Genomic DNA, 57,671 nt, shown 5'->3' with positions numbered 1-57,671 from the left:
ATGTTGGCTAACTCATCCTTACTTTCCGCGAATCTTACTGAATCTTCGGAAATTTTCTTCCAATCCCAGTTTTTTATTAAATCACCAACTGAATTTTGAAAATTATACCCTTTAGCATTCATTTTTTCCAGAGTATCAAAAATCTTCCGCTCAGCTGTGCCCGCTTTAAGTTCTTTTCCTGCCTCGAAATCGACTCTAAACCCGGAATCAATACCTTTTTCCATCTTTTCCTGGTCAAACTTAAGTACTCTCAGCTTAAATAATTCCCGCATCCCGTCATTCATTCTTTCTTGGCTGATCCCGCTTAAGCCCTGCCCGAATTCTTGCCAATTTTCCCAAAAACCTTTTTCTTTAATCGTTTCAGCAGTAACACCATCTTCATAAAATTTTCTGGCCAATTCTCGCCTTGAATTATCATTCAATCCCGCAATGCTCCCTAGCCCGTTTTCTTTCAGATAGGCAAGTCTTGAGGTTTTGTCTAACGCTTCAATTGATTTTTGTATTTGATTTTGCGTATCTTTAATAACTTCATCTATTTTCCCGATGTCTATATCCTTGATAGCATCCAAAGTTTTCACCGCCCGATTGTATTCTGAATTTGTGCTTATTTTATTCCAAGCCCGGCTTAATCCGTTACCATCTCCTTCTGTTTTAACGCGCTTATATTTATTCAATAGATCCGTCCTAAATTGCCTATTTAGAATACCCTCAACTCCGCCGCCTAAATCCGCTTTCACAAACTTCTCAACAGCTTGATTATAATCTTTAGTTCCAAACCTCCCGGCGATTTCCAGCGAAACTATCTTTTGTTTTATTCCCTCAACTTCAACTAAGTTACTTAACTTCATTTTATAAGCCGTTAATTCCGCTCTCTTTGTGGATAACTCTCTCTTCTTTTGTGAATTTTCGGAATCTGGCTTACGAAGAAAATTACGTTCATTTAAACGAATTTGCTCTTCCACTTCACCTATTTTTAGAGTTACCCCATTCAATTCTTCTCTCCGTTCATTTATCTTCCGGGCTATCTCCAAAGGAAGGGATATCCGTGCCAGATTTACTTCCGACTTTGCTATTTTATTCAGGTTGCCTAAAGTAAAGGAGCTAATCCCTAAAATGCCCTGGCCAACTTCTTTGTATTGCGCCGCTATGCTATTCTTTAAACCGCGGCTCTGCGTAACATCTAAACCTAAAAACTTTCCTATTCTTGTTTCCGCTACTTTTCCGGCATAATGACTATAACCTCCGTAAATAGGAGCAGTTGTAAGATGCATCGGGGTAAGCAGTGCGCCTGAAACTCTTTGGCCAGCGTCAATAAGCGGGGTGTCAAAATGACGCCTGCCTGAAACATCTTTTGCCTCGGGCCGCTTTAAACCAACTGCTTGCCTAAAACCTCCCATCATAAAAAGATTGCCGAAAAAATAATCAGCTCCCTCATATTTATCCTGGCTGGCGGCCGCGTCTCTATGCGCAATGTCAATATATTCAGGCTGAGCGTAAGTTTTAAAATCCACGTCTCTGCGAGCGATAAAACTCGCGACTGGTTTTCCCAAAGAATTAATAACCCAATTGCTAATTTGCGCATTCTTATATCGATCTCCAAAAGTAAATGTATTTATACCCGCAGCAAGCACTGAAGTGGTAAACGAAAACATCGCCACGCTGGGGATAACAACCGCGCCGCGGAAAAATCCTGATAATGCACCATTCCATCCCCAATATCCTTCTTTATTATAACCCGCTTGAGTATAATAAGCGGTTGAATACGTGGTCATAGCAGGAAAACTGGCAAACCCTTCGCTGGTAGCAACCATCTGGACAGGAATAGCAATGGCTCTCCTTACAGGACTGGGGATCATTTCTACTGCTTTACGTAAATTAGGATCCTGAATATCCTGAGGATTAACAAATAAATAAACACCATTTCCAAGCTGGCCGCCCATGGAAATTTTAGACATTTTATCGGCTAATCCTTTATACTTCTCTGCGGCGAATAAGTCTTTATCCCACAATGCCTTTTTCGCCCCTAGAATCTGAAAACCCATATTCAATTCTGTCGCTCTTAGCCAAAAAAGAAGAGGATTATTGCCTGAGAGCTCACCTGTTGCTTGATTAAATTGATTATCTTTATAGATAAATGCAGCATCAAGCGTTCCGAATACACTCCCGTAGAATAGCAGGCGAGGCACAAATTCGGTAATAAGATTCTTGCCAAACCATTTTCCACCTTGATATAGCCCTTTCCCACCTTGATACAACAATCTTGCTGATTTATCTAAAGAACCAAGCGATACCGATGCGCTTTCTTCAGCAAAAACATTTTTCATTCTTAGCGGAATACGGTCACCTATTAACTTCCCTGCTGTAGATTTATATTCGCCCAGCTTAGTTAAAGAAACAGGATTGTTCTTAGCTACATACTTATAAGACGGTTTTAAAGAATCAGATATTGGTTTAAGAGTTTTTCGTTCCAGATAATTATATATCGGCCTTGAAACTTTTTGCTTCATAAGATTAATCGGTTCGTATCTAGTTATTAAGTTAAGCGCCCTTGAATTAGCCAAAGTGATTTGTGTCGAATGAGGTAAAATTCTTGAAGTTAAACTTGAGGAGTGTATCGACGTAACCAATCTCTGACTTTGTCCCCAATTTCTGATGGGCGTATATGATTTCTGCGTTAATCTCAAAGTGTCGTCTGCATAAGACACTGTCCTGGTTGCTTTAATCCCTTTGTTCAAATCAACCGCAACATCTATTCCCCTAATCCCTCTAACTCCTTTGCTCACATCGATTACTGCATCAGCTATTTTGCCTGCCTTTATTATAGACCCGGCCTTTGTTAATATTTTCTCCTCTCCGGCAATAGGAACAAATAAGCTTCCCACAAATCCCCCAACTTCAATTTGCGGCTTCACCGCAGTGTTATATTTGTTTTGCCCATATATTGCAATTAAAGGATCAGCTATTTCTTTTTGCTTCCAATCACCGTATGATTTATTCAAGGATTTAACTAAATCGGTATTATCATAATATTGAGCCCTCAAATTCAAGTACTTTTTCTGGTCAAAACCTGTTAACCCGCCTGTTGCCCAAGTTCCTATCTCAAGTATCCCATTAGGCATTCCCGCGACATTCTCCGCTACACTAATAACTACTCCTTCGCGAACTTTAGCGTCGGCCGTAAAACTTTTACGTACATTACCCACCGTGGAAGAATTATTTAAATAATTATAGGTTGTGAATGCGGCGCTGGTAGCCCAATACTGAGGGGTAGCGGGAACAAAAGATAAACCTGAATATTTAATCGCTGTTTTTGCTATCGCCCATCTTCCAGTCGCAGGATTCATCATCCATTTTCCCGCGCTCCAACCCTTTGTCCCTACCCACTCAAGGCCCTGGCCTACCTTTGGGCCGGCTATTTCTGTGATACGGCTAAGTTGAGGCAAACGAGAAATGATAGGTTCGGCAATACGGCTGACAGAGCCAACCCGGCTAAGTGTACCTCCCGCAAGGCCAACAGCTGAACCGATACCTAAAGTAGCAGCCGTAGTAATTGCGGTATCTGCAACGAAATATTCTGTGGGTTTAATAAAATTATTATAAGTCCCTATTCCGTAGGTTTGCTTTAAAGAGGACTCGGTTCTTCCTTTGGCCCCAGAATAAGCATCGGAGATGGATCTGACTAGACTGGAGCTCTGATAAAGCTTGGTTCCCAGGTTTGAATTAAGGCCGCTGACAGTATCTACCCAGCCGGTAAAATCATATGCACGCTTGGGTACGGTTAAAGCGAAATCGGTTTGCAGGGTATTTGCAGCGCCATAGCTTTTGCCTAAATTTCCTTTGGTGGAGGGGCTAGCCAGATAGTTATATGTGGTTACAGGAACACTGATGGCGCTTAGAGGATTGCTGGGGATGGAGCTTCTTGTCACAATAGAGCTTATGGAAATGCCAGTTACAGACTTAACTGTGTTGTAGACATTGCTTGCGGCAGTATAGGTGCTGCTGGCTTTGGAAACATAAGATTGGGCGGTAGAACTAATGCTGGATATGCTGGATATGCTGGATTTAGCTGTGTTGCTAATAGACGACTTCAATGAATTATACCTGTCGAAAAAACTCTCCTTACCGCTAATTTCCAATGCTTCTTTGTCAGAAAGTAAGGAAATTGCCTTGCTCCCTTGCAATAGCTTAGAATCAAGCAGCAAGCAATTGCCGGTGAAGCCTTTAAGGAAAATCTCCTTGGGCATATTGGCTTCTTCTTTATCTTCTTTATAATAAATTTTATCATTGGTGACGCGGGTTACTAAGACGAAGTGTTCAGATAAGAGATAAGTAATAAAGGGAACTAGGGAAGAGATTGCTTGGCCCCCTTGCAATGATGCCGCGGGGATTTTGACTAAAGCGGTTTTGAGGCCAAAAGATACAGCGGTTTTTTGCAGGGCAAACAGGGACAGGGCAAGTTCACCCTTAAATTCCCTTAGATTGCCTGAGAGAAAATCAACCATAATTGCCCGGGTTGCCAATTCTTCGCGGCTAAGTTTAATCCCTGATTGGACAAATAAAGCATTCAGCGCGTTTATACCGCAGTTGTTATCAACCTGTGTCTTTGGATCCTTAAGCCACAGGCTGATTTGTTTTACTACTGAGCCGGTCAAATAAAGTGACGGTTTCTGGCTGGAGGCGGTTCCTTGCCTTGTGGTAGGGGAGGATTGATCGGGTAGGGAAGTTTTCTTCAGGCCGTTGCTTGCAAAGCGGATAATTTCCGCGCTGCCACTTTGCAGGGCATTGCCGATTTTGTCATAAAAATTGCTTTGGTCCACTTTGCTTGGCTCAGAGGCCTTCGTACTGGTTTCTGATTCTTTAAGAGGCGCAGTTTCAACCACTAAATTTTTATCCAGTTGAACCTGATTTAATTGTTTGTATGAAAGGGAGTCCAGAGAACGCTTGATATTGTCCGCGACAAGATAAGTTAAAAATCCATTTTTACCCTGGTTTACAAAATAAGAATGGTTCCAGATTGTGGTGGGATCATAGCCCATTGCCTGGGCCGCCTGCTCCGGCAGGAATACCGCGATAACAATAAAAGCAACCGCGCGGATCCAAGTCTTAAAACTCGACTTGAATTCTTTTTTGGGTTGCTCAATACTGTCTTCTGTCGGCTGCTGATTTATATTCATCTTTTATTTTCTATAGTATTAAATAAAAAATAAATATTTCCCCTTACCCCAAGACTTTTCATTTTTTTAATGAAGCTTCTTTTCATAAGAGATTACCGGATTTTAAAATGTTTTTAAAATTTCTTACTAAGTTTTCAAATAAAAAAGGCATTTCAACTTACACCCAAATATAACACCCCGCATAGACGCTGTCAAGTAAAAAATCGTCTATTTTGGTAACGTTTTCTTTTGGCGAAAAGGAAGTAACTTTGGTTCGCTTAAGATGATAACAGGTTGGCCAACCTGAGGCCCAAAAACCCCGCAAGATCTATAAAAATAAAGGGGACGGTTCTATTTTTCTAATACTGAGCTCAAGAAAAATATAACCGTCCCCTATTTCAAAAGTAACTTAACCTGATTGGACAAATATTAAGTCAGAATGGACAATAATTTATCTTTAAAATTCAGACTGGACATAATAAATAGGGACAGCGACCATTTTTCTGTAGTAAAATAATAGTTATTCTTAACTATTTCTAATATGATAAATCAGCCCTGACGTTTTGTCGGGGATTTTTATTTTGGCGATCTTTAGAAGAGTATTTTAACTTGAAGTCGCATTTTGGGTTCGGATTAAGAAATTCTGTTGAAAAATTTTCGCATTAAAGTGTTTTTTCCGTATAGAAAATCAATTTCTTGTGGGATAATTCGCATTCATGAAGACAAAACATGCGAAATCCCCTTGTTGTAATGCAAAAGTTTATCGTTTTGGTCAGCGGCGTAGGCAATGTTCTTCCTGTAAACGAACATGGTCGATTCGTCTCAAGAAACGTGGACGGCCGATTATCCGTATCCCTCTGAATGTTTTGAAGCAGATTTTCCTGGAGAAGTATACGCTTATTCATTTAGTTCAACGGCGTCCCGGAATAGAGTTACTGGCTTTCCGCTATCGATTTCGACAATTACTGCAACGTTTTGTTGCTCATCCAGCCCCTCAAAAATTGCCTTCCGGGCCGCGTGTCCTTTTAGCAGATGGCCTTTGGTTCCATTTTCACAGCAAACCTTGGATCCTATATCTCACCGCATTAAAGTCTTGCTCGGGCAAAACGGCTGTTTTCCTGGATCCGATTCTTCTTCCGGGTAAAGAAGGAGCTTACAAATGGAGACGGGCTTTTACAGCTATCCCTCCAGAACCACGATCTCGAATTCAAGCCTTGGTCGTCGACAATCTGCAAGGCATGAAACGTATAGCCAAGAGAGAAGGATGGATTCTCCAACTTTGCCATTTCCATCTGATTTTGAAGCTCCAAATTCAACGAGGCCGCGAAAGACGGATGCTCAAAGGCGGAGGCGTCCGCGAAGAAATCTATTATTTAATCCGCCAAGCCCTGGAAGCTTCAAGCAGACCGCATCTAAATGTTCTGCTAACACGTTTGATTCAGCTGTCCCAGAGTTATTGTGGGACTCAACGCATTCAAGCTATGGTACGCGAGTTCCTTCAATCTATCAGATATTACAGGGCATATCAGGCGCATCCGGAATTAAACTTACCAACTACAACAAATTCGGTGGAAGCAATGTGCTGTATTACCCGAGATTTATTGCGCCGCAACCGTTGCGCTTCCAATCCCAAGTCGCTTTTGCTATGGACCACTGCTTTAATCCGGATAAGAAAGGAGCTAACCTGTAACGGCAAACATTATCAACAAAATTAATTAACCCAACCCCAGATTGTGACCTTAAACAAAGCAAAACCCGCAGCTTCTAGAAGAGACAAGCATATCAAATATCTACCGTATGCTTTTACTGAACATGGTGTAGCTATGCTATCAAGCGTATTGAATAGCGAAAGAGCCATAGGAGTTAATATTCTAATTATACGGGCATTTGTGAAACTGCGTCAGATTCTATCTGCGCACAAGGAGTTAATACATAAATTAGGAGTGCTGGAACGAAGAATCGGAAAGCATGATGAAGCAATACAGAATATTTTTGAAGCGATCCGTCAACTAATGAAGCCGCCCAGGGTAAAAGAGAGGGTAGTAGAAGGTTTTGGCGCCGCCAAAGCAGATAAATAGAGTTAATTAGGGATAGCGAACCATTTTTGAGATCATAAATGCGGTCTCAATTCATCCCAAACCGCGGCTTTGGAGGCTCATCCGGTGGCTCAAGCAATTTTTTAATCGCCTCAAATATTACCTGGATATCTGTTTCATGCAATTGGTATTTTTGTTCCAATTCCTCAAGTTTCTGGGCTAAATCCTTATGCGTTAGTAACACCTCGCGCAGCTTAACGAATGCCCGCATAATAGCGATGTTAACCTGCACTGCACGTTTAGAATGCAATATACCAGAAAGCATCGCGACGCCCTGCTCAGTAAAAACATTCGGAGGTTTTCTCGTTCCACCCCAACTTGATGTTCCAAATTGGAACTTCAAGATTGTAACTTCTTCTCTTGTAAGTTGGTACATAAAGTCATTCGGGAAACGATCCCTGTTCCTTTCGACTGCTTTATTCAAATCCCGCGTCTTTACGCTATACAACTCCGCCAAATCCCTATCCAACATCACTTTCCTGCCACGTACCACCAGAATCTTTGTTGCCACTACTTCTGCAGAAATATCTTTTGCGCTCATTTAAGCCCCCTTTCTATCGCAATAGACGCAGCAATAGATGAAATCTAACTAAAATAAAAGGACCGAATCTATTAGATCCGGCCCCGTCTTATCCAAAATAATGGTCGCTGTCCCTATTTACTATTTCTAAAACTTCATCATCCCGCCCTTGGTAAACTGGATCAAAATAGGGCCGGCCACAATGATTAGAACCACCGGAAGGATAAATATTAGCAGGGGGAATAAGAGCTTAATCGGGGCTTTCAAAGCCATTTCTTCGCCTTTTTGGAACCAGCGCAGGCGGATCTCCTCTGACTGCATCTTCAATGCCTCGCTTATCGGCGTGCCGATCCTGTCTGCCTGCAGAAGAGTCCTCACAAACGAGCTGATCTCAGGGTTATTAATGCGGGCGGACATATTCTTTAACGCGTCACGCCGGGAAATGCCCATTTGGATTTCGTTGGTCATTATCTTCATTTCTTCAATAAGCGCGCAAGGCCTGAATTCCTGGATTACCCGGTTAACCGCCACCATAAAATCCAGACCGGCCCCCACGCAAATATTCAAAAGGTCGATTACCAAAGGCAGGTCTTTTACAATCAAGGCGCGTCTTTTCTTGATCCGCTTATTCAGCCAGATATCCGGTAAAATAAAACCGATGCCGGCGCAAAGCAGCAGCAACGCTGGTTTTGCTTGAGCGATAATCAGGGCAGCCAACGGCACTGCCGCGGCCATTAAAAATTTGAATACCATAAATTGGCTGACGCTCATTATTTTATTTGAGGAAGTTAACCGTTTATGCAAATCGCTCGTAGGTAAAGAAAGGCTTGATTTGCCGAACAAACGCTCGATAAAACTGGCTGGCCCGCTTAAAATATTTTTAAAATTAAATGCCTTCTTAAGCCCCGACCCCGGTCCGCCGGTAATCTCGGAAGGCAAATGCACTTCTTCGACCAGCTTTCGATTGGAAACGTAATAAGCCACAAATCCGATACTGGTAAACAAAAATAAAATAATCAGCGCCAGTTCCATCTTTATATCTCCACCCGGCTTAATTTCCGGATAAGGATTACCCCGATTACTTCGGAAACCACCGCCCAAACAAGCAGCATCTGGCCGGTTTTATCACTAAACATTATGTCAAAATTGTGCGGGTTAATGAAATAAATGAAAATCGCGAACGCGATTGGCAAAAGCCCCATAATCGCCCCTTGCAGGCGGCCCTGCACAGTCAGTACTTTTACCCGGTCATCTAATTTTCTTTTTTCCCTGATGGTCTGCACTAAGTTGGCGAAAATTTCAGTCAAGTCACCTCCGGTTTCCCGGGAAATGCTTATGGCGGTAGTCAATAATTCCAAATCATCCAGGGGAATCCTTTGCTTGAGATGCGCCAAACAATCCTCTAAAGTCACGCCCATTTTATTTTCTTTGATCACCAAGGCGAACTCATCACTGATTGGCGCGGGCATCTCTTCGGTAAGTACTTCAAATGCCTGGGGTAAACTCATCCCTGCCCTAAGAGAACTGGAAAGAAGCATAAGCGCATCTACCAGCTGCCTGGCAAAATCATTCTGCCTTTTGCGCCCAACATTTTTAATCCATATCCGGGGCAATAACAAACCCAGTCCCGCGCCCACCAAAACACCCAGCAGGTTATGCGAAATAATGAATCCCAGCGCGCCCAACGCCAGAGGCGTAATCGTAAACATCGGCAGTAAACGGTGTTTTTCGGTATAAATAAACATCTGATGCAGCTCTTTGGAGGCTTTCTCCATGCGTTTACTCTGGAGTTGAGAATAGCGGCCTAAAAGCAGGGGAATTAATTCATAGGCCAAACCGCCGATCGATCCGAAAATAAGCAAGATAATTAGTAGTCTCATTTTAGAAGCGTTTTATCCGTCTGCCTGCCAAAACCAAACACATCTCCGGTTTCCTTCCAGCGTCCATTAACCGCCCGTTTAACATAAACCTGCATTGCCAAAAGTCCGGCAATCACTATGGCAATCAATAAACTATATTCTACCACGCTCATCCCTTTTTTTTTCATTTTTTATTTCTTATGGAATATATCTAGAGGATAATCGCTTTGATTATAGAAATCCACTATCACCGGGTTAATTGGATCACCGGGCTGATTAAACCATTGCCACTGTGCAGCGCGAGTCTCTTCATACGCTTTATTCCGGTTAACGATGGTGTTTCCGAACCAGACAAATATTTGCGCGGTTGCCACCAAGAAAAGAATGGTGCAAATAAAAGCGGTGACAAACTCAAGCGCAACTTGGGCTTTTACTTTTGTGTTGTCCATGTCGAAGGAACACCTCCCCTCTCAAAAGGAAAATTAATCTCTTCCACCCCTGAACTACTCCTAATTTTATGGGTAATTGTCGTGGGATTCCCGGCTTTATCCTTAAAACTGTATGTGCTGGTGCTTATAGTTTTCCCGGGAGTCTCTTGTATTGTAATAGTTCCGCTGCGCCGGATATCCTGCTTATCCTCCAATAATAGCCCTTGAATATTAGCAGGAGTTACATCGGGAGTACCATTCATATCAACATCATTATTTAATTGCATATAATTAGGGTTGATCTCTCCTGAAGATGGACTTAATAAATATATCTGGTCAATGGGCGTCCCATCACCGCCATTGGGCGGATTAGTCCTGACTCCGATAATCTGAAATTTTATATATCCCGGCGTCGGGCCCGCCGTCTTCAAATAAAGCTCAGTAATTACCTCTTTATCTTGATTCGGTAACAATACCATAGCCTGTTGCGGCGAATCCGGGGTAGGCTGGTAATTCCTTACATTTACCCAGGTTATTAACTGTGGCGCGGTATTACCAGGCAATATAACATAGAATGGATAAGCATTATCAATATAATTATAACCGGCGGTTTTATATTCACGTTCCGCTCTGTTTGCAGGATTCCGATCATTAAATACGTATTTTATCGTGGGCAAAAGCGGAGGATTGGTAACATTGAGATATCCATCCTGCATAGTATTGCCCCAGGTTACCTCAGCGCCGCCTTCCACCGGAACGATACTACCCGCGCCAAACATATCGCGGGGATCCGGTATATGCCTATCATCAACCAACACAACCGAAGCTGAGGCATCCGGCCGGTTGGTATTAGTATAGGCCTGCGCAAGGGCGGTGCGAAAAGCGCGCATCTGTATCTCCTGCTGGTAATTATAACGCATCCCATAACTGATAAAAAAGGAGAGCACCAATAAAAGTACCGAGCCAAAAGTAGCTAACTCAGTCAAACTCTGCGCCTTTTTATTAAAATAAGCCATTTTCAAACTCTCCTAATGTTTCTTGTCCGTCTTTTGTAGTGGTTTCATCAATACTTGTATCTGTCTTTATTCCGTATACAGGTAAATCATACTCATCATTTAAAGGAACGCCGGGCGCCCTGTTTAATGGAGTTAAACTTTGCGTTACCGTTGTAGTCGACGTTGTTTGCGTGGTAATATTCGAATCCACGTTCAACGGCGTATACTGCTCACCGGTCTCATCCGCTGCCTGCCTTAATTTCCCCTGTATTCCCCGCCTGATGTAAAACTGCATACCTAAAAGCGCTGCCACTACGCAGGCAACGACTACGGCGTATTCTAATGTCGATTGCGCCTTTGCTTTGTTTAATCTGTGTTTTCTAACCCGTGTTATCATTGGTGCCCCGTCACGTTGTTACCAGCATTTAAATTATTATTATTTAAACCGGTTTTGTCCCTAGCGCCGAATGTGTTTGCGTTTTCCAATTTATAAACCGCGGTCCATGCTCCGGTAACATGAGTCGTGTCATGGTCGATGGTCTTTGTTGTCATCGGAGAAGCAACCGTTGCCGGGCCAGTGGTTGGAAGCACCGGGCTTATTGTTACTATCTGGTTTTGCCCATAAATGTTGCCGTCGCTGCCGATTATACCCGTAATCTCCTTGGTTACCGGATCGGTTACATAACCGCTGTAGGTCCTGAGCACAGTGAGATTACTATCTACGGTTGAGATGGGAAAACCATCCGGTCCGAATTGGGTAAAATCCCCCGTGTGCAGATTCTCTCCGCCGAAAAGTATCTTGTTTTTGATATCGGTGGTGAATGTATAATAGTAGACCATATTGCCTTGCACTTCTGCCTGGATAAATCCTGGAATATTATTTTGTACCATTTTCACCTGATACGCTGTCATCGCCGGATGCCAATTCGCCGCGGCTAAATTTTGCGGGCTGATGCTATGCTTTGAAACAGTATGTACGATAACTTTTTTGTCCGCCGTAAATTTCAACGGATGATCTTTCTGGTCAAAGGCAACCAGGCCTAATTCCATCACTCCACTTTGGACCATGGATTTATTCGCCGCAGTATTTAATGAGAGTATTTCATATGGAGCATAGTCAGCCCTTGCCTGCTTGGGAGTAAAACTCTGAATTAAATTGCCGTTTTTATCATAAACCGCGTCAACATAACCCTCCCAGTCATAACTGGTAAAATCACCGCTGGCTAAGTCCTGCCCGCCAATAACTGTTTTATTATTAAGGTTGCTGCTATCGGAATAAAGATTATAATAAACTTGGTTGCCGGTTACCTCAGCCACAAAAAATCCGCCGTTGAGCTTATTATCCGCGTACGCGATGGCAACGGGATTCCACTGCGCACGGGGTAAAATGCTTTTGGCACTGCCCGTATACACAACTGAATCTCCTTTTTCACCGGCTAATCTGTCGGCAGAGGTCTTCACTATACCCTGTATGCCCCGTTTAATATAAATCTGCATACCTATACCAGCTAAGGTAACTAGGGCAATCACCAACACATATTCATTTATGCTCTGGGCTCTTTTACGCATTTTATTGCACATCCCTTGTGGCTGTGCCTTTAACTGCCGTGCTATCCTCAACAAAATCCCGATTCATTTTGCCGGGGGAACTGCTAGTTTCATTGGTTATTTTAGACTGGCTGACTCTAAATCTGTCCTGAACATAGTACGGCTCATATTGTTTCGGGCTTGTAGCCAATTGAGCCGCGCTTGCGGCCTGTTTAGCCGCCTGGTCAACCAATTCTTTGTATCTTCCCTGCAAGCCTCTTTTTACATAAATCTGCATCCCCAAAAGCGCGGCTAAAACTAGTGCCAAACAAACGCTATATTCAGCTACGCTTTGCGCCCTGCGTATCCCGATTGTTTTATTTACTATACAAGCTCTCATTCTGGCCCCAGGCATCAATCGTTTCGTTGGCAACACTCTCTTTTTTCTGCACCCTACCAGCATTAGAACCATCGCCTAAATCAAGATACTGTTGGGTTGTGGCTCCGCCTGTAGCAGTCTGTTGCGTATAACTCTTGTTGGTTACGTTAAATGTTGCATTATATTTGCTAGGGTCATATTGCTCGCCGATATCATCACTGGCTGATTTCAATCTTCCGGCGTAACCATGCTTCATATAATGCTGCATCAGTAAAAGCCCGGCAATTATCACCGCGGTTATCAATGCGTATTCCAATGTGCTCTGGCCCTTTTTGTTAAACATCTTATTCACCTCCTTAATCAGCTCCGGCTGTGCTATTGACTTTCTCAGTTCCTCCAATATCAACCGTGGTTGCTTCTTGTACGTTAGAGCGGGTAATCTGGCCGCGGTTACCCAGTGTTTCCTGAGCAGTTCTGGCGCTTTTTACTTTTGTGTCAGACTCAGTATAATACGGTTCATACTGGTTGCCGCTAAAACTCAAACTGGCACCTCCCACATCTGGTAGTGCCTGGCCGGTATTCCTAACCGCCTCATGCACCCTTCCCTGTAAGCCCCTTTTAACGTAAGTCTGCATTCCCACTGCTGCCGCGATTATCAACGCGATAAGTATCGCGTATTCCGCTGTATTCTGGCCCTTTTTGTTAAACATCTTATTCACCTCCCCTAAAATAATTATTTTGGCAATTGCCCTGTAGCATTATTAATACTTTTTGAAGCATCATTTAATCCCTGATCAACCGCGGGTTTAATCCACTTGGTCGCCGCTAGAGCAACCGCTATAACTATGACGGTTAATACAATCACGTACTCCAAGATACTCTGGCCCTTTTTGTTACGCATCTTTAACCTCCCTCCTTCTAATTACTGCGCATTTATCTGCTCTTCAATTACGTTAAAATTTGCCTGTACCGAACGCTGCATATACGCATTCATCGCCAAAAATGCCGCTGCCACAATGGCAATTAATAACGCGTATTCAATTGTGCTTTGCGCTTTGTTTCTCATTTTACTATCTCCGTAACCGCGGCATTAAAAGCTTTGTCACAAGAATCTTTTATCTTACCGAAATACGGCCCAAAAATTAAAACAGTCGTCACTACAACTGCCGTTAATATGACATATTCAAATATTGATTGCGCTTTTTTATCAGAAAAATTTTTTTGCGCAAGATGGCTTCTATCGGCCTTTTTAAAAGCCATTATAAACTGCATAAAATAATTCATTCTTAAACTCTTATTATCGTCGAGAAACACCTTTTTATTTTGCACTTAAAGATTACCACGCTGAAGAGTGCTTGTCAAGTAGATATGCCTCACAAAAGAAAGCGTTTCCAAGATGTTAAAGTCGCAGAAAAGGATCAATCCAAAACTGATTATTTTTGGCCCTTATTCGCTTAATTCCAGGTTTTTTAATAATTTTTTAAGGATGACTCGCGTATAGAATAAATCTAAGATTCGGTTTTTTGAATTATGATGAATTTTTTCATTTGGTGGGCGATTTTATACAGATTGGACATTATTTTAGGAATTTATTGTTTAATTGGACATTTATTTATTCGATTTTAATGCTATCCGCTAATTTTGTTTGAGTAAGCCGGAGGGTATCCGCGGGCAGTTCAATAGCTAGAGAAGCGCCAAAATAAACAGAGGTAATGTGAAAAGGCCTAAACACAGGAAACAAACCAATAACCTTTCCATTTTTGTCTAAAAATAAGACATCTATGGGAAAACCCATAAAAAATGTATGTATACTGTTTGCCGGTTTTAGAACGAGTGCTTCTCCTTTTTCCAGTGAATTGCGGTTAAGCAACCCTACCAGCCGCTTCCAGAAGGTATCCGCCATCCTTGCCTTATCTGCTAAGACCGCGTTTTTGCTTAAATTAATAATCTTCATTTTCTAATTACCCCCTTAATCTTATAATCCGGTTCATGGTATTCCCTTAAGTTACGGATATCATATAATGAAATGCGTAAAAAAACAAATAGGCACTCAAATAATCTGTTGTGTATATTGTATTTTGACTTTCCAAATCTTCGTGGACGATGATTCACTTCAACTTCTCCAATCTTATATCCCAATTTAAACATTAGTAAAGTAAAAAATCTATGCATTCCTTTAGACAAATAGACATCCTTTAAGGCTTCTTTTTTTAAGATTCTCATGGGACAGCCAAAATCATGGATATTCTGCTTTACCATAAGCCGAAGAAAAAAAGAAACAAGATTAGAAATAATTACCTTAATCCGGGGATCTTTTCGGTTATGCCTCCAGCCACAAACAAGATCATAGCCCTCTTGCAGCTTATCCAGCATACGGGGGATATCCTCAGGATCATTCTGCAGGTCGCCATCCATGGTAATGATAAACTTTCCCCGGGAAATATCAAACCCCGCCTGCAAAGCCGTAGATTGTCCTCTATGTTTATCTAAGTCGACAATGACTAAATTCGCCGGGCTTAAGTTAATACTCTTTAGCATATCCAGGCTCTTGTCGGTTGAACCGTCATTTACAAAAATAGTTTCATAAGCTTGCCCTAATCCATCCATAACTTTCTTTAAAGAATAGTAGAGCTGGGCGGCTGCCTGTTCTTCATTGTATACCGAGATGATGACCGAAAATTTAAGCACCTTACTCCCTTTTACTCAACTAAAAATGGCTCTGATAATATCACCGCTATATATCCCGTTAGGAATGACTTCGCACTTTGCCCAACAGCCTGGGCACCTGCGGATATCCTGCCGGTATTTTGCAATATTTTTATTCTTGAACCAGAATTTTTTAAAATTCAACTCTGCCAACAAATTTCCTGCGATTGCGGGATTATACAGGCACACCGGGACGTCGCCATTGGGAAGTATACGTAAGTGGCTGCGCAAAGCAACGCATTCTGGTTGAGTATGGTTTTTCCCGCGCAATAAATGCTCGCGTATTTTTTTAAGATAATATTTGGCGGTTATCTTTTCAGCAAAATTATCCCATCCTGACGGGTCTTTTTCAAATATGTTGAACATCTCTATAATCTGCTGTTGAGAAAAACCCCCCAATACGCTTGTTTTACATCCTTCCGGAATTTTGTCAGAATAATCATCCGCCGCATAAAGCGGCGGACTGGAATAGGCTAATACCGGATATAATTTTACATGGTATTTATTGCAAATCCCCCTTAAGCCCTGATAATCATTGAAACACTCCTGTGATACTATTGTTTGATTGACCCCCAGATAAAACCCGTATTTTTGTTTTAAACCCGATAATTCGGTTAAGGTTAACATCGCTTTATCGTATGATTCATTATCCGCCCTTATCCGGTTGTGCTCTTCTTTCAGCGCGTCAATTGATATTTTTATATGGATATTTTGCGGATTTTTAACATTTTTTATAAAATCCAGGACCCTTTTTGTCAACGTGCCGTTGGTTGTAATATGAATTACCGGGGGTTTGGTATATTTATCGATAAGGTCAATTATTTGCGTAAGGTCGTCTCTTAAAAATGGCTCTCCTCCGGTTATCCGCACAGCATCCAACGGCCTTAACCGGCTGAATATGCCGCCAATCTCATCTAATGCCATTTCATATTTTTTCCCCTTTTTCCATATGCCGCACATTAAACACCGCTGGTTGCATCTCCAGGTAACGATAAAAGTAACCAGGGACGGATAAGGAATAATCCCCAACCGGTTTTTTGACAGAATAAAAAGAAATCTTAAGTAATTCATTATTGGACTTGCGCTAACAATAAATATAGGATAAAATTAATTTCATTATGCGTCGTTTTTTACCCGCCATTTTTTTCTTCATTATTTTAATTGCCCTATTCTTCATCGTAAAATCTCCCATTAAAGAAACCTTTGAATTTATCCCCAACGAAGGGAACGAATTGATGAAATCTTCCCTCTTCCTAAAGGGGTTTTCTCTTTATAAAGAAATCTGGAGCGACCAGCCACCCTTATTGACGGTTATTCTTTCCTTTTGGCTTAAATTATTCGGCCAGTCGGTTGCCTCCGGGCGCACCTTAATATTTGTTTTCTCAGGCATGCTTCTCTGGGCGCTTTATCAAACCGTTAAAGGCCTGCGCGGAAGTTTTTGCGCGCTTGTGGCAATTATATTTTTAGTTTTATCTGCCACTTACCTGCGCTTGAGTATTTCGATCGCCAACGACCTTCCCGCTTTGAGCTTGGCGATGCTTTCAGTTTATTTTATACATCTTTATAAAAAATTTTATTTAAAGCACTTTTTAGTGTTATCGGGAATTCTTCTGGCGCTTTCTTTACAAATCAAGTTAATTACAATTTTTCTCATACCGCTCATTATATTAGAAATAGCTCAAATCGAAAAAACAAATTTAAAGGACAGAAATCACTCCCTTTTGCCTGTTACGCTGTGGCTCGGGAGTTCCTTCATGATTTACTTTGCCATTATTATAACATTTTTCCATTTTAATTTTTATATGTTAATTCAGCAATTAATTAAGCCCCACTATACTGCAAGCAAAGGGCTAATCCCCGGATATAATCAAGATACGTTTCTTGCTGTCTGTAACAAAGTGCTGTTCCGGGACTGGGATATTTTTCTGCTTGCCCTGATTGGCATAATCCTTCTCTGCAGAGAAAAAAAATACCGGTCTTTTTTCCCGGTCTTATGGTTGGCGGCGGCTTTGGCCATCCTGCTTAATTATAAACCTGTCCGGCAGTATTACTATCTTCTTCTTGCAATCCCGGCGAGTTGGCTGGCGGCAATTGGTTTTAGCGAATGCTTTTTTGCCGTGAGGAAAAAGAAAAGGTGGATGCGTTGGTTAATCTTAAGCCTGATAATCCTGATCTTGCTAAGATTGCCTTTTAAATATAATGGCATGCTCATGGACCTGAAGGATAAAACGACGGCGGAAGAACGCAAAACAGTTGAGTTATTGTCAGGTTATCGCCGAAGCGTGCGCTGGATATTCACCGATATGCCGATTTTTGCTTTTTATGCCGGTATTGCGGTCCCGCCTGAACTAGCGGTTATCTCCGCCAAAAGAATATTCACTAAAAACCTGCGGCCGGCCTACCTTATAACCGTATTAGAAAAGTACAAACCGGAAATTATTCTCTTGGGTAGATTTCAGAATAAGGAAACTGAGATGCAAAAAGAAAGCGAACTAAAAATAATGCCCTACGTGAATGAGTATTACCTGAAAATTACCCACTATAGGCCCCAGATTCTTCCTTCGCCATCCTATCTTATGCCTTCCTTCAAAGGAAAATCATCTTTTTTGAAATGGCTTGATAATTTTATATGGCACCGCAAATTAGCCGTTACGCAGATGCTCAATCTGCATGAACGCCCCAACACAGAAATAAATATCTATGTAAGGAAAACCGCCGCGCCTAATTCACCTTTCCCTGCCGGATAACTTCTTCAATTGCTCAAGGAATTCAGGATGCGGTTTCTCGCCCAACGCTTCTAACCTGTGGACATCTTCCCAGCATTTATTGTATTCCTGCTTTAGAAAATACGCGCTGGCCCGGTTATTATAAGCCCCGGCTAATTTGGGATCCAGTTCTATTGCCTTGGCGTAGTCAGAGATTGCCTGATCAAGATCACCCTTTTTAGCATAGGCAAGGCCACGCCGATAATATGCCTTTGTATAATTAGCGTTGAGTTCTATTGCCTTGGCGTAGTCAGAGATTGCCTGGTCAATGTCCCCGTTTTCAGCGTAGGCACGCCCCCGGTGATAATACGCGGCGCTATAACCCGGCTTAATCTGAATGGCGGTATTAAACGCGCTAATCGCCCTATCGTAGAGCTTACTTTTAAAATAGTCATTGCCTTTATCGAACATTTCCTTTTCCGGGTCTTGGGCATAAGCATTGGCGGTAATAAAAAGTAACGCTGCAAAAATATTTATACTTGCCTTGCGCAAATTATATTTTCCTATATTCATTTTATCCTCCCTTTTAAAAATAATTTTCTTTCTCTGAACAGCTTCCGGATTTAACCAATTGATAGCGGATTAGCTTTGGGATATTTGTCCTTAAATGCTCCCAATTACTCTGGCTGCGGTGCTGGGTCAATGACTTAAAAGCGATCTGATGAATTGTTTTCCGTTCCGCCGGGATATATTCTGCGGAATTAATTTTAAGTTGGTTATCTGCCGCATCCGCTTCATTGTTTGTTGAGCGTTGATAAAACTTAAGCGGCTGCCAGGGCAATAACCCATCCCTGATCATCCCGGGATAAGCTTTTGGGTCGCCGGCTAAATCAAACGCCTCTTTGGCAAGCATAACCAAAGCTTGATGCTGACCGTGCTCTTTGGGATCCGAGTCATTGTGTTTGGTAATGATTATCTGCGGCCTGATCAGGCGGATAAAATAAACTAATTTTTCCAGGGTATCTTTTTTACCCCATTTTTCAAGAGACTTATCGACTGAGAGGGTGTAACCGAAATCTGTCTTGCCTAAATAATAAACCTTTCTTACCCCTAAAATCGAAGCGGCTTTCTCCTCCTCTTTGGTGCGCAAAATCCCCAATTCATCGCCAAGAGCGGAACTTATTTTATCCCTACCCCCTTCTCCCCGCGTAGCCAAAAGCAGGTAAGTTTGGTAATTCAATTTTTCGCGGAAATAAACCAGCGCTTCGCCGTCTTCATCGTCGGGATGCGCGGCTAAACAGAGCAGGCGCATATTCCCCCCGACATCCGCCTTATCTTTTTTTACCAGCACCTCGAACTCTTTACCAATCACGTAAGCACTGCGGCTATTAACCGTATACTGGCTAATTATGCCCCCTTCATGTTGGCCGATTATAAATAGCGGTATTTTAGTATCTTTTTGTGTTTTATCTATGGCATTATGGTCGTGCAGATAAACCCCGCCGATATTATATTTATTAAATACGCCTATATCGTTATGATAATCGAATACGAGCTTCTGCCCGATTTTTTCGGCAAGCGGCATTTTTTTTACTAAATAAACCAGACGCCTGCCAAAAATCTTTTCTTTTTCTTTGAGTATCCGGATAACTGATTCATTGATGCTTTTTTCATCGAGCCGGCCCTCCTTTACCGCTTGCCTTACGTTTTTAATTATATCAGAAACAACTCTTTCGGTATTACCGCAAGGCGGATAAATTACGGCAATATCCGTTCCGGCTTCAAATGCCCTGGCTACAATCTCGCCGATAACAGGCTCTCTAATTGCCTCTCTTAAAGCATATTCCTTGATTGCCCGCATTCCTAATAGCTCATCCGCGACAATTATTCCTTTAAAACCCAACTTTTCGCGCAAAAGTTTAGTTTGAATTTCATAAGATAACGAAGCAGGCTTATCACTTAAACCGGGATAAATCGCATGGTCAATCATTATCCATATACCGGGATATTTCTTAATGAGTTCGCTAAAAGGAAAAAGATCTCTTTTATAAAGTTCCGTATCGGATACGGTTGCTTTAGGCAACATAAGATGGGTATCATCATCGACTCGGCCTAAGCCGGGAAAATGTTTTAGCACCGGGATTATCTTGCCTTTAATCATTCCGCTGATTATCGCGCAAGCCACTTCGCTGACAACTCGCGGGTCTTGCGAATACATCCGTTGTTTTTTCACCAAAGGATTGTTCATGTTTTCAATATTATCCGCGACATCTACTACGGGAGCAAAATTCACATTATAACCCTTGCTCCGCATATATTCGGCTATTCCTTGCCATTCCGTCTCAAGATTATTAAGATATACTGGCTTATCTTTTGGCACGTCCCAGAATAATTCACTATCCTTAATAAAACCCTCCAAAAATTCCTTATCGCTGGTTAATTGAGTGTGGTATTGGTTCAACGCTTTTAACTTTTGCTGCTTGAAATCAACAATGTCTTGGCGGCGCGCAGGTACCTGAAAAAGATTATCGTTGAGAGCCCGGTGAACAAGATAATAATAGGGCTCTAAAGAATCTATCCAGCTATTATTCTTATCTGCATCCTTTAATTCTTTTAAAGCAAGATAGACGAAAAGTGTTGTTGCCTGATGGTCCTTATGATTATCCGCGGGATGGGGAAGATAAATTATTTTGGGCTGGTAATCGCTTAGGATATTCTTAATATCGTTGAGCAGGTTTCTTTTACTATATTTTTTTTTACCCGGAAATTCTTCTTGCGTCCAAAGAGAAAACAACCCATTATCCGGATAATTCAAAAAAATCGCGTCTTTTTGCTTCAACCCAAGTATTTTTATTGCACGCAACGCTTCTTTTTTGCGCTCCTTGCCAAAAACAATATAATCTTCGGCAGTAAGCTCTTGCGGCTTCTTTTTTAACCAAATCGACGCGGACTCCGGATACGCGTCACCGTTAGTCATAAAGATAACTTTTACCTTTTTATTTTCTTTGATTGCCTTGCTAATGGAGCCGCCGCAGGCGAGGGTTTCATCGTCGGGGTGGGGGGAAAAAACCAGGATATCAATTGCGGATTTTGCTTGCGCTAGGCCGGCGCCGAACAGAAAAAAAAATATAAAAGACTGAAGAAAAAAAGTTTTTTGTTATTCACATTGAGTTCCGGTTATATAAATGTCGCTTTTTTCCGGTCCGTAATGCGCTTGGCTGCAACTGGCAATCGAGTAGTCTAAAATCGAAGCAACATAACTTTGGGTTGAATCTATCTTAGCGTTATCCTGGACATCCGCTACTATTTTTTCTAATTGTGCAGGGACAAATTCAGCGGTAGAGGGTGTTTTCCTGCGCTTCAGTTTCCATCCGGCTATATCCGTTGGCTGATCCTGGTCATAACGCCAGGTGCTTATCGTAAAATCACCCTGGTAATCGTTTAACGTGCGGCACTTCTGTGGAGCAGGAATAATTCCTACCCACCCCCATCCCGTACTTTCAGTAATATTGGGTAATTTCTCAGGGTAACCAGTAATCTTTACTTTGACAAAGTGAGAAAATTGCTGGCTGCCATCCGCCTTGGGCTTATCCTTCCAGGCATAAATAATCTCATTTCTTTTAGCGTCTGTGTTGGACAGATTAGCCGCTACGCTATCCGCTAAATCACCAATAGACGTCTTTATCCTGGCGAGATCATCATTTAAGGCACCCAGGATTCTGATTGCCTGATCAACTTCAGTCGGCTTATCAGTGCCATCCGAATTTCCCGCCATAGGAGGACGCCAGGATAACTGGCCTTGGAAATCTTTTGCTCCACCAGTAGTAGTATCAAAATTTTGGACATCACATCCACAGTTACTATGGCACCCTGCATGGTCTGCGCGAGAACCGCACCAGCCTGGGACTGCGCCATATAAATCTCCACTCCTACAGACGGGCGGATTCTGATCGCAAGTATAATATGTTCCTTCCCAAGCACAGGGTGATTTTCTAGAAGACGGATAACAACAGGTATTACAGCAACAATCGCTGCAATCGCTGCCGCAACAGTGACAACCGCATTCAGAAGTGCTGCAACCGTATTGCGTATAACAGGTACTACTAACTGAAGCACCTCTGCCCCAAGTACATTCCCCGTGTTTCTTTGCTATATCCGGAACAATTCTATTATTGTTTAAAGTTTGCAGCTCGGCAATCCAACTCTTAATTTTAATCTGGTCGCGGGTCAAGCGCAAATAAATATCGTATTTATAGTCGTCATTTAGGTTGGGGTCGCTATTTGGATCGATACAGTTACCCGAGCTGTCTTTAAACCATCGATGATCGCAATGATATTTAAAATTATACCATAGCGGAAACCATTGTGTTAATTGTTCGAGCCGCTTAGAAACCGGCAGGTTTAACACCTCTTTGCTTCTTAACAAAAACTCTCTCAAATCTTCAATCAGGTTATTTACGTCGCCGCAACTTACTGTCAGACTGCTGCATATCCCTAATGAGCTACAAAAGGTTAAACCATATGCGCATTCTAACCGCTGTAATAAGCTAAGAAGTTTATCCTTTAAAAATCCACCGTAGACATTATCCGAAGTATCCATCCTTACCATTCTTAACAGTCCTTGCGCGGGGGTTTTTACCCAATCCGGGCAGGATGCGGAGCAGGTCACATCGTAATTGCTGCTTCCATTACCTGGTCCAATCACATAAGATAACTTATTAATCTTCCATTGGTTGGAATCCCACTCATCCACATCAACAAACCTCCTTATCCCCTCCAATAAAAATATATCTAAACTTCTTTTCATCGCCTCGTCGCCTACCAAAGGAAGCCTCAAAAAATAATACCAAGCGGCAAATCTGCTTACTTTCTTTTCATTGCGCATTTCAGGAATAGTACTTAAATCGTAAACCTTGCCGGTTTCCGCATCACGAAAAAGGCCTGCCCCCATACTTTTTAACTCAACATCATCGCTTTGGGTATCGCGAAGGGCCTGGAATAATGTACTCTCTCGAGAAGCATTGTATCCAGTCATTTCCTTAAATTTCGTGTTTATTCCACCGAGCAATGCCGAATTGATAGCAATCGCACCCATTATAACGGCGGCACCAAGTGCTACTGGAGGAATAAAAATACCAACTGCAACTCCAACTATTGCCACTATTATTGTCGCTAAACTCAACCAATCAGTGTCACATGCCTGGCAGGGAGGAGTGGCACAAGACGAACCGCTTAGCTTTAACACTTTATCCTTATAATAATGGCTCATACTGCCCAGCTGCGAAGCTAAACTCAAAGCGGCCTTATCCGCGGCAGTGCTGGTTGTAGTCTTAGTCTGACTTACTTTGGCGAGGTTTATAAATACCGCGATAAATAAAAAAATCACCGCGATGACAAAGGTGATAATCACGGCAATCTGGCTGCGTTGGTTTAGTGGTTGGTTTTTGCGGAAGAAATTCATTACTCTTTCTTTTTGAATACTTCTTCTGAAAAGATACTGCCACTTTTGCGTAGGTCATCTAGAAAGGTCGGCAATATTCCTGTGGCTTTAAACTCTCCCTGGACTTTTCCCTGGCTGTCAATACCGGACTGCTCAAAAATAAATATATCGTTTAATCCGATATGCATCTCGTCGGCCATCCCGGTAATTTCGGTTATCTGGGTAATCTTTCTTGAGCCGTCGGAAAAACGGGCGGTATGGACGATCATATCGATGCTTGAGGCAATCATCTCGCGGATTGCCCGCAGGGGAATCTCGATACCGCTCATCAGGATCAGCGAATCCAGGCGCGCTAAGACATCTTGGGTGGAGTTAGCATGGATGGTAGTCATCGAGCCGTCGTGGCCGGTGTTCATCGCCTGGAGCATATCCAAAGCTTCCTGGCCGCGGCATTCTCCGATGATAATCCGGTCAGGCCGCATGCGCAGAGAATTCCTGAACAAATCTTGCACGAAAATCGCCCCTTTCCCTTCAATATTCGGCGGCCGCGACTCCAGGCGGATCCAGTGCTGGTGGTCGAGCTTTAATTCCGCGGCATCTTCAATCGTGATCACCCTTTCTCCTTCGGGAACAAACTCGGAGAGCACATTTAAAACCGTAGTTTTTCCTGAGCCGGTGCCTCCTGAAATAATTATATTCTTGCGGCAGACAACGCAGGCTCTAAGAAATTCTCCCATTGTATTATTTAAAGCATTCAGCCGTTCTAAATCATTAACCTTAAGCCGCTCCTGGCTGAATTTCCTGATCGTCAGCGTCGGCCCGGTAAGGGAAAGCGGAGGAATGATCGCGTTAACCCGCGAACCGTCGGAAAGCCGGCCGTCAACCATCGGCACCGACTCATCCACCCTCCTGCCTAAGGGCGCGATAATGCGCTCGATTATCTGGCGCACCTGATCATTGGATACGAAACGCTTGGAAACTAACTCTAACTTGCCGTGCTTTTCGATGTAGATTTGGCTCTTATTGTTAACTAAAATATCGGTAATTTCGGGGTCATTGATCAAATCTTCCAAAGGGCCCAGGCCCAAAATTTCGTCACTGATCTCCTTGATCAGGCGCTCCCGCTCCTCCCGCGAAGAAATAAGCGCCCCGGCTTCATCAGTTAGCGCGATATTAATCGCTTTCATTGTCTTCTGGCGTAAATCCGCGATTTTTGTCAGGTCCCCGGCTACGCGATCCAGGCGCCGTAGATCCAATTCCTGAATAACGCGCTTGTGCACCCGTTGTTTTAAGTCGTCTATTTTCTCTTCGCCGGTAAGTTTTCTCTCAATGGGCTTACGGCCGCCCAAGGAAAGGGATTCCAAAGAAGAGGTATCCTCTTCTAAAAATTCTTTCTTTTTTTCCACAGCCGGAACAGCTGCTTCCAATTTTTTATGGGAGATAAAAAAATCCGGGTGAGCGATTAAATCTTCAGCTAATTTATCCAGCACAATACTTACGCGCGAGCGCGGACTATCCAACACAACGGGTATGCCGCGGTTTAAGGCCGAGCCCACAACCCTGCCCTCCGACGGGATGCGGCTGATGATATCGCAGGGCAAAGCCGCCCTTACCTCCTGCCAGGATACCGCGCCGGTGCTTTCCGCGCGGTTTAAAACCACACGCATCATCTTGGCGGGAAAATATAGTGACTGCAGTGTCTTGATATCTTCTTTTGCCTGATAAACCGAAAGGATGTCGGGATTAATCGCCAGCAAAATCAAATTTGTCTGTTCAAGGATAGCCACAAGCGCTTTATTAAATGTCCTGCCGCTATCGCAAACGATAAATTCGTATTCCTTAATCAAATCGCTCAGAACGCAAGAGATAAATTTTTCATCTACATACGGCCTTTCTTCGGCAGTTAAGACCAGGGGAAGCAGGTCCATACTTGCGGCGGGATAATGAAGGATATATTCGCCAATCTGGGAGGGCGTATAATTACCTTTACGCCATTCGGGGATAAGATCAACCAAGGGCTTTTTTGGCTTTAAATTCAAGAGCATCGCCATATTGCCCGGCAACTGTAAATCAGTATCAAAAAGTAAAACCTTTTTGCCTTTGGTTATTTTTTGCGCTAAGGCAATGGCAAGGTTGGTGACAATAAAGGTCCTTCCTACGCCGCCTTTGGTGCTAAAAATAGAAATAATCTGGGCCATATTAATCCAGTTTATAGACGATAGGGAGATCTACCCGGAGTTCCTTTTGCTTGAGCTGTGCAGGAAACGGAGGATAAGGAGATAATTTTTTAACCATACTCACTGCGTTCTCATCAAATATGTTGTATCCTGATGACTGTTTAACCTCAACCTCTAAGAGCGTGCCCATAGAATCAAGCCGCAAACCTAATCTTACCGTTCCCTGCATTTTGCCTTGTTTGGCTGCCCAAGGATAAACGAAATTGTCCTGTATGCGTTTGCTAATTTTGTGCATGTATTCGGACAACGCCTGGCTGGTTATTTCGGCAGGAGAAAGTACTTTAGTTTTAGCGGGCAAGGACTCTGCGCTTTTAGCGCCTTCTCTGGTTATAGGTACGTTGACGGCTGAAGGGGACGCCTGGGCCTTAGCTGTTTCAGCAAGCACGGGTTGTTCTTTTATAATAGTAGGGGTAAGCGTAATCAACAGCTCTGTATCGCCTCTCTCTCCTTGACCACCTCCTACCTTGGTTGACTTTTTCCTAAAAAATAATCCCAACACTGGTACATCCCCCAGGAAAGGAGTTTTGCGGACATCCTCCTCGGTCTTTTGCTTGATCAACCCGCCGATAGCCATCATCTGGCCGTCATTAACAAAAAGCTGGGTGGATGCGTTGCGTTTGCTTAAAGGATACGCCAAGGCCGTAGTCGTAGTCGTGCTCCCGCCCGTTGAACCGATGGTTTCCGCTGTGCCCACGTCGCTGACTTCCACATTCAATGCCAATTTAATCTGTTTATCTTCGGTTATTGTGGGTTTTATTTTTAATTTAATGCCGAATTCTTTATATTCTATATTTGTGCCGCTGGCTCCGCTTGTAGCCGCTATACTGGTATTAAATATCGGCTTTTCTCCGCCGACTAACAACTCAGCTTCCTTGCCGCTTTGGCAAGCAAGCCTGGGCTGAGAAAGTATGCGCGCCTTGCCTTCCTGAACCAAAGCATCCAATGTCAAATTAAAAGCACCACGGCCTACATTCGATACCTTAAATAACTTTCCCCAGCTTGTGCCTGCGGCAGCTAGTCCTGGCGAGCCGATGTCGGTAATATCGATGGAACCTGGAAAACTAAAACCTAAACTCGAGGTGGCATCTTTATTTAATTCCAGGACTTGCACTTTAATCTCTACTACCGCCCTTTCTTCCTTTAGCTGGATAAGATTGGCGGTTTTCCCTTTAAGCGAACTTAATGCCGTATCGATACGCTCTAAATCCGCAGGCTGCTTTACGCTTCCTAAAAGTAAAACCTTGCCTTCGCTATCCGAGCCTCGCGTAAAAACCCCGGGAAGGTTCAATTCTTTTAATAAGGTATCTATCCTTTTTTTAACCAAATTCATATCTTCCTGAAAAACCTCTACCCGCAATGAATGCTGCCCGGCGGCATCCCACCAGACTAAATTGGTTGTGCCTGGACTTTTGGCCGCCAGCAACATATCCTCCTTGCTTACTGAAGTAACGTCAATAACATTAGGATTATTGATCACCACCCGGGTAGGAGTATTTACGGACACAACCTTGCCTTCTGCGACGTATAAAGTTATAACTTTCAACTCTTCCGGATAGGCCTGCGCCGCGGACAAAATAAAAAACAGTAGAAATGTGAGTTTAAGAATATTCCTCATTTTTGTTTGTTCGATGCTGATAGGGGAACAATTTCTTTTTGCAAGCCGCGGTAGATCTCAACTACCGGCTGGCCTTCCAAACCGGCTTTCTCCCCCTGGCTGGTGGATAAATAATTTAATAGGGTATCCCAATCAGCCGGTGCAACCGCCTCAACCTTGGTATCCTGCGAGGAACGCAGGGCTAATTTAATCTTGCCGTGTTCCTGGACAAAAGAAAGTAACACCGCTTCTTGAGGCGTAAGCGCGAAAGTAACGGTTTGCGCCGCGGTAGCCGCATTTTCTTTTGTTTTAGATTTTGAAGCAACCAGCTCATTTCCCATTGCCAATACTTGCACCCCTTGAAAAAGCGAGATTAAGCGCGGATCTGATTCTTCTTTTGTCTGCGATATGGTCTTCTTAGGCAAAGCAATGAGCGCGAATATATCCACGTAATCTCCGGGTTTTAGTAAACCGGCAATACTGACAAGGTTATCCACGGAAACAGTTACTGCTCTCTTGCCTTCAGGCGTAATTTCCGAAAGGGTCTTTCCGATATTTCCGGGAGGAAGAAGTTTTGTGCTCAGTATCTGCTCTTCGGCGCCGATCGGACCGGAAGCAATCTGGCCGATAACCTGTTCAAGAGAAGTAACTGCGCCGGGCTGGATATATTCCATTGGCACCTGTCTAAATGTAAGGTCTTCGGCGGTAATCGGCGTCTGCACCGGAATCTCTCTTTTTGCCACCAGTACAACCCCCATGGTCACTTTTGGTTTGGCAGCCTGGGCCTTTTGTTCCGCTTGCCTCATCTTATCCCAGATTTCACCTTCTCTGCTCTTAAGATAAAGGTTGAGCAAGATTATCGCCGCGATCCCGCAGACAACCGCGATAATCAGGGGGAATTTTCTTCTTAATTCTATTTTCATTATTTTATCAGGTCCTGGTATATGACTACTTTAGTTTTCTTTAATAAGCCCGTGGTAATTTCCTTTAATTTTTGCTGCTGCTTAAGGAACAGAACGCTCCTTTTAATCTCATCCCATACTTCGGATAAAGCCCTTACCTGGCCGCCTTTTATCGCTTCTATCTTTATTATGTAGTAACCGTTCTTTTCCTTAAAAACGGTGCTTAGCTGGCCTGCTTCCAATGAACGCGAAAAAGCTATTTCATCAAAACGGCTGTAATCCGCGCCGCGCTTGCCCTTTTTGATGAACCCTAAATCCCCTCCGGCTGAGGCGCTTTGCGCTTTTGAACGCTGCATCGCCAAGGTAGCGAAATCCGCGCCTTTAAGCAACTCTATAAGAATATCTTTTGCTTCTGTCTCGCTATCCAAAACAATCTCCCTGATTTTTCTTTCTTCTTCCTGACGGTACTGGTCTTTAAAGGTATTGTAAAATTCCTCAATTTCCGAGGAGGTAACCGTTATATTATCTATTTCGTCATGGAGAATCTGGCTGGCTAAAATATTAACTTCCAGGTTTCCCAAGAGTTCCTGGGTTTTCGGCTGCCTATCCAGACCCCTGGCCTTTGCCTCTAAATACAAAAGGTAGCGCCGGATTAACTCTTCGTTTAAGTAGGCAACTTTCTGTTCGCGAGTATTGATTTTAGCTTCGGGATTACTTGTAGATTCATTATAAGTGCTGATTTCCTGGTCTAACTGCTCTGAAGTAATAGGCAGGTCATTAACGTAGGCAACCACCGTTCCCTGTGGCTGCCAGGATTTAGCTTTGGGAGGAATTTTTAACTTTTTAACCTGGTCGCAGCCGGATAAGCATAAAAATAAAACCGATAATACACAGACAAGAGTAACCGACGGGTTTTTGCGCCTCATCTACAACTCCTTTCACGCTCACAATGACGTGTGGTTTGCTAGATACTATCAAATAAAGCAGTTCAAGTCAATAAATATTTTAATGGCGATTAAAAATCAACTGCCGGCTATTTGAGAACAGTCTCAAAATAAAGGCGCGTCCCATTTAGCAAATCTATCTGCCGCTCATTAAGCCGGCAGACAAGATATTTCAAATCTTTCAGGAATTCATGCCCCTGGTCAAGCTGTATTTTTGCTCTAATTTTACCGGGGCCGACAGTAATAAGTACCGGGATTTGATAGAAATTTTTACTGGTAAAAGAAAGGTCCTTTTCAGTATATTCTGCCGGCAAAAAATGCCACCGCAGATAAAGATCCAGCATTCTAATATAATTGGCAAAGATATCCCTCAATTCTAGATTCGATCCTTGCGCGCCAAACTCAAACCTATCTTTGGAAAGAAACTTTTGTTCGTTGCCGGTATAAGAAAAAAGTTCGATTTTACGATTAAAATCCTGAAATGCCTCCTCAAAATTAGGCCAACGGTTTAAATATATCCCTGCCAGTTCATCTAGGCTCAGCGGCTTTTCAGGATTGCTAAGGACAACCAAACGGATTTTTTCCGCGGGGGTAGTTTTTATAGCGCAGCCTTTTAAGGTTACGCTTTGATCCAAAGGTACCCGCAATAAATCAATCTCAATCTCCGCCAGATACAGGTCCTTATCTATGCCCTCAATGCGCCTTAAATCAAAATTCCCGATTTTCCTGACTTTGCGGCTGCTGGTAAATTGCCAGGGCCAAAGGCCAAAAACCAGGGAATATTTATTTTTATTACCTAAAGATATTTTTTCTATCTCTTCCAATTTATTTCCGAATAAAATTAAGTTATCCGGGTATTTATCGGTTGAACCGATATTCAAAAGTAGGCTGAAAAAATCTTTTGGCGCAATATCATAGCCGGGAGCGGAAAATAAAACTAAAGGCCGGTTTTCAAAAAAATATTTATTTAAGCTGTTTTTCAGTTCAGAGGCTGGGCTTGAAAAATCATAAGGGACGTACTGGGTAGACCAGGTAGAATGCAGCTGGCCATCCAGATGAATAACGCTTCCGTCGATAAAATGCACCTTCACCCCTCTGGCCTCGGTAAAAGCAGCGGAGATAATCCCGTTGATTTCTGATTTGATATTTTCAATCCCCTTGATCTGGCTAGAATAATTATCCAGCCTCTCTTGAGAATATTGTTGGCCAATTAAATCGCAAAGCCCGGCAAGATTGTCTTTACCGAATAAAGACCTGAATATTACCGCTTCCGTAAGGTTCAAAGATTCTTCCGGGGCAACCCCTAATTTCTTACAAATAGCCGCATTAATTTCTCTGCTGCCGCCAATCAGAGAATCCAATGCCTTAAGCAATATTGCCCCCGAACAAATCCTCTCTTGAGGCATTTTTTCCTTTTGCTGCCTGACCTTAAGCTCTTCTTCCGCAAGCCTTGCCCATTTTTCTTTTTCAGCCTTTAGCGCTGCTTCTTGAGCAGCCTTCTCTTCTTCGGCCTTCTTAGCAGCCTCCTGCGCAGCCCGCTCCTCCTCGATGCGCTTAAGGTTTTTCTCTTCTAATCGTTTTTTCTCCGCTGCTTCTTGAGCGGCTTTCTCCTGTTGGCGTAACTTTAGTTCTTCTTGAGCCTTGACCCTGGCTGCCTCTTCCAAAAGAACTTTTACTTCCGCCTCATCAGCTTTTCTCTTTGCATCATTTTCTACTCTCTGTTTTTCAAGATTCAACCGCTGCTCTACTCTTGCCCGCTCCTCATCTTGCAATTTCATAGCCCACTCTTCTGCTTCCTTGATGCGTTTTTCTTCCAAACTAATCTCTTCTTTTTTTTCTTTCTTAATAATTCCTTCTTTACCTGCTCCTTCGGCTACCTTCGGCTCTATTCTTTGCGGCGCAGTAACCAGCGTAATAGCTTTAGTCCCTTCAATAACCGGCAAGATAGGCAGGTTGAACTTTCTCTTCTTAACTTTTTGCCTCCTGCCAACAGGCATACTCAAATTATGTTCTTTAAAAATACTATTAATACTTGATTTGGAAACCTTGATTTGGAGTTTTTCAAGAATTAACTGTGTTAAAGTGCGGCAGCTTAAGGTAGAATCTCTTTGTTTATTTTCGAGAATAAAGTTCAAAACTTCAGGCTTAAGCTTATGGACAATACCCATAAATCCTCCAGATTGGACATTTCATTTTATGAATATAACGCTTATTTGTTAATTTGTCAAGGTAGATTGGACGGAAAGAAAATCTTACCCTAAGATTTAGGATTGATTTTGTAACTGAGTACTGGTAAGCTTTACTCTTCCAGCGGATAATGCAGTAACTCTGCTAGAATTCCAATATATACAGCTAATTCTGTATCGGAAAACGCATAAAAAGCTATTCTTTCTTTATTTCATTTACGATCTTAACTAAAAGATCGGCAATCTTGGCAATTAAAGAGAAAAAGAAAAACATAAATATATAAAATGCCAATACAATAATCCCCATCCAGCGTGGATTATTCGGAACTAAACCTAAGAACAGGGAAATTCCTCCCACCATGCCGAAAAATAAAAAAATCCAGGCAGCAACCTTAACCACTATACTGGAAGCCTTTAAAAACCCTAAATGTTGGCGCATTAACCCCTCCTTGTCTACGGAAACACACCCGCGCAATTCCTTATAAGCGCGGGGTGTCCTTATTTTTTTAATATCATAGCCCCAACCGGATTTGAACCGGTGTTTACAGGCTGAGAACCTGACGTCCTAGACCAGGCTAGACGATGGGGCCAAATTATTTTTCTGCTATTCTAGTATAAAGAGCGCCAACAGTCAAGCAACAAAAATTCAATTGACCCTCATATATTTGCGTTATATACTAAATTCCCATGAAGATAAGTTTTGGTTTTAGCCAGCTCAAAGAACATATCCAAGCTGCTAATGAGGCGATGGGACAGGCGGTAATCGGATTGGGAAAGGTGCCGGCAAGCCTGGCCTTTATTTTTACCTCCCCAGAATTTGCACATCCTTTGGTATTAAGAACCGTTAATAACCTGCTGGGAGAAATCCCGATATTTGGCTGCAGCAGCGAGGGGCTCCTGACCAATAAAGGTATATTTAAATATGGATTTGCTGTTTTACTCATTAGCTTAAACCAACAGACTTTTTTTAATATCGCCTCGGTCAAAAATATTAACAAGGACACTTCGTTTACATTGGGCAAAGAGTTGGCCAATAAATTATTGTATGGTTTCAAAAATGTGCGCAGGAGCTTAAGTATAATCTTCTCGGATAAACTAATAACTGAAGGAACAAATTTAATCAATGGCTTGCAGGAAAATTTGGGAAGAAGCTTTCCTCTAATCGGGGCCTCGGCTGCGGATAATTTTGCCAATCAAAAAACATTTCAATACGTTAACGGCGAACTGCTTTCTGGATCCTGCTGCGGGATACTTTTTGGCGGAAAATTCAATTTTGGGTTCGGCATAAAACATGGCTGGTTTGCTTTGGGTAAAATGCGCTGCGTTACCCAATCAAACAGTAATGTTATTCAGGAGATCGACGGGGCTCCGGCAGTAAAGCTTTATGAAGATTACTTTGCTAAAGATACGGCAGAACTTGCCAAAGAATTACAACGCATATCTATTTCCTATCCTATAGGGATTTATCTGCAAGGAGAAAAGGAATACCTCCTGCGCAATATAATCTCAATAAAAGACGACGGATCGCTAGTTACCCAGGGAGACGTTCCCCAAGACAGTAAAATAAGATTAATGATTAGCACCGTAGATTCCCGCCTGCAAGCTGCGGTTGCCGCCTGCGCAGAAGCAAAGAGAAACCTGGGAGGGCAAAAAATAAAGTTCGTGATGGTATTTGATTCTGCCGCCAGATTTTCCCTTTTAGGCAGGCAGAATGATATAGAGCTCGATGTGATTAAAGAAGTATTCGGTAAAGACACCCCGTTAATAGGCATCTACACCAAAGGAGAACAGGCTCCGCTTAGATCCATCAATTATTTGGGCAAGACCTATTTCCGCAACCAGAGTATAAATATTTTAGCCATAGGAGATCAATAAAATGCTTTCCTTTATCTTCATTAGTATTTGTTTAATTGTCACCGCTCTGGGGATATCTTTGCTTTCTAAAATACAACGCTTAAAGGAAGCAAAGGACAGGATAAGCGCCTTAAACCTTTCTCTTGAAGAGATGGATGAACAAGCCAAACTGATCATGCGCACGGATATGGAGTTGAACAAGGCTCAGGAAGAATTGGATAAAAAAATCTCAGGGTTAGATACGCTGCAAAAACTTTCCCGGGAAATAAATACGACCCTGGAAGAAAAACAGATTTTTAAGAAAATAGATAATAAATACCTGGAAGAGCTGGGATTTGAGAGATCGCTGGCTTTTTTATGGAAGAGCTTAGAAAGAGAGTTCCGCCCGTACTTACGCTTGGGATACAGCGACGAAGAATCGGTAAAGATAGAAACTGCAATTAATGCCGGCAAAGATTATTTTCTGGACCTAATTCAAAACGGCGTAAGCGCCTCCTCTGAATTTACGCCCGAGAGCTTCTTATCAAAGGATAAAATCCGCCAGATGTTTCTAGTGCATTCATTTGTTATCTGCCCGGTGCTCACTCAGGAGGGAGACCGGGGCTTCATCTTTGTAGGCACGCAAAATAGAGAAACTTCCATCACCAAAGGGGACCAGGAATTTATCAGCATATTGGCCAATCAAATCAGCCAGACTTTAGATAACGCCCGCCTTTTTGAAAAAACATGGAGGTCGCAGCAGGAATTAGAGATGAAGGTTGAGGAAAGAACCCGCCAGTTGACTCAAGCCTTAGAAGAAGGAAAAAAGATAAGCAAACGTAAAAGCGATTTTATCTCCAGCGTGTCGCACGAATTAAGGACCCCCCTTACATCGATCAAGGGTTACGCGGCTATTTTACTTACCGGTAAACTGGGAACAATACCGGATGAAATAAGAAACAGACTTGAGAAAATAAACCGCCACAGCGATGAATTGGTACATATGGTAAACGATTTATTGGATATCTCGCGCATTGAATCCGGCAAGGTGGATATGAAAATTGAAAGTTTGGATTTAAAAACTATCATCGAGAAGGTTGCCGACTTACTTTGCGAACAACTAAAAACAAAAAATATCAGTTTTGGCAGTAATCTAGCTGCTAATTGCCAAAAGATACTGGCTGACCGCGGCCAGATCGAAAGAGTGTTTATTAATCTGGTCGGTAACGCACTAAAGTTTACTCCGGAAAACGGCAAAATTAATATCAACGCAAACTGCGCCAATAAAATAACCCAGATTGATGTTGTAGACACTGGCTTTGGGATTCCGCAAGAAGCTCAGGAACATATATTTGAAGAATTTTATCGCGTAGACAACACTATTAATCAGCAGGTAAAAGGCACCGGCCTTGGGCTGACTCTGGTTAAACACATTGTCGAGGCCCACCAGGGCAAAATTTGGGTAAAAAGCAAACTCGGCGAAGGTTCAACTTTCAGCTTTACTCTTAAGGCTGGCGAATAAAACTATGAGCATAAAAATACTTATTGCTGATGATGACCCGGATATAAGAGATATCCTTAAACTTACCCTCTGCGAAGAAAATTACGAAATTATTGAAGCAGTAGATGGCCAAGAAGCCTTGGAGATTATCCGCTCCAAACCTCTGGACTTGGTGCTTCTGGATTACAAAATGCCTAAAATGGACGGACGCCAAGTATGCGACTTAGTTAAAAAAGATTTGCTATTGCAGCACCTGCCGGTAATTATGGTTACCGGCAAAGGCGAGGTCAGCGATAAAATCGGCGGCATTGACTCCGGAGCCGACGACTATGTGGTTAAGCCTTTTGAACCAAAAGAACTTCTGGCAAGAATACGCATGGTCTTACGGCGCACGCAAAGAGACCTTGAAGCAAACCCGCTTACCCGGCTGCCCGGAAACGTGGCCATCCTTAATGAACTTTCCAAGCGCATCGAGAGTAAAAAGCAGTTCGCGGTATGCTATGCTGATTTAGATAAATTCAAAGCCTACAATGACAAATACGGATTTGAACACGGCGATAATGTAATCCGGGAAACCGCCCGCATTCTGCTGGGCGCTATCAAAGAATACGGCAGGCCCGAGGATTTTGTTGGGCACATCGGCGGCGATGATTTTGTGGTTATAACTACTCCGGATTTTGCAAATAAAATCTGTGAAAAGATAATTCATGACTTTGACAATGTCTCTGCGTCATTTTACAACCAAGAGGACAGGGAGAACGGCTTTATCATCGGCTATGACCGCCAAAGTAAAATCCATAAAATCCCTCTGCTGTCAATATCTATCGGCGTAGTGACTAATGAAATGCGTGAGATCTCGCATGTGGCCCAGATTGGTGAGATTGGTGCGGAGTTAAAGAAACTTGCCAAAAGTATGGAAAAAAGCAACTACGTCAAAGATAAGCGGCAGGAAAAGCCTTAATAAATAGGGACAGCGACCATTTTTTACGAATCCAAGGGTTCTTAAAAAATGGTCGCTGTCCCTATTTATTTGTATTTATTTGCGCGAGGGGGGAGTTGAACCCCCAAGCCTTTCGGCACAAGCCCCTCATGCTTGCGTGTCTGCCATTCCACCACCCGCGCATAAATTCTACCTGCTATTCTAGAGTATAACTTTAAATTGTCAAAAACTTTTCTTATAGTTTATTCCGCAATTCTCTTGATCTCCTAAAAAATAACTTTATAACTGCCGGGCAAAAAATTAAAACATAGCCCCAGGCACACAAATCATAAATTAATATCGGGACAAGGTGAAGAAGAAAACCCCAGAAAGTTTCATTTTTTGATATGGTAAGATACCGGTTTTTAATTAAATCATAGTGCAGCCGGTCATTTAAATATTTACGCGCAATGGCTTTGCCGATGCCGGAATCAGGACGAAATGACCCTCCGCGCACATGATAGGCCAAAGCAGCGGGAAGGTAATAAGCCAACCAGCCGCGGCGTTTTGCCCGCCAGGAAACATCCAAATCCTCGTAAAACATGCCAAACCTTGAATCAAAATAACCGTTTGTATCTTTAATATCCTCCAGCATTTGTTTCCGATAAAAAGCTACGGCCCCGGTTACGCCAAAGATAAAACCTGCTTTCTCAAATTGCCCTGAATCCGGCTGGCCATAGCCACGCTCTTTAGCCACACGCCAGAAGCTTAAAAATAAGCCGGTGCTGTCCAGAGTTTTCCCGTCGCTACGCAAAATCTTACCACTCACCATACCGATGTTATCCTTTATCAGAAAACCCTTTAGCGCCTGCTGAATAAAATCTTTATCTAAAACCACATCATCGTTGAGGCAAAGAATAAATTCCCCCCTGGTTAAGCTTATGCCTTTGTTCAAAGCCTGGGCGTAAAATGAATCACTGGATCCGGAATAAATCTTAACCGATGGATATAGTTTATGGATATCCTGAGCCAGGCCCGGTTTAAGAGAATTATCAATGACAATTATTTCAAAAGGAAGGTGGCCCTGCTGCTTGAGAGAATCCAGGCAGGACTTAAGATAATCTTTTGCCCTGATAGTCACGATAACTACGCTCACCATCACCATGGATTATAATCGCTGAATTTCGGAAATTTACACTTAAATTTCGCAGCCAGTATTAGAAATCTAGGCAGGTCATAAACCAGGTACAACGGAAACATTAATAAAATGAGTGCCGGATTTTGGTTTTTAAATATTGCCAACCGCCGGTTGCTAAAACTTAAAATTTGCCGGGTTTTTTTATCCGTAGCTGAACTGTTTCCGCTGTGAAAACACATTGGCTTAGGACAATACATGCAAAGCCATCCTCTTTTTTGCGCGCGCCAGGATAAATCCGCGTCCTCAAAAAGGAAAAAGAACCTTTCGTCAAAGTAACCATGCCTGTCTTTTACGTCTTCAAGCATCTTGCGCCTATATAAAGCCGCCGCGCAGCAAGCTCCAAAAATAGGGAGCGCAACGTTAAATCTTTGCGTATCCGCTAAACCTTTACCGATATCATGGAACCTGCTTAACCAAGAAAAATGTATGCCGCAGGAATAAATCTCTTTTTTGCCTTGAGTTAAAATCTTTGGCTGGATCATACCTATTGAATCTCTGGAATTATTTGCAAATTCCATAATCTCCCGGATAAACCCGTCCCCTAATACAACGTCACAATCCAAGGTTAAGACCCATCCACCCGAAGCAATTTCAATACCTTGATTTTTCGCATGGCAGGCGCCTAAATTCTGCTTATTTGTGATTAACCTGGCTTTAGGATAATTTTCTTTTATAAAATCGCAAGTTCTGTCCCTTGAGCCGTTATCAACAACAATTACTTCCAAATCCTCATACCCCTGCCTAAATATAGAATCCAGGCACGGTTTGATATATCTACCGCTATCAAAAGTTACAACTATTATTGAAAGCATTTCTTTTAGGATTGTTTGCCGGTTTAAACGGTTGAGGCTGCTTCTTTGCCGTCTAAGAGCGCGTCTTCCATCGACATGTACTGCCAGCCTCCATAACGCCCGCAGGCAATTACGTTATTAGACGATAAAAATTTCTTTATTTCCGCAGTTGCCCGGGGATAATACCGGTCATAGATCGGATAACCGTATTTTATATCATTGGTATCTAAGGCCACCACCCTGTTATCTTTATTTAAAATTCCTACCTTATGAAGATCATTTAAAATCCGTTTAACCATCCTTTCCCTGTTGATAAGTTTGTTCTTTGGATATGAAACTTCTGTATACAATGCACTTTTTCCGAAAGGAGTGGTACCACTGGAAAAATTATGAAAAAATCCTGCCCTAAAAAAGACTGTCTCTTTGTGCGGGAAATACACCCAATGCTTGCCCTCTTGGCAAACCCCTTCTACGCCCAGATTTAAATTAAAAATCGAATTCCAGCGCAGCCTATTGAAACTATCAAGGATCCGGCCGGGTAGCGGCTTGATTATTTTGATCAACTCGGGAAGAGGTATTGTTAAAATCAAGGTGTCAAAGCTCTCCTTGCCCCTGCCTTTTACGGTTATCTCCTTCTTTTTAAGATCGATCCCGCTGACACAGCAATTCTTGGAAACTTCACCGATCTGTTCTTCAAAGGCCATCGGCAGCTGGATTATCCCTCCTTTTTTGGGATACCAAAAAAAAGCATTATAACCTAAATGATTACTGCTATTTTCAAAAAATCCATTAACCACTTCCGATAGGCCAAACTGAGGGATAAATTTATCTGCCCAGGGACAACTCATCCGACCCAAAGGATGCGTCCAGAATTTCTTATTGTAAGGGATCATAAAATGCCTGGCGATGCCTTTGCCAAAAGTAGTATGTATCCATTTTAAAAAATTCTCCTGGCTGCTGTTGGCCCGGGAGTCGGTGGCACGAATAAACCCCCACAAACATTCATTGGCGATTGGCTTGGGGAGCGCATGCAGGTTGGCCTGAAAAGGATAGCGGCTAAAAATACCAAAATTGTTGATCCAGGCGTTTCGTTCATGACGCACTAAATTACCTTTTAATAATTTTTTCACCAATTCAAGCGTATAATTGTTTCGAAAATGCAGAAGGTGTCCGTCACAATCAAAAACAAAGCCCTTGACCTGCTTGGACCGACACAGGCCTCCAACGCTATTTTCTTTTTCAAATACAGTAGCCTCAATCCCCCTTTGCTTAAGATGCCAGGCGGCACTTAAACCCGCAAGTCCGGCTCCCAAAATAATAATCTTTTTTTTAGTCATTTGCTTTGATCTTCATCAGCTTTAAGAATATGCCTATGCTCAATAGAAAAACAGAAATAGTGATGACTGCCCCGCCAATAGGTTATTTACCCTGGTCAAAATAACCCCGCAGCCGGCAAAAACAGAACATAATAAATACATGATTGAAATTGTTGCCGCCGGTGAAAATCCCAGGGCGCCGATTTTTAACGCAATGTGGTCTTTACTTTTACTAAAAGGCGGCCTTCCTTTGGCCAACCTAAAAATAATCAGTAACACGGTATCGATGATCGGCAATCCAAGAATCATCACCGGGCCAAGCAGGGCAAAAATATTGCTTGCAGACGCATAATGCGTCATTAAGGCAACAGAAGCAACGAGTTGCCCAAATAGACTCTGGCCGGAGGAAGATTAAAAATAAGGACCCCAAGCTGGCTGCGCATAAAATCAGGCTGAGCACCTGCACATTCGGATCCGCGCTCAAAAAACCCATTGCTAGAAATGCGCTGCTTACAATTAAAGCGGTCCCCGCGGCTAGGCCATCCATAATATCAAGCAGGTTAAAAGCATTGGTTATGCCTAAAATCCAAAGAAAGGAAATTGCGGCGTTTGGCCAAAAACCTAAATACATAATATCGGTCCTTACCCCGAAGGAAATTAATAATACCGCGCAAATTGCCTGCCCCAAAAATTTCTGCGCTACTGACAGCTCTCTTAAATCATCAACTATGCCTAAAAATAGCATGAATAAACCGGCCGAGGATACCGCCAATATCCTGGATACAGAAAGATCAAAAGCATAAAGACCTAAACTCAAAGAAAAAACAAAAGCCAGCCCCATCCCTAAACCTCCCACCAAGGGAATGTCTTTTACCCTAAAGATTCTGTATTTTAAAGAGAGTTTCGCCAACAAGGATGTAAAAACTATACCAAAGGTTAAAGCGGCGGTAAAAATAACCCAATATTTAAGCATTCTGTCCCCCTTACCATAAATCAAAATCGGAAACAACGATCATTTTTAATTCTCCATTTAATTCTATCATACTTGCCGCACTTAAAGAAACCCTTTTACGGCTGTAGTATTTTCATTTTTTATCTAAGGATGTAATCAGCCCTAAAATTACCCACCACACAAAAACCACCTCCGGAAGAAAAAACGTAAAATCTGAAAAATTATGGATTAAAAAAACCAGGCTTGCCACAAGCAGGCAGGCGGTTTGTCTTTTATAAGGCAATTGTGCCAGGTTTTTAATGCAAGATTTAAGAACCGTATAGGCGATCCAGTTAAAAGCAAACAAACCTAACATCCCCATCTCCGCCCAGATTTGTAAATAAGAGTTATGCGCATAGCGGCTGGCCTTGAGATTAAAGTTACCTAAACCTACGCCGGCCAAAGGATGCGCCTGAATTATTCCTAAGGCCTCCTTCCAATAATTTAATCTCATAACCGTGGAGAAGAAAGGCTGAATATGTTCAATCCGTGTCGCCGAGCGGTAAATAAAGATAATAATTATCGATATAAATAACCCGGAAAGAATGGCAATTTTACTCTTCTTTATTTTCCCCCTCAAGCAGAAACAAATAATCAAGGCGCAAAATAAGCTTAAAAATGCCCCCAAAGATCCCGTAAGAAACAGGGCCAAAAATACCGGCAGGATCAGCCAAATTCTATTTTTGTTAATCAAAAACAGCGGGATCACCATGGCTAAATAACCGCCTAAAACCCCGGGGGTCACAAAAGGCAAAAAAACTCTTCTGCGGGCCAGGTAATCCGAAGCAAAAGGAAACAAAAGCCCGTTGTTATTTACTAAATAATCTGATACCCGGCTAAAACCTAAGAAATATTGATATATCGCCAAAAGGCTGACCGCTAATCCGGTGAGCATAATTGCCTGTATCGCTAATGATTTATCATCCTCTGAGAGAGAAGCAGCGATAAGAAATAAAAGCAGTCCGGTTATATATTTATAAAGTTCCGCTAAACTATTTACTTTATTTTGAGAAAAAATCAGGGAGATAAATAACGCTAAAATGAACAAAAGAACAGGATAGATTAAAACCTGAAGCTTTGAGAATAATAGTTTCTTGTAGATTACATATATTCCCAAAAAGATTAGGAGCCCTGTAGAATAAATAAAATTTAAATAAGGAAAGGCTTGTGAAGAAATAAAAGGGCGGATAAAAATTGCCGCTAGAAGGATTAAAAGCATTATACTGTCATCCTATTCTTATTCAACGCCTTAAAACCTTCAAACCACAATAAACTTACCACCCCGCTGGCCAAAGTGATTAATAAATCCGCCGCGGATAAAACGGAAAAATGGAAGAGGTTGCGTAATACCGGAAGATAAATCACCAAGAAAAGCGCGCTTATTGCCGCTAATACCACCACCCACAAGGCTTTATTCTTCGCTTTAAGAATACCGGCCAGATTTTTAGACCAGGAAAGATTGGTTATAATTAGCATTATATTGGCAAACACCAGGGTGGTAAAAGATAATGTGCGCGCCTCCAGTTCCCCTTTCTTCAGATATAATGCCAACATGAATACCAAAAACACTACGGTTAATATGCCCAGCCCTTGCAGCAGGCTGAAAATAAACGCCTTTTTACTAAATAAGGATTCCCGCAAATTGCGCGGCGGCCTATTCATGATATTATTCTCATCGGGACAGGCTTCAAAAACCGTGGAGCATGCCGGATCGATAATCAATTCCAAAAAAGCGATGTGCGCGGGCAAAAGCACGATCGGTAAATTAAACAAAACCGGTAAAAATGACATCCCGGCAATCGGCACATGGATGGCAAAAATATAGGCAATGGCTTTCTTCAGGTTATCAAAAATCCTCCTGCCAAGCTTGACTGCCTGCACAATCGATGAAAAATCATCATTAAGCAATACCAATGCTGACGCCTCACGAGCCACATCCGTGCCCCGCTCCCCCATAGCAATACCGATATCTGCCGATTTTAGAGCCGCGGCATCGTTAACCCCGTCTCCGGTCATGGCTACAATCGCCTGGTTAGCTTTCAAGGCGTTGATAATAAACAATTTTTGCTCGGGAACCACCCGGGCAAAGATATTCACTGTTTTTATCCTTTCCCTGAGCACAAGGTGATCCATTTCCTCCAGTTCCTGCCCGGTTATATAAGTCTCAGGGTTTTTTAAGCCGATCTCTCTGGCAATATGGATAGCGGTACCCGGATAATCTCCGGTAACCATAATCACGCGCATACCCGCGTCATGGGCTTCCCTGATAGCGGAAGTAACAGCCGGCCGCACCGGGTCGATGAATCCCAGTAAACCCACCAGCTCAAATGTGAAATCATGCTGTAAATCCGGAAGTTCTTTTTTTCTAAAAGATGCCCTGGCTACCCCTAAAATACGCAATCCCCGCCTGGCCATCTCTTCTACGCATTTAACTAATCGGGCATACTGTTCTTTATTAAGATGGCAAAGGTCAGCGATTGCCTCGGGAGATCCCTTGGCGGCAATAATATAATTTTGTTTATCCGGAGATTCCCAGACATGAGATAAAGCCAATTGCTCCTTAGATAAGGAATATTCTTTGATCATCCTCCAGTTATTATGGATATGTTCAGAGCCTAACAAATAAAGCTCACCCAAGCGTTTTACTTCTTTTTCTATCGGGTCAAAAGGATCTTTTTGGCTGGCCAAAATAGCATATTCCATAAGATTATGCACTGCTTCCGGTAAGCCGTCAGATTTTTTAACCCCGACATCATAATGAACACCGTTAACGCACAGGGCAGTTAAACGCATGGCATTGAGAGTAAGCGTTCCGGTCTTATCCGTGCACAAAACCGTGGCTGCCCCCAGGGTTTCGATGGCCGGGGTACGCCTGGTCAAGACCTGGCTTTTGGAAATTCTCCAGGCGCCTAAAGTAAGGAAGATGATTAAAACTACCGGAAACTCTTCCGGCAGCATCGCCATGCTCAAGGTTAAGCCGGAAAGAACGCCGTTTAACCAGTTCCCGCGCGACAAACCGTAAAGCACGATTACCAATAAACAAAGTATTACTCCGGCAATAGAAAAATTACGCACAATTTTTCCTATTTCTTTTTGCAAAAGAGTATCCTCTTGACGAATACTCTGCAGGGAGCGGCCGATTTTACCCATTTCAGTATGCATCCCGATAGAGCTGACTTTTGCCAGGCCCCGCCCGGCCACGACTAAAGTTCCTGAATAGACAAAGGGAAGGTCATCCCCGCCCGGCCTTTTAATGCTGACTTCTCCATCCCATTCACATTTACGCACAGCCACCGATTCTCCGGTTAACAAAGATTCATCTACTGATAAATTAGAACAGGATATGATCATAGCGTCGGCAGGGACCCGGTCTCCTTCTTGAAGAATTATAATGTCACCCTTGGCCACCTGGCCTCCGGCGATTCTTCTGCGGATTCCGTCGCGGATAACCAAAGCCCTGGGGCTGGAAAGGTCCCGTAAAGCCTCCAAAGTCCTTTCGGTTTTTCTCTCCTGATAAAAGGTGATACCCACCACCGCGAATACAAAAGAAAGCAACATCAAGGCATCTTTTGGTTCACCTAAAAATAGATAAATCAGCCCGCTTCCGATTAACAGAAGCAGCATGGGTTCTTTTACCACGCTAAAGAATATTACAAAAATACTGCGCTTTTTCTGAGAGGGGATTTCATTATAGCCGTATTTTTTAATGCTCTCCAAGGCCTCTTTCTCGGTAAGACCTTGAATATTTTTCAATTCTTCTTCTTTAATTACCATTTAATCTCCGCATAAAAAAAGCAAAACCTGTCCTCTTTTTCATTTTAAGGCCAAGCATTGCTTTGTCAATGAGAAAAATTTAATTAAAGTTTTTATAGTAATTGTAGGTGGATAACGCGATATCGGAAATCAGCTTCTTGGCGGGCAAGGCATACCTGTTCCCATGTTTTACCAAAACACAGATTAAAAAATTACCTTTCTGGGTATACACTATTCCCGCATCGTGGCAAATATGCCTTTCTAGGCCCGTCTTATGCGCGACAGAAACCTCGTCTTTAGGAAGATCTCTGGGAATGCGGTCATTAATCTTCTGCTGGTTCAACAGGAGGAGGCACTTCTCAGATATTTCCTGATTTAAAAACTGCCGGCGGTAAAGCTTTTCCAATATATACGCCATATCAGCGGCAGTAGTATAATTTTCCTGGCCTTCTCTTCTGCCTCTAAAATCTAACATATTGCGGGCAATATTAGTATTTTTTAATCCCATTTTCTTAAAATATGCGTTCAAGGTATCAAACCCCAATAAATCTATCAACGCGTTTGCGGCGGCATTATCACTTACGGTAATCATCGGATCAAATAATTCTTCAACCATAAATTGAGAGCCAACCGGAAATTTTCCCAGCACCTTTGAACCGGACACCATCTCAAAAGATTTAAGTTTTATATTGTCTTTAAGATTGACCTTGTCTTCCTGGGCAGCATAAAAATAAGAAAGCATGATGGGAACCTTGACCAAGCTTGCTGAGGGGATTAAAGTATCCTCATTAAACGAGATTACCCACCCTGTATTTAAATCTTCAACCACTAAACCAACCTCGCCTTTAAAATTCCCGATTTTGTTCTCAAGGCTCTTCTTGAGGCGCAACCACCCCTCTTTTTTCTTGTTAAGGATACATTGTTCCCTATTGAAACTCAAATTTTCTTCATATATCTTATATGCCTTATATGAAAAAAACACAACTATCCCAAAAATAATAATGAAAATTAATAAAAAAGTGGTTTTTGTTTTCATGGCTTTTAGATTACGGCAGGCACGATTATCCCGTGCCGTAATCTATAATAATTTTATTATTCTACTAATTTGATCGACTCTGCCCTGTGAGTACCGGATTGCTTAGTTATATACTCTACGGTAACTTTATCGTCCTTCTTTATTTCCGTTAGAGTGATTATTTTTGTATCTTTGGCAACAATAGGAGTACCGGGCTTTACTACCAAACTCAGTTTTTGGCCGTCTTCGCCGATAACCACAATCTCCGGTTTTATCCCTTTACTGAGGTCGCCAATTGATACCGTCTCAACTTTACCGGTAATACTTTTACTTAGAACCGGAGCCGGAACAGAAACAGGAGCCACCGCGACAGGCGCAGTTGCCGATCCAGCTGGTTTTTGAGGCTCTTTGGCTGCTGTTGATTCCTGCTGGGCGAAACACAGAGAGTTAATAAATGTAACCGCAATTAATGTAAAAAGTATCTTTTTCATTCTAGTCCTTTCCTTATAATTAGTACCCCTAAACTATCCTTATTTCGGTTTTTTATTTATCCTTTTTAGCGTCTATTTTTTCTCCAACCTCTTTCTTATCTGCTTTCGGTATTTCCTTCGTTTGCGTTTTCTTGCTCTCTTTTAATTCTGCGCTTTTATTTCCTTTTTTCAGCAGCTTCTTAATCTTGTGCTTGCTTTTTTTCGGTTCCTTAGAAGAACTTTTGGCCGTGGTTGTTTCTTTAGCTCTATCTTGTTGAGCTAATAATGTTTTTTGCGAGAACGCTAATGTCAACCCGACAACCAAGGTAACTATGAACCCAAATAAAGTTAAATTTGTCCTTTTCATATTAAACTCCTTCTAGTATTGAATTTAGCTTAGGAAATAATTATATTTTAGGGTATTGCGCAAAAATTAAAAGGGGAGGCGACTTTTCCTTGCTCGATAAATAAGAAACAAGTAATTCCGAATAGGTAAAATTGTCGATACTTACATAAGATACGCCGATGCAAGGCAATAAAATCAATAAAAAACATGCGTATAATAAAAATTTATTGCAGCCGGATAAGAAATCAAGCGTTGAATCATCATTATCATAGCTGGCCTTAAAAAAAGTAGCCAAGGAAATAGCGATAATAACAATCAAGACAATTTTTAGTAAAAATATTTTTTTCATTATAATAAATACGCGGATTTTATTCCGGAAAGGGACAGTTTAATTGTTCTAAATATCTTAACTAAAACTATTTTACTCTAAATAATGAATAAAACAAGAGGAATCAAGGATAAATAAATTCTCCCAGCTCCTTACTTATATCTATATCTTTAATGTCTTCATTAATCAAAGAGTTTTTTCTATTCATCCCTCTTCTATCCTCATACGTTTCCTTCTCCTGCCGATAAATTAAACCGATGGGGATCTTCTCCCCCCACTGTGCTGCTTTCTGATATGCGGCTGCCTTATCCTGGGGGTTATACGAGGCATCGGCATTTACTTTATATACCCTCTTGGCGTACCATTCATAAGTATTTTTTTTATTAAAGCTAACACAAGGTTGTAATACATCAATCAAGGAAAACCCTTTATGTTTTATCCCTTCGGTTATCAGCCAAGAAAGATGCTCAGAATCGGCTGAATACCCCCGGGCAACGAACCCGCAGCCTAAAGCAATAGCCATCTCCAGCGGATGCAAAGGTTCCAAGACTACGCCATCGACCTGAACCTTGGTTTCATATCCTAGATCGGTAGTCGGTGAAGCCTGCCCCTTAGTGAGACCGTAAATTTGATTATTGCAAACAATAACGGTTATATCCACATTCCTGCGGATATTATGCAAAAGATGATTGCCTCCTTCGCCATAACAATCCCCGTCGCCGGTGGTAACAATTACAGTTAAATTATTGTTGGCAATTTTTGCGCCCGCGGCAGCAGGCAGGGCTCTGCCGTGAAGGCCGTTAAAACAATTGCACCTTATATAGTGCGGCAACTTGGCTGCCTGGCCGATTCCGGAGACAAATAAAATATCCTTAGGCTGTTTATTAATCGCAGTCAGGGCTTTTTTGCAGGCATTTAAAATTCCAAAATCTCCGCAGCCGGGGCACCAAGCGATTTCATCATTGCTCTTTAAGTCGTTTATATTCATTGATTTTGTATTTCTTTTATTTGTTCAATAAGCTGATCCAGATTAAACGGCCTTCCATCATACCGTAATATGGAGTTGTCGGCTTTAATGCCTGTTTCCCGCATCAGCAGTCCGGCAAGCTGGCCGCCTGCGTTATTTTCTACCGTTAAAATCTTCTTCTTATTTTTTAGCAATGGGCTTAATTCCAAACCGGGGAATGGCCATACTTGCGATAAATGCACAAACCCGAAATCTTTACCCAAAGCCTCGGAAGCTTCTTTTAATACCCCGTAGGTTGAACCAAACCCCAACAGGAGAGTTTGCGCCTTCTGCGCATTATATAGAGTCGGCTTCTCTATCTCTTGCCTAAGCCCGGCCATCTTTTTAAAAAATCTTTTCTTCACCATTTGTATGCGCGTATCCGCATCTTCGGTGATATGCCCCTCTTCATTATGCTCATCACTATCAGCATAGATAACATCCTCAATCCAAGAAGGGATAGCCCGCGGGGATATCCCAGAGTCAGTTAATTGGTATCTTTTATAACCGGACGCTTTCTGAGAATCTTCTTTTGATATAATAAACCTTTGCACGCCAGCTTTATTTAAATCAAACCCTTCAATATCCTGCAGCGAATCCGCCAGATGCTGGTCGGTCATGATCAAAACCGGAATCTGGTATTTTTCCGCGGTATTAAATGCTTTAACTGTCAGATAAAAAGCCTCCTGGATAGTGCCGGGAGCATAGATTGCCTTGGCAAACTCACCGTGCCCGGCGTGAATAAGAAAATTCAAATCTGCTTGTTCGGTACGCGTAGGGAATCCCGTAGCCGGCGCCGGACGCTGGGCATCAACGGCAACAATGGGCGTTTCGGTCATTGCGGCAAGGCTCAATCCCTCGACCATCAAAGCCAGTCCTCCTCCGGAAGTAGCGGTCATTGAGCGGGCTCCGGCAAAAGAGGCGCCGATAACCATATTGATGGCGGCAATTTCATCCTCTGCCTGCTCAACCAAAATATTAAATCTCTTTGCATACTTAGCGATTACGTTCATGATACTTGTCGAAGGGCTCATCGGATAGGCTGAATAAAATTTACAACCTGCCCGGATTGCCCCCAGGGCGATCGCGTCATTGCCATTCATTAATAAATTTTTTCCGGCCGGCGCTGATCCTACCTTGAATTTATCATTTCTAAAGTTATCCTTGGCAAAATTATAACCGGCCTGGGCTGCTTTTATGTTCTTACTGATAATTTCCTCGTCTTTATCCGCGAATAAATCTCTGATTGCCCGCTCAAGGCAATCCGGATTTACCTGCGCCAGGCCTGCCACTGCTCCGCAACAAACAGCATTGATAAAAAGGTCGCTTCCACCGATGGAATTGGCTAAATCATAGAATGGGATATTAAAAAGCACTTTGTCCTCTCCGGAAAGATTAAATTTAGCCTTATCAAAAACAATAATCCCGCCGCTGGCAACATCATTACGGTGCAATTGCACGCTTTGTTTATCCAAAGCTACCGTTATATCCGATTTTTGGCGTAAAGTATGGGTTGGTTTACCGCAGACCCTTAGCTGGAAAAAATTATTTCCACCGCGTATCCTGGACATATAATCCTGGTTGGCAAAAATATGGGACCCGTTTCTTTTAAAGATATTACAAAGTGCGGTGCCTATTGTTTGGATCCCCTGGCCGGCCTGGCCGGCAATTTTTATCGTAATCCCTTCATCCATTTATTTTTGACAATTCTATTTGGCAAATAAAGAAACCTACTTGCTTGTTCCCAGCATATAATCGATAACCTGGTCGCTTACTTTATTCTTTTTTAAATAAGTGATGGCTTCTGAGCTAAGGCGATAGGTTGAGTGCGTCCTCTGGATCTCGCTAATTATTAGCGAATCCGGAGTGCCCTGGGAAACCATTTCCACGACCTTGGTTACCGGTATATAGTAAGGATTAACCGCGCTTGCTTCTTTATCTTTTTTGTCCATCGCGTTTCCGATTAATCCGCCGCCAACTGCTCCGGCTACAGCGCCAATACCGGCGCCGGCAAGGGCATTATGGCTTTGGTAGCCGATTATGCCTCCGGCAGTGGCGCCAATTAACCCTCCGGCAACCGCTCCTGTGGCTGTCTTTGGCCCGGCGGATTCACAGCCGGCGAATACAAAAACCATAACGATAAATAATGCCAACGAGTTCCTTCGCATTTTTCCTCCTTCTGTATCAAGTTACTCCTTTTGCTTTAGCCTGACCAGATATAACATCTTGCTCGATCTTTTTATACACTTCAATGTCACACTTAAGCTCTCTGCAAATAATTCTTTCGGTTTCTGCTTTTGTCTCGGCAATTCTAATGAGTTCTTTTTGCAATCTTAAACGTTCAGTGGTTTCCTTTTTTAGTTCCCGCCATCTGCGCCAAGAGAAAACCGCAAAACCAATGCTTAAAGCTAAAAAACCAGTGATAATTTCATCTATCCAAGTTATCGATTGGGGATGTTTTTGAAAAAACTCTACAAGAAATATAAATACATTGAAGAAATAGGAAAGCAACAAGGTAACAATAACAACAGAAGCTAACACGGCTAAATCTTTAAAAGCGCTTGATCTTCTTGATTCCTGGCTGATCTTCTCGATCCCTTGCGTCTTAGCCATTTTTTATTCTCGTCATTTTACAAGCGCGTTCCCCCGTTCCTGCCACTCCCTTAAACCACCTTTATAATCGAAAACCTTATATCCAAACCCGGATAATTTCTTGGCGGCGATCGTGCTTGCATGGCATTGAAAACTACCACAGTATACAACGACAAACAAATTCTTAGGCAATTTCGCGGAAACGGTTTTATCATCTATCGTTTTAACAGGAAAAGAAATGGCGCCCCCTATGTGGCCTTTCGCATAACTTTCCGGCGATAAAACATCGACCAAGACATAATCTGCTCCCGAGTTACGAATTTTCTGGAACTGCTCGCAGGTTATTTCTTTCACGCCGTCTTTTGGCGGCACCTCTTTGAATAATTGCTCGATTAACTTTTGTTTTGCTTCCGGCCCATCTGCGCTATATGAAGTCCCGTAACCAATGCACAATACCCCAAATAAAGCAGTCAAAAAAACTATGCCAAATTTATTCATCTCCGCATCTCTCTTTCTTTTGCAAAATCAGAAATGTTCCCGGCCAGGATTCAGCGCGACATCCCGCTTTGTTTTTTTTCTCCCTGAAGACTCCTCTGGACTCTCATAGCTTTGAATTTATCCATCTGATCTTGACTTAAGATTTTACTTAACTGCTGGTCCAATTCCTGAGTTAATTTTTTCATTTGACTAAGGATAATATCTTTATCGGCCCCCTGCTGTTTCAGGGTTTCCCTGAGTTCTTTTCGTTTAGCCCTGTTCTGTTCAATAATGGGCTTAAGGGCGTCTGCTTGCTCTTGGGTTAAATCAAGATCTGTTTTCATTTTTTGAACCACATCATCAACGGTTAGTGGTTTCCGTACACCTGGCTGTTCTGTAGAGGTTGGTTGAGTTTGGGTATTTGACTGTGCTTGAGCACAAACATACCCTCCGAGAAATAAAAAAACACCTAAGACAGCCCCTAATGTTTTAACAGTTTTCATCCTGCTCCCTCCTTTTTTATGCTGTTTATTGTTCTAGTCTTTCTTCCGTATAATACTACAATTTCCTGCATAATACTATTTTTTATGGCCCTGCTCCTGCAAATATTAGATATAATTATATCCTGCGCGCGTTGCTATAGGTAATAACTGTATCTCTTAATACTAATAAACTAATTATATAGGAAATTGGGGATAATTACAAGAATTAGGCTTATTAGAGATAAATTTAATGCCCCTCTGCGTCCCAAGCCTCATGCCGCTCGCCCTAACCACTTCTGGGGTATTGATATGACCAAAATCAAAATGACCGGCTGGGGATGGCTCTATCTTACCGTGGTTCTTAACTGGTACACCAAGGAGATTGTCGGCTACCATCTTGGATTACAGTCTAAAACCGAAGATTGGCTTAAAGCATTGAACCGAGCGGTTGATTCCCGATTCCCCAAGGGGATTCAAGAGACGGAAAAAGAACAGTTATTCTTGATCTCCGACAACGGCTGCCAACCCACGTCCCAGCGATTCATGATGAACTGCGCAGTCATGGGAATCAAACAGATATTCACCACCTGGTCGAATCCCAAAGGCAATTCTGATACCGAACGGGTCATGCGTACCATCAAAGAAGACATTGTCTGGTGCTATGACTGGGATAACCCGTTTGACTTTGAAATCGCGCTCAATAAATGGATCAACAACTACAATACGGATTACCCGCATCAAAGCTTAAACAACATGACGCCAAAACAGTGCTTTGAAACGTGTCTCAACAAAGAGCCGGTTCTAACTTGAAAACCCCTTGACTAATGGGGAGCATTACAATTACAACTTATTACTTATAAAAATAATAGCAGCAGGATTTTTTAGCCCTGCCGCTATTTACTATATAACAGTCCTTTTATTTAGTCTCGCCTTGTTCTGATTTAGGCTCTACCTTCTCCCCCGTTTCTTCTTTCTCGTTCTTTTCTTCAGCCGACTTTTGCATTGCAGTCTTCTGCTTTGGCACTGTCAAAGCCATTAAACCCTTTGCTAAATCCGGATGATTAATTTGAAGAGCTGCTGCGGAATCTTTATAAAGCTGGATTCTTGCATCATGTTTGGCTTTCCATTCAGCTGAACCTTTTGCTACTTTTTCTTTACTGCCTTCCGCTTTCTCATTTGACTGCCCGTTCACAATATCAGTCAATTTTATTGCTAAATCTGGATTTGTCACCTGGAGAGCTGCTGCGGAATCCTGCAGAAGCTTAATTCTAGCTTCATGTCTTGCTTTCTTTGCTGCTGCTACTGGAGTTGCCGCTGGTGCTGATGTTGCAGTTTCTGCGAATGATACCCCTGAAACAAAACCCAATATCCCCACCACGACTAACCCGAGAAACACATTTCTTGACACTTTCATCGCTTCCTCCTTTTAGTTTATTTAACTTTACGTATTTTATCACAGATCCCAGAATTACAAACAAGTTAGAGTTCCTGTTTAGGTATTTTCCACCTCCCTTTTTCTAATTTATTCTCTTTAGTAATTGCAAAAAATAAGATTATACAAATAACTATTGAAGAATTCACTGTACCAAGGTTAATGCCACCCTTCGTAATGGGCTTAGTAAGAAAATCTCCAAATGTAGCGCCAAATGGCCTTGTTAAAACAAAAGCCACCCAGAATAACAATACATTGGAGACTTTGGTATAGAAGTGTAGTAGGGCTACAATAACAAGTACCACGGATATCGCAATCGCACTATGCGCAAATCCAAGCCCCAAGTTATCAGCAAATAAATCCCCTGCGGCAGTTCCCAATGTATTTGCAAATAAAAATGCTGTCCAATAAAAGATCTCCGCAGTAGGCGTAGTAATATGTTCTACATTTATCGACTTTTCCTTCTTATACCAAACTGCAAGGACTATCAATAGCATCACTATCAGACCGGCAGAACCCAATGTATAACCAAGTCCTAATGTACGATCTATAAAATCAGATATTGCGGTCCCTGCGATAGCTGATGCGGTGAAAGTTAACCAATAAACCCAGGGGTGGTACCCTCTCAAGGAAAGTTTAATTGCAAGAAATACAAGAAACAGAGCCATAAATATCATAACAGTATCTCCATAGCCTAAATTAAAGGTCATGGAAAACATATCTGCACCGGTCTCTCCTAATGTTGTAGATACTATTTTGATTACCCAATACAGGAAAATGATGTGGGGAACTCTATTTTTTGCCGTTTTAGTCATAAATGCATTGTCCTCTCTAATCCTAAAATTACAAGCAATTTAGCGAATAAGCAAAGAGGGCTAAACGGTTAAGTCCAGCCCTAATATACTATATATCCCTACTCTGCGCCTATTGGACAAAATATGCAACTGGCTGTATACGGAAGATGCGAAACAGCTATCTAAAGAACTGGCTATTTTAGTATACCATAAACATAATACTAAGGTTATATTTTCAAGCTTCAAAATGAACATACTAAAGTTAAGACTATTGAATCATTAGCGGTTGTGTTTTTGCCCAGAACAACTCTTTGATATGCTATTTCTGTCTGAATCTTATCATTTGCCCAGCCTATGCCAGGAGAAATAGTCAAAGATCTTATACCTGTGGATGGTTGTCTTGTCCCATTCTGATACTTATCCTTCTGCCAAAAAGTATTTGCTTCTAACATAAGGCTAAAACCTTTGGTTAAAAAATACTCTATAGAAAAATCGGAATTAATAAAATTAGCGTAATCGCTATTAACACCATCACCCCGTACCTCCCGCGGAAAACTATAGATATAATCAAAATGAAGAATGAAGGGTTTAAGCTTTTTAGTCATATCTATGCCGATTCCTGGTGTCCAGGCTCCTGGACTAGAAGTAGCGCCATTTAAATCTGTACCTAGCTTGTTTGGATCAAGATGTTGATACTTGCCAGTTGGCACTTTAAGTTGAAGCATACCGTCAATATCTGGGAACCATCCTTCTTCTTTTTCATGACAAGTGCAATATCGTAACAGAAAAAGGCTATCGCCTAAACCTGCGTCATGCGCTCTTAAATTTCCTTGCTTAATATAATTCTGTTGATAAATAGTTTGGGCAGCCAGCTCTATATTATCTGTAAAACCATATTTCAAGAGAATTTGTTCCTGATATTGGGATTGCTTATCACCATCTGGTAAAGCTTTATAATCACCCTTAGGATCAAACTGGCCTCTTGTCATATTATAAAAGAAAAAAGGCTGGGCCTGAAACTTCCCCTTTCCACACAGATCTGCAGTCCAAGTTGTGATTGGACCAGCAGAAGGTAGATTCCAGTTTATTGAATTTATTCTTTGGAATAAAAGGTGGGGTTTAAACCATGCACTTTGCAGGTATATTCTTTATATTGTCCTGTAGCTTCGCGTTTTCTACCCTAAGATATTTAATTTCTTTATAGAGGTAAAGTTCATTGTCTTTATGAGTGTTATCTATTTTTATAAGCCAACCTATTAAAGAAAGTAACCCAGCTATTCCTAAAATAGTTAAAATGGCTTGCACGTAGCCTCCTTCTATCCTAAATAAAGATGCTTCAAATTCATAACATCTCGGTAAGGAACAACTCCGAGCATTTTTCCGGATTTATCTATAATAGGTAACGCGCGAAAAGAATATCTTGCAAACATTTCTGAAGCTTGTTTCAGCGTGCTTTCGGGAGTAAGGATAATTACTTTGGAAACCATAACATCCTTAAGCAAAACTTCATCTTCGGCTATTAAAAGTTCTTTAAGATCTATTACCCCTAATAATTTTTCCTGTTCATCCAAAATATAAAGATACATTATTGCTTCTTTACCTTTAGCTGCCCGCTGAAAAGCCCTGCGCGCCTGTAAAGCTGTTCTCTCAGGAGTAAATTTTAGAAAATTTGTTGCGGCAAAATCAACAATCTTTTCTTCTTGTTTCTCTAAAATATCCTGGATCTTAATCGCATTCTCTTTATTAAGCAATTGTAGGATAGCTTTTACCTCCCACCAAGGCAATACGGATAAAATATCCGCAGCCTGTCCAGGAGTCATCTCATTAATGAGCTGTGCTGCACGCTCCTTCTTCAGTGAAGCTATCATGTCCCTCTGAACCCTTGGGTCTAACTCTTCTAAGGTATCAGAAGCATGCTCAGTATCTAACTCCCCGAATATAGCGACTCTTTGAGCAGGATCCATTTCTTCCAGAATATCCGCCAAATCAACTGGCGGCATATCAGCCAGCCTCTCTTTCAGCACCTTTAACTTAAGGTCTCCTTTAAAACTACTGATTTGTTCCGGTAGCGGCTCAACATAGCTCCATGAAACTGTCTGACTCCTGATCTTTGCGGCTAGGTTATAAATAAAATCGGCCAACCACTTTAAACCAATTCTACGAAGCAAGCCGTATTTACTTAAATCTACATCGGTAACATATAACTTACTATTCTTTAAAACTAATTTTACATCATAAACCATCTCTACTTCTCTGCCCTCACCATCAAGTACTCTTTTATCGAGAATATAATCCTTTAACAATATTGCTCCTTCTGGAGGGTTAGCAGTATATTGTTCTATAGTTTCAATATCGATAATAATATTTTTATCCGACAAAGATTTTAATTTTTCCCAGGGCACAAGCAAGGCTGGCTCACCAAACGGCCGGGCAATACAAAGATGCGTTACTTCCGCAATTTTATCTTTATCTACAATTAAAAAATCCGTAAGCTTGCCGATTTTATTATCATGCAAGAAAACCGGTAGTTTCACTATTTCACTTAAAAAATAGCTTTTTCCTATCTCCCTATTATTTACCTGGTTAGTTTCGTTCATAGATAGTCCCTAATTTACTTGGCTGTCAGTGTCGTATAGAATTTGAAGAATAACAACCCAACCAAGACAATCAAATAAATCCGCAAACACAATAAAGCAATTTTTACTGCCCTACTTGTCCTTAATTGCGGAGTAGCATATTTGGTATTAATTGCATGAATCGCAGAAAATGTATCACTAAAAAACTTTTTTATATGGTTAAAAATAAAGCTATTTGAGGATAATCCCATATTTATCTCCTGCAAAAGGTTACTTAAAAATATTCGGAAATAACGCACTGATTCCGTATAAGGTTGATAAAATAATTATACCTGCTACTATCGAAATATTAACGGTATTCTGAAGCAATGTATTCTTGAATTTACCCATCGTCCCTTCATCATTAAGAAGCAGGATTAAGAAAACAAGCGCCGCAGGCAGTAAAGTAACCGCGATTACCTGAACAAAGAGTGTAATTAAAACTAGCGGAGCACCGGGGATTAAAACTACTGTTCCGGCCGTAACTAAAGCGAAAAAATAAAATGCGTAAAACCACGGAGCTTCTTTGATCTTGTGATTTAATGAATGCGCCCAGCCAAAAACCTCGCCAAATGCCCATGAACTAGCTAGAGAAATACAAATAGCTCCCAATAACCCAGCATCAAAAAGTCCAATGGCTAAAAGCGTCCCAAGATTCTTATTTACGTTCATGAGCTGAATTGCAGCTTGAGCTGCGCTTTCGATATTTTGACCAAACAATACAGTTCCGGTAACGATAATAATAAAAACTGCAACCAGTACAGTAAAAAGTGAGCCCAGAGCGGTATCGAGTTTACCCCACCCCATGTCTTTTTCTTTCATGTTCTTGTCTACAACGGCACTTTGTTGAAAGAATATCATCCAAGGGGCAATGGTAGTCCCGATATTAGCCATCAACATAAAGAAAATCTCATTATTAAAACCACCGGGAGGAAAATGCGGGATTACACTATTATAAAGAATATCTTTAACCGAGGGATGCACTATGAAGGCAGCAGGAATATAGACCAAATTAACAGCGCAAAAAACCATGACAATTTTTTCCCATGTCCAGTAACGGCCCTGAATAACCATTCCACCCATTATTATGCATACGACGATTACGGTTATTACCGGTGGAATGTGAAAAATGCTCATGGCTGCCGTCATTCCAATAAATTCTGTAACCAAAGTCAGCCAATCTGTTAAAACCAAATCTAGTAAGGAAAACCATCCCCACAAAGGTCCGAAAGAATGAAAAATAGCTTCAGCATGACCGCGCTTAGTTACGGTTCCCAAGCGGACGGTCATTTCCTGGACAAAATAAGCAATCGGGCCTAGAAGAATAAGAAACCAAAGCAGATGATATTTATATTTAGCCCCGGTTACGGCATACGTTGTAATACCACCGGCATCATTATCGGCAATCATTACAATAATACCCGGACCAGCAAGCAATAAATATAATTTCAGTGCTTTCCAGAATTTACGGTATTTATAGAAAAGGTTGGACCAGATATTCATCTGTGTTTTTGATTTCTTACAAAGCTATTTATTAAACTTAAAAAGGCTGGATAAGATTCAGATGAGAACTTTTCGGAAGGCCACGCTGAAAAATCGCAATAAAAAAAGAAGACGCCAGTTCTCATATTTTGGGATCCTTTTAAAATGTTTAAAAACAAGAGAAGTCCCGTAGCTTTCGCTACTGTCTAAATTCTGCCCGGTATGAGAACCTGTTCTTCTTTAAAAAAAGTTTACTTCAGTATATTTTATTTGTCAATAAATTTTTAAAACTATTTCTGCCCCGCATGGACTCGAACCATGATAACAAGATCCAGAATCTTGTGTCCTACCATTAGACGACAGGGCAATGTGTTAAAAAGTATACCGTGGATAAAAAGCCAAATCAAGTAAATGTTTTGGAAATTACAACAAAATAGGACGTTCCTTTTAGAGAAACGCCCCATTTTGTTTTTATTTACCTCTTAAAATACTACCAAAGATTATCTTTTACCCAATTATCAGCCTTGCTGATTACCCCCTGATTATCTTTTACCCAATTGTTAACCTTGTTGATCGACTCCACATCTTCCTTAAATCCTTCTCTGCCTCCTTCTAGTGCACCCGTGGTCAATCCTCCGATAGCACCGGTCGTGCCTCTG

56 protein-coding genes and 3 tRNA genes (1 of these 59 running past the window's edge) are annotated in these 57,671 nt (G+C 42.0%); 7 read left to right on the top strand and 52 right to left on the bottom strand.

The genetic code is table 11. The annotated features are described in order from the left end of the window. Positions 1-5,174 carry part of the coding region annotated (locus PHG87_07265) for a hypothetical protein (GenBank protein MDD5477973.1) on the bottom strand (this coding region is incomplete at its 3' end). The annotated region extends 7,131 nt beyond the left edge of the window, so 5,174 of the 12,305 annotated nt are shown. Positions 5,175-5,869: 695 nt separating this feature from the next. Here PHG87_07265 and PHG87_07260 point away from each other — a divergent pair. Both PHG87_07260 and PHG87_07255 read left to right on the top strand, forming a co-directional pair. Then, on the top strand, positions 5,870-6,868 hold the full coding sequence (locus PHG87_07260; protein ID MDD5477972.1) for a hypothetical protein: 999 nt from the start codon (positions 5,870-5,872) through the stop codon (positions 6,866-6,868). Positions 6,869-6,886: 18 nt separating this feature from the next. After that, positions 6,887-7,231 (top strand): hypothetical protein, encoded by a 345-nt coding sequence (locus tag PHG87_07255; GenBank protein ID MDD5477971.1) that lies wholly within the window; start codon positions 6,887-6,889, stop codon positions 7,229-7,231. A gap of 46 nt (positions 7,232-7,277) precedes the next feature. Here the strand turns inward: PHG87_07255 and PHG87_07250 are convergent, their stop codons facing one another. The 17 genes from PHG87_07250 to PHG87_07170 all read right to left on the bottom strand — a co-directional run bounded on the left by PHG87_07250 (position 7,278) and on the right by PHG87_07170 (position 16,734). Beyond that, positions 7,278-7,790 carry an ORF6N domain-containing protein gene (locus tag PHG87_07250; GenBank protein ID MDD5477970.1) on the bottom strand — a complete coding sequence of 171 codons (513 nt, stop codon included), beginning with the start codon at positions 7,788-7,790 and terminating at the stop codon, positions 7,278-7,280. A gap of 126 nt (positions 7,791-7,916) precedes the next feature. After that, on the bottom strand, positions 7,917-8,801 hold the full coding sequence (locus PHG87_07245) for a type II secretion system F family protein (GenBank protein ID MDD5477969.1): 885 nt from the start codon (positions 8,799-8,801) through the stop codon (positions 7,917-7,919). A gap of 2 nt (positions 8,802-8,803) precedes the next feature. Next, complete coding sequence (locus PHG87_07240; protein MDD5477968.1) at positions 8,804-9,649, bottom strand: type II secretion system F family protein; 846 nt, start codon at positions 9,647-9,649, stop codon at positions 8,804-8,806. Next, positions 9,646-9,816: a hypothetical protein gene (locus PHG87_07235; protein ID MDD5477967.1), complete on the bottom strand. Its 171-nt coding sequence runs from the start codon at positions 9,814-9,816 to the stop codon at positions 9,646-9,648. The genes PHG87_07240 and PHG87_07235 overlap by 4 nt, the downstream gene beginning before the upstream one ends. A 3-nt stretch (positions 9,817-9,819) precedes the next feature. Continuing rightward, positions 9,820-10,077 carry a hypothetical protein gene (locus PHG87_07230; GenBank protein MDD5477966.1) on the bottom strand — a complete coding sequence of 86 codons (258 nt, stop codon included), beginning with the start codon at positions 10,075-10,077 and terminating at the stop codon, positions 9,820-9,822. Then, positions 10,059-11,072: a hypothetical protein gene (locus tag PHG87_07225; GenBank protein ID MDD5477965.1), complete on the bottom strand. Its 1,014-nt coding sequence runs from the start codon at positions 11,070-11,072 to the stop codon at positions 10,059-10,061. Before PHG87_07225 ends, PHG87_07230 begins: the two co-directional genes overlap by 19 nt. Next, positions 11,059-11,448 carry a hypothetical protein gene (locus PHG87_07220; GenBank protein ID MDD5477964.1) on the bottom strand — a complete coding sequence of 130 codons (390 nt, stop codon included), beginning with the start codon at positions 11,446-11,448 and terminating at the stop codon, positions 11,059-11,061. Before PHG87_07220 ends, PHG87_07225 begins: the two co-directional genes overlap by 14 nt. Continuing rightward, complete coding sequence (locus PHG87_07215) at positions 11,445-12,620, bottom strand: hypothetical protein (protein MDD5477963.1); 1,176 nt, start codon at positions 12,618-12,620, stop codon at positions 11,445-11,447. The genes PHG87_07220 and PHG87_07215 overlap by 4 nt, the downstream gene beginning before the upstream one ends. 1 nt (position 12,621) lies before the next feature. Then, positions 12,622-12,978, bottom strand: a complete 357-nt coding sequence (locus PHG87_07210; protein MDD5477962.1) for a hypothetical protein — start codon at positions 12,976-12,978, stop codon at positions 12,622-12,624. Further along, entirely contained in the window at positions 12,956-13,300 is a 345-nt protein-coding gene (locus PHG87_07205; protein ID MDD5477961.1) for a hypothetical protein, read from the bottom strand. The genes PHG87_07210 and PHG87_07205 overlap by 23 nt, the downstream gene beginning before the upstream one ends. Positions 13,301-13,313: 13 nt before the next feature. Further along, positions 13,314-13,667 (bottom strand): hypothetical protein, encoded by a 354-nt coding sequence (locus PHG87_07200; GenBank protein ID MDD5477960.1) that lies wholly within the window; start codon positions 13,665-13,667, stop codon positions 13,314-13,316. A 23-nt stretch (positions 13,668-13,690) separates the two neighbouring features. After that, a complete protein-coding gene (locus PHG87_07195) occupies positions 13,691-13,858 on the bottom strand; it encodes a hypothetical protein (protein MDD5477959.1) in 168 nt (55 codons plus the stop codon). Between the two features lie 21 nt (positions 13,859-13,879). Then, complete coding sequence (locus PHG87_07190; protein MDD5477958.1) at positions 13,880-14,023, bottom strand: hypothetical protein; 144 nt, start codon at positions 14,021-14,023, stop codon at positions 13,880-13,882. Next, on the bottom strand, positions 14,020-14,217 hold the full coding sequence (locus tag PHG87_07185) for a hypothetical protein (protein ID MDD5477957.1): 198 nt from the start codon (positions 14,215-14,217) through the stop codon (positions 14,020-14,022). Before PHG87_07185 ends, PHG87_07190 begins: the two co-directional genes overlap by 4 nt. A 352-nt stretch (positions 14,218-14,569) precedes the next feature. Continuing rightward, positions 14,570-14,911, bottom strand: a complete 342-nt coding sequence (locus tag PHG87_07180; GenBank protein MDD5477956.1) for a DUF192 domain-containing protein — start codon at positions 14,909-14,911, stop codon at positions 14,570-14,572. Further along, complete coding sequence (locus PHG87_07175; GenBank protein MDD5477955.1) at positions 14,908-15,645, bottom strand: glycosyltransferase family 2 protein; 738 nt, start codon at positions 15,643-15,645, stop codon at positions 14,908-14,910. Before PHG87_07175 ends, PHG87_07180 begins: the two co-directional genes overlap by 4 nt. A gap of 15 nt (positions 15,646-15,660) precedes the next feature. Next, on the bottom strand, positions 15,661-16,734 hold the full coding sequence (locus tag PHG87_07170) for a radical SAM protein (GenBank protein MDD5477954.1): 1,074 nt from the start codon (positions 16,732-16,734) through the stop codon (positions 15,661-15,663). A 47-nt stretch (positions 16,735-16,781) separates the two neighbouring features. Between PHG87_07170 and PHG87_07165 the strand changes: the two genes are divergently transcribed. Next, positions 16,782-18,410: a glycosyltransferase family 39 protein gene (locus tag PHG87_07165; protein ID MDD5477953.1), complete on the top strand. Its 1,629-nt coding sequence runs from the start codon at positions 16,782-16,784 to the stop codon at positions 18,408-18,410. Here PHG87_07165 and PHG87_07160 read toward each other — a convergent pair. The 10 genes from PHG87_07160 to PHG87_07115 all read right to left on the bottom strand — a co-directional run bounded on the left by PHG87_07160 (position 18,390) and on the right by PHG87_07115 (position 32,261). Beyond that, positions 18,390-18,941: a tetratricopeptide repeat protein gene (locus PHG87_07160; GenBank protein ID MDD5477952.1), complete on the bottom strand. Its 552-nt coding sequence runs from the start codon at positions 18,939-18,941 to the stop codon at positions 18,390-18,392. The two genes, PHG87_07165 and PHG87_07160, sit on opposite strands and share 21 nt — an antisense overlap. A 13-nt stretch (positions 18,942-18,954) precedes the next feature. Next, positions 18,955-21,441 (bottom strand): PIG-L family deacetylase, encoded by a 2,487-nt coding sequence (locus tag PHG87_07155; GenBank protein ID MDD5477951.1) that lies wholly within the window; start codon positions 21,439-21,441, stop codon positions 18,955-18,957. Positions 21,442-21,525: 84 nt separating this feature from the next. Continuing rightward, on the bottom strand, positions 21,526-23,829 hold the full coding sequence (locus PHG87_07150) for a Tad domain-containing protein (GenBank protein ID MDD5477950.1): 2,304 nt from the start codon (positions 23,827-23,829) through the stop codon (positions 21,526-21,528). After that, complete coding sequence (locus PHG87_07145) at positions 23,829-26,006, bottom strand: ATPase, T2SS/T4P/T4SS family (protein ID MDD5477949.1); 2,178 nt, start codon at positions 26,004-26,006, stop codon at positions 23,829-23,831. Before PHG87_07145 ends, PHG87_07150 begins: the two co-directional genes overlap by 1 nt. Position 26,007: 1 nt before the next feature. Further along, positions 26,008-27,618 (bottom strand): TonB family protein, encoded by a 1,611-nt coding sequence (locus tag PHG87_07140; GenBank protein ID MDD5477948.1) that lies wholly within the window; start codon positions 27,616-27,618, stop codon positions 26,008-26,010. 38 nt (positions 27,619-27,656) lie between these two features. Beyond that, complete coding sequence (gene cpaB, locus PHG87_07135) at positions 27,657-28,562, bottom strand: Flp pilus assembly protein CpaB (GenBank protein ID MDD5477947.1); 906 nt, start codon at positions 28,560-28,562, stop codon at positions 27,657-27,659. Continuing rightward, positions 28,562-29,467, bottom strand: a complete 906-nt coding sequence (locus PHG87_07130; protein MDD5477946.1) for a peptidyl-prolyl cis-trans isomerase — start codon at positions 29,465-29,467, stop codon at positions 28,562-28,564. Before PHG87_07130 ends, cpaB begins: the two co-directional genes overlap by 1 nt. A gap of 107 nt (positions 29,468-29,574) precedes the next feature. Then, a complete protein-coding gene (locus tag PHG87_07125) occupies positions 29,575-31,653 on the bottom strand; it encodes a hypothetical protein (GenBank protein MDD5477945.1) in 2,079 nt (692 codons plus the stop codon). 214 nt (positions 31,654-31,867) lie between these two features. Continuing rightward, positions 31,868-32,110, bottom strand: a complete 243-nt coding sequence (locus PHG87_07120) for a hypothetical protein (protein ID MDD5477944.1) — start codon at positions 32,108-32,110, stop codon at positions 31,868-31,870. Positions 32,111-32,186: 76 nt separating this feature from the next. Continuing rightward, a tRNA-Glu gene (locus PHG87_07115) sits at positions 32,187-32,261 on the bottom strand. A gap of 97 nt (positions 32,262-32,358) precedes the next feature. On the opposite strand from PHG87_07115, the gene PHG87_07110 reads away from it, so the two are divergent. From PHG87_07110 to PHG87_07100, 3 genes are read left to right on the top strand one after another with little or no spacing between them, the layout of a single operon-like run. Then, a complete protein-coding gene (locus PHG87_07110; GenBank protein ID MDD5477943.1) occupies positions 32,359-33,546 on the top strand; it encodes an FIST N-terminal domain-containing protein in 1,188 nt (395 codons plus the stop codon). A 1-nt stretch (position 33,547) separates the two neighbouring features. After that, positions 33,548-35,026 (top strand): ATP-binding protein, encoded by a 1,479-nt coding sequence (locus PHG87_07105; protein MDD5477942.1) that lies wholly within the window; start codon positions 33,548-33,550, stop codon positions 35,024-35,026. 4 nt (positions 35,027-35,030) lie between these two features. Beyond that, positions 35,031-35,966, top strand: coding sequence for a response regulator (locus PHG87_07100; GenBank protein ID MDD5477941.1), 936 nt, complete (start codon positions 35,031-35,033; stop codon positions 35,964-35,966). Between the two features lie 80 nt (positions 35,967-36,046). Here the strand turns inward: PHG87_07100 and PHG87_07095 are convergent. From PHG87_07095 to PHG87_07015, 17 genes are all read right to left on the bottom strand, one after another. After that, positions 36,047-36,127: transfer RNA gene (locus PHG87_07095), tRNA-Leu, on the bottom strand. Positions 36,128-36,180: 53 nt separating this feature from the next. After that, a complete protein-coding gene (locus PHG87_07090) occupies positions 36,181-37,089 on the bottom strand; it encodes a glycosyltransferase family 2 protein (protein ID MDD5477940.1) in 909 nt (302 codons plus the stop codon). Next, positions 37,083-37,934: a glycosyltransferase family 2 protein gene (locus tag PHG87_07085; protein ID MDD5477939.1), complete on the bottom strand. Its 852-nt coding sequence runs from the start codon at positions 37,932-37,934 to the stop codon at positions 37,083-37,085. Before PHG87_07085 ends, PHG87_07090 begins: the two co-directional genes overlap by 7 nt. A gap of 23 nt (positions 37,935-37,957) precedes the next feature. Next, complete coding sequence (locus PHG87_07080) at positions 37,958-39,250, bottom strand: FAD-dependent oxidoreductase (GenBank protein ID MDD5477938.1); 1,293 nt, start codon at positions 39,248-39,250, stop codon at positions 37,958-37,960. Between the two features lie 238 nt (positions 39,251-39,488). Next, a complete protein-coding gene (locus tag PHG87_07075; GenBank protein MDD5477937.1) occupies positions 39,489-40,202 on the bottom strand; it encodes an MraY family glycosyltransferase in 714 nt (237 codons plus the stop codon). A gap of 112 nt (positions 40,203-40,314) precedes the next feature. Continuing rightward, positions 40,315-41,439 carry an O-antigen ligase family protein gene (locus PHG87_07070; protein MDD5477936.1) on the bottom strand — a complete coding sequence of 375 codons (1,125 nt, stop codon included), beginning with the start codon at positions 41,437-41,439 and terminating at the stop codon, positions 40,315-40,317. After that, positions 41,439-43,994: a cation-translocating P-type ATPase gene (locus tag PHG87_07065; protein ID MDD5477935.1), complete on the bottom strand. Its 2,556-nt coding sequence runs from the start codon at positions 43,992-43,994 to the stop codon at positions 41,439-41,441. Before PHG87_07065 ends, PHG87_07070 begins: the two co-directional genes overlap by 1 nt. Before the next feature lie 79 nt (positions 43,995-44,073). Beyond that, entirely contained in the window at positions 44,074-45,009 is a 936-nt protein-coding gene (locus tag PHG87_07060) for a class A beta-lactamase-related serine hydrolase (protein ID MDD5477934.1), read from the bottom strand. A 56-nt stretch (positions 45,010-45,065) separates the two neighbouring features. Further along, positions 45,066-45,479 (bottom strand): hypothetical protein, encoded by a 414-nt coding sequence (locus PHG87_07055; GenBank protein MDD5477933.1) that lies wholly within the window; start codon positions 45,477-45,479, stop codon positions 45,066-45,068. Between the two features lie 52 nt (positions 45,480-45,531). Next, positions 45,532-45,825 (bottom strand): hypothetical protein, encoded by a 294-nt coding sequence (locus PHG87_07050; protein ID MDD5477932.1) that lies wholly within the window; start codon positions 45,823-45,825, stop codon positions 45,532-45,534. Positions 45,826-45,865: 40 nt separating this feature from the next. Next, complete coding sequence (locus tag PHG87_07045; GenBank protein MDD5477931.1) at positions 45,866-46,153, bottom strand: hypothetical protein; 288 nt, start codon at positions 46,151-46,153, stop codon at positions 45,866-45,868. A gap of 103 nt (positions 46,154-46,256) precedes the next feature. Beyond that, on the bottom strand, positions 46,257-47,120 hold the full coding sequence (locus PHG87_07040) for a 2-oxoacid:ferredoxin oxidoreductase subunit beta (GenBank protein MDD5477930.1): 864 nt from the start codon (positions 47,118-47,120) through the stop codon (positions 46,257-46,259). Beyond that, on the bottom strand, positions 47,117-48,832 hold the full coding sequence (locus PHG87_07035) for a 2-oxoacid:acceptor oxidoreductase subunit alpha (GenBank protein ID MDD5477929.1): 1,716 nt from the start codon (positions 48,830-48,832) through the stop codon (positions 47,117-47,119). The genes PHG87_07040 and PHG87_07035 overlap by 4 nt, the downstream gene beginning before the upstream one ends. A 36-nt stretch (positions 48,833-48,868) precedes the next feature. Beyond that, complete coding sequence (locus tag PHG87_07030; protein MDD5477928.1) at positions 48,869-49,306, bottom strand: glycine zipper domain-containing protein; 438 nt, start codon at positions 49,304-49,306, stop codon at positions 48,869-48,871. A 16-nt stretch (positions 49,307-49,322) separates the two neighbouring features. Continuing rightward, on the bottom strand, positions 49,323-49,751 hold the full coding sequence (locus PHG87_07025) for a hypothetical protein (protein MDD5477927.1): 429 nt from the start codon (positions 49,749-49,751) through the stop codon (positions 49,323-49,325). A gap of 12 nt (positions 49,752-49,763) precedes the next feature. Continuing rightward, complete coding sequence (locus tag PHG87_07020; protein ID MDD5477926.1) at positions 49,764-50,228, bottom strand: rhodanese-like domain-containing protein; 465 nt, start codon at positions 50,226-50,228, stop codon at positions 49,764-49,766. Between the two features lie 50 nt (positions 50,229-50,278). Beyond that, positions 50,279-50,710 carry a hypothetical protein gene (locus PHG87_07015; GenBank protein MDD5477925.1) on the bottom strand — a complete coding sequence of 144 codons (432 nt, stop codon included), beginning with the start codon at positions 50,708-50,710 and terminating at the stop codon, positions 50,279-50,281. Positions 50,711-50,896: 186 nt separating this feature from the next. Between PHG87_07015 and PHG87_07010 the strand changes: the two genes are divergently transcribed. Continuing rightward, positions 50,897-51,499, top strand: coding sequence for a DDE-type integrase/transposase/recombinase (locus tag PHG87_07010; protein MDD5477924.1), 603 nt, complete (start codon positions 50,897-50,899; stop codon positions 51,497-51,499). Positions 51,500-51,605: 106 nt separating this feature from the next. Here the strand turns inward: PHG87_07010 and PHG87_07005 are convergent, their stop codons facing one another. From PHG87_07005 to PHG87_06975, 7 genes are all read right to left on the bottom strand, one after another. Then, positions 51,606-52,103, bottom strand: coding sequence for a hypothetical protein (locus PHG87_07005; protein ID MDD5477923.1), 498 nt, complete (start codon positions 52,101-52,103; stop codon positions 51,606-51,608). A 65-nt stretch (positions 52,104-52,168) separates the two neighbouring features. After that, positions 52,169-52,936, bottom strand: coding sequence for a hypothetical protein (locus tag PHG87_07000; protein MDD5477922.1), 768 nt, complete (start codon positions 52,934-52,936; stop codon positions 52,169-52,171). Positions 52,937-53,157: 221 nt separating this feature from the next. Continuing rightward, positions 53,158-53,904: a transporter gene (locus PHG87_06995; GenBank protein MDD5477921.1), complete on the bottom strand. Its 747-nt coding sequence runs from the start codon at positions 53,902-53,904 to the stop codon at positions 53,158-53,160. Positions 53,905-54,034: 130 nt separating this feature from the next. Then, positions 54,035-54,220 (bottom strand): hypothetical protein, encoded by a 186-nt coding sequence (locus PHG87_06990; GenBank protein ID MDD5477920.1) that lies wholly within the window; start codon positions 54,218-54,220, stop codon positions 54,035-54,037. Positions 54,221-54,231: 11 nt separating this feature from the next. Continuing rightward, on the bottom strand, positions 54,232-55,512 hold the full coding sequence (locus PHG87_06985; protein ID MDD5477919.1) for a CBS domain-containing protein: 1,281 nt from the start codon (positions 55,510-55,512) through the stop codon (positions 54,232-54,234). 249 nt (positions 55,513-55,761) lie between these two features. Continuing rightward, positions 55,762-57,033 carry a divalent metal cation transporter gene (locus PHG87_06980; protein ID MDD5477918.1) on the bottom strand — a complete coding sequence of 424 codons (1,272 nt, stop codon included), beginning with the start codon at positions 57,031-57,033 and terminating at the stop codon, positions 55,762-55,764. A gap of 275 nt (positions 57,034-57,308) precedes the next feature. Further along, positions 57,309-57,379: transfer RNA gene (locus PHG87_06975), tRNA-Gln, on the bottom strand. Between the last annotated feature and the right edge of the window lie 292 nt (positions 57,380-57,671).

This window comes from Candidatus Omnitrophota bacterium (assembly GCA_028716245.1).
Taxonomy (GTDB): domain Bacteria; phylum Omnitrophota; class Gorgyraeia; order Gygaellales; family Profunditerraquicolaceae; genus UBA6249.
Note: the sequence above shows the minus strand (reverse complement) of the source record. Positions and strands in the feature narration are given on the sequence as shown.

Bases quoted from the DNA above. Each gene is read 5' to 3' on its own strand.
- PHG87_07260 (MDD5477972.1), top strand. From the start codon at position 5,870: ATGAAGACAAAACATGCGAAATCCCCTTGTTGTAATGCAAAAGTTTAT.
- PHG87_07250 (MDD5477970.1), bottom strand. From the start codon at position 7,790: ATGAGCGCAAAAGATATTTCTGCAGAAGTAGTGGCAACAAAGATTCTG.
- PHG87_07245 (MDD5477969.1), bottom strand. From the start codon at position 8,801: ATGGAACTGGCGCTGATTATTTTATTTTTGTTTACCAGTATCGGATTT.
- PHG87_07240 (MDD5477968.1), bottom strand. From the start codon at position 9,649: ATGAGACTACTAATTATCTTGCTTATTTTCGGATCGATCGGCGGTTTG.
- PHG87_07235 (MDD5477967.1), bottom strand. From the start codon at position 9,816: ATGAAAAAAAAAGGGATGAGCGTGGTAGAATATAGTTTATTGATTGCC.
- PHG87_07230 (MDD5477966.1), bottom strand. From the start codon at position 10,077: ATGGACAACACAAAAGTAAAAGCCCAAGTTGCGCTTGAGTTTGTCACC.
- PHG87_07225 (MDD5477965.1), bottom strand. From the start codon at position 11,072: ATGGCTTATTTTAATAAAAAGGCGCAGAGTTTGACTGAGTTAGCTACT.
- PHG87_07220 (MDD5477964.1), bottom strand. From the start codon at position 11,448: ATGATAACACGGGTTAGAAAACACAGATTAAACAAAGCAAAGGCGCAA.
- PHG87_07215 (MDD5477963.1), bottom strand. From the start codon at position 12,620: ATGCGTAAAAGAGCCCAGAGCATAAATGAATATGTGTTGGTGATTGCC.
- PHG87_07210 (MDD5477962.1), bottom strand. From the start codon at position 12,978: ATGAGAGCTTGTATAGTAAATAAAACAATCGGGATACGCAGGGCGCAA.
- PHG87_07205 (MDD5477961.1), bottom strand. From the start codon at position 13,300: ATGTTTAACAAAAAGGGCCAGAGCACATTGGAATACGCATTGATAACC.
- PHG87_07200 (MDD5477960.1), bottom strand. From the start codon at position 13,667: ATGTTTAACAAAAAGGGCCAGAATACAGCGGAATACGCGATACTTATC.
- PHG87_07195 (MDD5477959.1), bottom strand. From the start codon at position 13,858: ATGCGTAACAAAAAGGGCCAGAGTATCTTGGAGTACGTGATTGTATTA.
- PHG87_07190 (MDD5477958.1), bottom strand. From the start codon at position 14,023: ATGAGAAACAAAGCGCAAAGCACAATTGAATACGCGTTATTAATTGCC.
- PHG87_07185 (MDD5477957.1), bottom strand. From the start codon at position 14,217: ATGGCTTTTAAAAAGGCCGATAGAAGCCATCTTGCGCAAAAAAATTTT.
- PHG87_07180 (MDD5477956.1), bottom strand. From the start codon at position 14,911: ATGAAGATTATTAATTTAAGCAAAAACGCGGTCTTAGCAGATAAGGCA.
- PHG87_07170 (MDD5477954.1), bottom strand. From the start codon at position 16,734: ATGAATTACTTAAGATTTCTTTTTATTCTGTCAAAAAACCGGTTGGGG.
- PHG87_07165 (MDD5477953.1), top strand. From the start codon at position 16,782: ATGCGTCGTTTTTTACCCGCCATTTTTTTCTTCATTATTTTAATTGCC.
- PHG87_07160 (MDD5477952.1), bottom strand. From the start codon at position 18,941: ATGAATATAGGAAAATATAATTTGCGCAAGGCAAGTATAAATATTTTT.
- PHG87_07150 (MDD5477950.1), bottom strand. From the start codon at position 23,829: ATGAATTTCTTCCGCAAAAACCAACCACTAAACCAACGCAGCCAGATT.
- PHG87_07145 (MDD5477949.1), bottom strand. From the start codon at position 26,006: ATGGCCCAGATTATTTCTATTTTTAGCACCAAAGGCGGCGTAGGAAGG.
- cpaB (MDD5477947.1), bottom strand. From the start codon at position 28,562: ATGAAAATAGAATTAAGAAGAAAATTCCCCCTGATTATCGCGGTTGTC.
- PHG87_07130 (MDD5477946.1), bottom strand. From the start codon at position 29,467: ATGAGGCGCAAAAACCCGTCGGTTACTCTTGTCTGTGTATTATCGGTT.
- PHG87_07125 (MDD5477945.1), bottom strand. From the start codon at position 31,653: ATGGGTATTGTCCATAAGCTTAAGCCTGAAGTTTTGAACTTTATTCTC.
- PHG87_07120 (MDD5477944.1), bottom strand. From the start codon at position 32,110: ATGCGCCAACATTTAGGGTTTTTAAAGGCTTCCAGTATAGTGGTTAAG.
- PHG87_07110 (MDD5477943.1), top strand. From the start codon at position 32,359: ATGAAGATAAGTTTTGGTTTTAGCCAGCTCAAAGAACATATCCAAGCT.
- PHG87_07105 (MDD5477942.1), top strand. From the start codon at position 33,548: ATGCTTTCCTTTATCTTCATTAGTATTTGTTTAATTGTCACCGCTCTG.
- PHG87_07100 (MDD5477941.1), top strand. From the start codon at position 35,031: ATGAGCATAAAAATACTTATTGCTGATGATGACCCGGATATAAGAGAT.
- PHG87_07090 (MDD5477940.1), bottom strand. From the start codon at position 37,089: ATGGTGATGGTGAGCGTAGTTATCGTGACTATCAGGGCAAAAGATTAT.
- PHG87_07085 (MDD5477939.1), bottom strand. From the start codon at position 37,934: ATGCTTTCAATAATAGTTGTAACTTTTGATAGCGGTAGATATATCAAA.
- PHG87_07080 (MDD5477938.1), bottom strand. From the start codon at position 39,250: ATGACTAAAAAAAAGATTATTATTTTGGGAGCCGGACTTGCGGGTTTA.
- PHG87_07075 (MDD5477937.1), bottom strand. From the start codon at position 40,202: ATGCTTAAATATTGGGTTATTTTTACCGCCGCTTTAACCTTTGGTATA.
- PHG87_07070 (MDD5477936.1), bottom strand. From the start codon at position 41,439: ATGCTTTTAATCCTTCTAGCGGCAATTTTTATCCGCCCTTTTATTTCT.
- PHG87_07065 (MDD5477935.1), bottom strand. From the start codon at position 43,994: ATGGTAATTAAAGAAGAAGAATTGAAAAATATTCAAGGTCTTACCGAG.
- PHG87_07060 (MDD5477934.1), bottom strand. From the start codon at position 45,009: ATGAAAACAAAAACCACTTTTTTATTAATTTTCATTATTATTTTTGGG.
- PHG87_07055 (MDD5477933.1), bottom strand. From the start codon at position 45,479: ATGAAAAAGATACTTTTTACATTAATTGCGGTTACATTTATTAACTCT.
- PHG87_07050 (MDD5477932.1), bottom strand. From the start codon at position 45,825: ATGAAAAGGACAAATTTAACTTTATTTGGGTTCATAGTTACCTTGGTT.
- PHG87_07045 (MDD5477931.1), bottom strand. From the start codon at position 46,153: ATGAAAAAAATATTTTTACTAAAAATTGTCTTGATTGTTATTATCGCT.
- PHG87_07040 (MDD5477930.1), bottom strand. From the start codon at position 47,120: ATGAATATAAACGACTTAAAGAGCAATGATGAAATCGCTTGGTGCCCC.
- PHG87_07035 (MDD5477929.1), bottom strand. From the start codon at position 48,832: ATGGATGAAGGGATTACGATAAAAATTGCCGGCCAGGCCGGCCAGGGG.
- PHG87_07030 (MDD5477928.1), bottom strand. From the start codon at position 49,306: ATGCGAAGGAACTCGTTGGCATTATTTATCGTTATGGTTTTTGTATTC.
- PHG87_07025 (MDD5477927.1), bottom strand. From the start codon at position 49,751: ATGGCTAAGACGCAAGGGATCGAGAAGATCAGCCAGGAATCAAGAAGA.
- PHG87_07020 (MDD5477926.1), bottom strand. From the start codon at position 50,228: ATGAATAAATTTGGCATAGTTTTTTTGACTGCTTTATTTGGGGTATTG.
- PHG87_07015 (MDD5477925.1), bottom strand. From the start codon at position 50,710: ATGAAAACTGTTAAAACATTAGGGGCTGTCTTAGGTGTTTTTTTATTT.
- PHG87_07005 (MDD5477923.1), bottom strand. From the start codon at position 52,103: ATGAAAGTGTCAAGAAATGTGTTTCTCGGGTTAGTCGTGGTGGGGATA.
- PHG87_07000 (MDD5477922.1), bottom strand. From the start codon at position 52,936: ATGACTAAAACGGCAAAAAATAGAGTTCCCCACATCATTTTCCTGTAT.
- PHG87_06995 (MDD5477921.1), bottom strand. From the start codon at position 53,904: ATGACAAGAGGCCAGTTTGATCCTAAGGGTGATTATAAAGCTTTACCA.
- PHG87_06985 (MDD5477919.1), bottom strand. From the start codon at position 55,512: ATGAACGAAACTAACCAGGTAAATAATAGGGAGATAGGAAAAAGCTAT.
- PHG87_06980 (MDD5477918.1), bottom strand. From the start codon at position 57,033: ATGAATATCTGGTCCAACCTTTTCTATAAATACCGTAAATTCTGGAAA.